This window comes from bacterium (assembly GCA_024224155.1).
Taxonomy (GTDB): domain Bacteria; phylum Acidobacteriota; class Thermoanaerobaculia; order Multivoradales; family JAHEKO01; genus CALZIK01.
This window is the reverse complement of sequence record JAAENP010000312.1, coordinates 1-44,282: the sequence shown is the minus strand read 5'-3', so window position 1 is coordinate 44,282 and position 44,282 is coordinate 1. Positions and strand designations below refer to the sequence as shown.

Annotated in this window: 36 protein-coding genes; 13 read left to right on the top strand and 23 right to left on the bottom strand. The window is 63.7% G+C overall.

Annotated elements, in window-relative coordinates; all coding sequences use genetic code 11:
- Positions 1-19 precede the first annotated feature (19 nt).
- The 7 genes from GY769_16665 to GY769_16635 all read left to right on the top strand — a co-directional run bounded on the left by GY769_16665 (position 20) and on the right by GY769_16635 (position 8,219).
- Positions 20-1,261: a transcription termination factor Rho gene (locus GY769_16665; GenBank protein ID MCP4203553.1), complete on the top strand. Its 1,242-nt coding sequence runs from the start codon at positions 20-22 to the stop codon at positions 1,259-1,261.
- A 227-nt stretch (positions 1,262-1,488) separates the two neighbouring features.
- Complete coding sequence (locus tag GY769_16660; GenBank protein MCP4203552.1) at positions 1,489-2,316, top strand: menaquinone biosynthesis protein; 828 nt, start codon at positions 1,489-1,491, stop codon at positions 2,314-2,316.
- A complete protein-coding gene (locus tag GY769_16655) occupies positions 2,313-2,759 on the top strand; it encodes a nuclear transport factor 2 family protein (GenBank protein MCP4203551.1) in 447 nt (148 codons plus the stop codon). Before GY769_16660 ends, GY769_16655 begins: the two co-directional genes overlap by 4 nt.
- 210 nt (positions 2,760-2,969) lie before the next feature.
- Complete coding sequence (locus GY769_16650) at positions 2,970-3,425, top strand: hypothetical protein (protein MCP4203550.1); 456 nt, start codon at positions 2,970-2,972, stop codon at positions 3,423-3,425.
- Positions 3,426-3,437: 12 nt separating this feature from the next.
- Positions 3,438-4,622 carry a dehypoxanthine futalosine cyclase gene (gene mqnC, locus GY769_16645; GenBank protein ID MCP4203549.1) on the top strand — a complete coding sequence of 395 codons (1,185 nt, stop codon included), beginning with the start codon at positions 3,438-3,440 and terminating at the stop codon, positions 4,620-4,622.
- 491 nt (positions 4,623-5,113) lie between these two features.
- Complete coding sequence (locus tag GY769_16640) at positions 5,114-6,010, top strand: diacylglycerol kinase family lipid kinase (protein MCP4203548.1); 897 nt, start codon at positions 5,114-5,116, stop codon at positions 6,008-6,010.
- Entirely contained in the window at positions 5,997-8,219 is a 2,223-nt protein-coding gene (locus GY769_16635; GenBank protein MCP4203547.1) for a hypothetical protein, read from the top strand. The genes GY769_16640 and GY769_16635 overlap by 14 nt, the downstream gene beginning before the upstream one ends.
- Here GY769_16635 and GY769_16630 read toward each other — a convergent pair.
- From GY769_16630 to GY769_16585, 10 genes are all read right to left on the bottom strand, one after another.
- On the bottom strand, positions 8,209-9,732 hold the full coding sequence (locus tag GY769_16630) for an aldehyde dehydrogenase family protein (GenBank protein ID MCP4203546.1): 1,524 nt from the start codon (positions 9,730-9,732) through the stop codon (positions 8,209-8,211). The two genes, GY769_16635 and GY769_16630, sit on opposite strands and share 11 nt — an antisense overlap.
- A gap of 34 nt (positions 9,733-9,766) precedes the next feature.
- Positions 9,767-11,119 carry an L-lysine 6-transaminase gene (locus tag GY769_16625; GenBank protein MCP4203545.1) on the bottom strand — a complete coding sequence of 451 codons (1,353 nt, stop codon included), beginning with the start codon at positions 11,117-11,119 and terminating at the stop codon, positions 9,767-9,769.
- Between the two features lie 132 nt (positions 11,120-11,251).
- On the bottom strand, positions 11,252-12,385 hold the full coding sequence (locus tag GY769_16620) for a sensor domain-containing diguanylate cyclase (protein ID MCP4203544.1): 1,134 nt from the start codon (positions 12,383-12,385) through the stop codon (positions 11,252-11,254).
- A gap of 112 nt (positions 12,386-12,497) precedes the next feature.
- A complete protein-coding gene (locus GY769_16615) occupies positions 12,498-14,294 on the bottom strand; it encodes a protein BatD (GenBank protein MCP4203543.1) in 1,797 nt (598 codons plus the stop codon).
- Positions 14,291-15,046 (bottom strand): tetratricopeptide repeat protein, encoded by a 756-nt coding sequence (locus GY769_16610; GenBank protein ID MCP4203542.1) that lies wholly within the window; start codon positions 15,044-15,046, stop codon positions 14,291-14,293. The genes GY769_16615 and GY769_16610 overlap by 4 nt, the downstream gene beginning before the upstream one ends.
- Complete coding sequence (locus GY769_16605) at positions 15,043-16,059, bottom strand: VWA domain-containing protein (GenBank protein ID MCP4203541.1); 1,017 nt, start codon at positions 16,057-16,059, stop codon at positions 15,043-15,045. Before GY769_16605 ends, GY769_16610 begins: the two co-directional genes overlap by 4 nt.
- A complete protein-coding gene (locus GY769_16600; GenBank protein MCP4203540.1) occupies positions 16,056-17,051 on the bottom strand; it encodes a VWA domain-containing protein in 996 nt (331 codons plus the stop codon). The genes GY769_16605 and GY769_16600 overlap by 4 nt, the downstream gene beginning before the upstream one ends.
- Positions 17,048-18,034 (bottom strand): hypothetical protein, encoded by a 987-nt coding sequence (locus GY769_16595; GenBank protein ID MCP4203539.1) that lies wholly within the window; start codon positions 18,032-18,034, stop codon positions 17,048-17,050. The genes GY769_16600 and GY769_16595 overlap by 4 nt, the downstream gene beginning before the upstream one ends.
- Positions 18,031-18,960 carry a DUF58 domain-containing protein gene (locus GY769_16590; protein ID MCP4203538.1) on the bottom strand — a complete coding sequence of 310 codons (930 nt, stop codon included), beginning with the start codon at positions 18,958-18,960 and terminating at the stop codon, positions 18,031-18,033. The genes GY769_16595 and GY769_16590 overlap by 4 nt, the downstream gene beginning before the upstream one ends.
- A gap of 25 nt (positions 18,961-18,985) precedes the next feature.
- The gene (locus tag GY769_16585; protein ID MCP4203537.1) at positions 18,986-19,975 is read right to left on the bottom strand and encodes an AAA domain-containing protein; all 990 of its coding nucleotides are present in this window, start codon (positions 19,973-19,975) and stop codon (positions 18,986-18,988) included.
- A 203-nt stretch (positions 19,976-20,178) separates the two neighbouring features.
- On the opposite strand from GY769_16585, the gene rsmA reads away from it, so the two are divergent.
- From rsmA to GY769_16560, 5 genes are all read left to right on the top strand, one after another.
- Positions 20,179-20,967, top strand: a complete 789-nt coding sequence (rsmA, locus tag GY769_16580) for a ribosomal RNA small subunit methyltransferase A (protein MCP4203536.1) — start codon at positions 20,179-20,181, stop codon at positions 20,965-20,967.
- Complete coding sequence (locus GY769_16575; protein MCP4203535.1) at positions 20,964-22,814, top strand: sulfatase-like hydrolase/transferase; 1,851 nt, start codon at positions 20,964-20,966, stop codon at positions 22,812-22,814. The genes rsmA and GY769_16575 overlap by 4 nt, the downstream gene beginning before the upstream one ends.
- 203 nt (positions 22,815-23,017) lie before the next feature.
- Positions 23,018-25,321: a DNA translocase FtsK gene (locus GY769_16570; protein ID MCP4203534.1), complete on the top strand. Its 2,304-nt coding sequence runs from the start codon at positions 23,018-23,020 to the stop codon at positions 25,319-25,321.
- 21 nt (positions 25,322-25,342) lie between these two features.
- Entirely contained in the window at positions 25,343-26,293 is a 951-nt protein-coding gene (locus GY769_16565; GenBank protein MCP4203533.1) for a methionyl-tRNA formyltransferase, read from the top strand.
- On the top strand, positions 26,290-27,627 hold the full coding sequence (locus tag GY769_16560) for a hypothetical protein (GenBank protein MCP4203532.1): 1,338 nt from the start codon (positions 26,290-26,292) through the stop codon (positions 27,625-27,627). Before GY769_16565 ends, GY769_16560 begins: the two co-directional genes overlap by 4 nt.
- Here the strand turns inward: GY769_16560 and GY769_16555 are convergent, their stop codons facing one another.
- From GY769_16555 to GY769_16500, 12 genes are all read right to left on the bottom strand, one after another.
- A complete protein-coding gene (locus tag GY769_16555; GenBank protein ID MCP4203531.1) occupies positions 27,628-28,473 on the bottom strand; it encodes an ABC transporter permease subunit in 846 nt (281 codons plus the stop codon).
- Complete coding sequence (locus tag GY769_16550; protein MCP4203530.1) at positions 28,470-29,231, bottom strand: hypothetical protein; 762 nt, start codon at positions 29,229-29,231, stop codon at positions 28,470-28,472. Before GY769_16550 ends, GY769_16555 begins: the two co-directional genes overlap by 4 nt.
- The gene (locus GY769_16545; GenBank protein ID MCP4203529.1) at positions 29,228-30,133 is read right to left on the bottom strand and encodes an ABC transporter ATP-binding protein; all 906 of its coding nucleotides are present in this window, start codon (positions 30,131-30,133) and stop codon (positions 29,228-29,230) included. Before GY769_16545 ends, GY769_16550 begins: the two co-directional genes overlap by 4 nt.
- 34 nt (positions 30,134-30,167) lie before the next feature.
- Positions 30,168-31,571 (bottom strand): nitrous oxide reductase family maturation protein NosD, encoded by a 1,404-nt coding sequence (nosD, locus tag GY769_16540; protein ID MCP4203528.1) that lies wholly within the window; start codon positions 31,569-31,571, stop codon positions 30,168-30,170.
- Between the two features lie 22 nt (positions 31,572-31,593).
- Positions 31,594-32,100 carry a hypothetical protein gene (locus GY769_16535; GenBank protein MCP4203527.1) on the bottom strand — a complete coding sequence of 169 codons (507 nt, stop codon included), beginning with the start codon at positions 32,098-32,100 and terminating at the stop codon, positions 31,594-31,596.
- 28 nt (positions 32,101-32,128) lie between these two features.
- The gene (locus GY769_16530) at positions 32,129-32,761 is read right to left on the bottom strand and encodes a hypothetical protein (protein ID MCP4203526.1); all 633 of its coding nucleotides are present in this window, start codon (positions 32,759-32,761) and stop codon (positions 32,129-32,131) included.
- 63 nt (positions 32,762-32,824) lie between these two features.
- The gene (gene nosZ, locus GY769_16525) at positions 32,825-34,717 is read right to left on the bottom strand and encodes a Sec-dependent nitrous-oxide reductase (protein MCP4203525.1); all 1,893 of its coding nucleotides are present in this window, start codon (positions 34,715-34,717) and stop codon (positions 32,825-32,827) included.
- Between the two features lie 50 nt (positions 34,718-34,767).
- Positions 34,768-35,970, bottom strand: coding sequence for a c-type cytochrome (locus tag GY769_16520; protein MCP4203524.1), 1,203 nt, complete (start codon positions 35,968-35,970; stop codon positions 34,768-34,770).
- 2 nt (positions 35,971-35,972) lie between these two features.
- Positions 35,973-37,469 (bottom strand): DUF4405 domain-containing protein, encoded by a 1,497-nt coding sequence (locus tag GY769_16515; GenBank protein MCP4203523.1) that lies wholly within the window; start codon positions 37,467-37,469, stop codon positions 35,973-35,975.
- The gene (locus GY769_16510; protein ID MCP4203522.1) at positions 37,470-37,988 is read right to left on the bottom strand and encodes a Rieske (2Fe-2S) protein; all 519 of its coding nucleotides are present in this window, start codon (positions 37,986-37,988) and stop codon (positions 37,470-37,472) included. It lies immediately after the preceding gene.
- Entirely contained in the window at positions 37,985-39,916 is a 1,932-nt protein-coding gene (locus GY769_16505; protein MCP4203521.1) for an FAD-dependent oxidoreductase, read from the bottom strand. The genes GY769_16510 and GY769_16505 overlap by 4 nt, the downstream gene beginning before the upstream one ends.
- 253 nt (positions 39,917-40,169) lie before the next feature.
- Positions 40,170-41,429 carry a DNA photolyase gene (locus GY769_16500; protein ID MCP4203520.1) on the bottom strand — a complete coding sequence of 420 codons (1,260 nt, stop codon included), beginning with the start codon at positions 41,427-41,429 and terminating at the stop codon, positions 40,170-40,172.
- Between the two features lie 248 nt (positions 41,430-41,677).
- Between GY769_16500 and GY769_16495 the strand changes: the two genes are divergently transcribed.
- The gene (locus tag GY769_16495) at positions 41,678-42,808 is read left to right on the top strand and encodes a hypothetical protein (protein ID MCP4203519.1); all 1,131 of its coding nucleotides are present in this window, start codon (positions 41,678-41,680) and stop codon (positions 42,806-42,808) included.
- Between the two features lie 872 nt (positions 42,809-43,680).
- Here the strand turns inward: GY769_16495 and GY769_16490 are convergent.
- The coding region (locus GY769_16490; protein MCP4203518.1) for a nitrite reductase at positions 43,681-44,282 on the bottom strand (602 nt) is incomplete at its 5' end.

The window sequence follows — 44,282 nt, the reverse complement described above, 5'->3', positions numbered from 1 at the left end:
GGCCAAGGACGCGCTCGCCATCCGTACGCTGAAAGAGATGAAGAGCGCCGAGCTCACCCAGATCGCTGTCGCGCTCAACGTCGACGGCGCGACCTCGCTTCGCAAACAGGCGCTGATCTCCAAGATTCTGCAGGCTCACACCGAGAAGAGCGGCCTGATCTTCGCCGAGGGCGTGCTCGAGTGCCTGCCCGACGGATTCGGATTCTTGCGCGCGCCCGAGTACAACTATCTTCCCGGGCCCGACGATATCTATGTGAGCCCGAGCCAGATTCGCAGGTTCGATCTACGCACGGGCGACACGGTTTCCGGTCAGGTACGCCAGCCCAAGGAAGGCGAGCGCTACTTTGCCCTGATCAAGGTCGAGGCGGTCAACTTCGAGCACCCGGATATCTCGCGCAACAAGATCTTCTTCGACAATCTGACGCCGCTCTACCCGCTGGAGAGGATCGGTCTCGAGCTGGCCGGCGACATGTCGTCCCGAGTTCTGGACCTGGTAACGCCGATGGGCAAGGGGCAGCGAGCCCTGATCGTCGCGGCCCCCAGGACCGGCAAAACGATGCTGCTGCAGTCGATCGCTCACGGTATTGCCAAGAACCACCCGGAGTCGATCCTGATCGTCCTGTTGATCGACGAGCGACCGGAAGAGGTCACCGACATGGAGCGCTCCGTTCAGGGCGAGGTGGTCTCGTCCACCTTCGATGAGCCGGCGACGCGGCACGTGCAGGTATCCGAGATGGTGATCGAAAAAGCCAAGCGGCTGGTCGAGCACCAGAAGGACGTGGTGATTCTGCTTGACTCGATTACCCGCCTGGCACGCGCCTACAACTCGGTGCAGCCGCCTTCGGGCAAGGTGCTCTCGGGCGGTATCGACGCTAACGCTCTGCACCGGCCCAAGCGGTTCTTCGGCGCGGCGCGGAACATCGAAGAGGGCGGATCGCTGACCATCATTGCGACCGCCCTGGTCGACACGGGCAGCCGGATGGACGACGTCATCTTCGAGGAGTTCAAAGGCACCGGCAACTCGGAGATTCACCTCGACAGGAAACTCATCGACAAGCGCGTCTTCCCGGCGGTCGATATCAACAAGTCGGGTACCCGCAAAGAAGAGCTACTCATGGACGAGGACGAGCTCCGACGCGTCTGGGTTCTGCGCAAGGTTCTCAATCCACTCTCGACCGTCGAGGCCATGGAGCTGCTCCGCGACAAGCTCGCCAAGACCAAAGTCAACAAGGACTTCCTCGACGCGATGTCGGGGAAGTAAACCGGGGATAGCGGGGACATTGGCGACACCTTTCCAAGGTGTCCCCTCCCGACTGGTTTTCGAAGCTTGCCTCCCTGTAGCGGTCGAACTCCGCTTGCCCTCGAGCGAAGCGAAGGGTGTCGACCGGCTCTGAGGTTGGCGCGCCGATTGAGTCGCGACGGTGGGTGCCTCCGCGAGCGCAGAGAGGCGAGGGTTAGGGCGGGCAACTGGATACAATCGACTTTGAGATGACCAGACTCCGAGTCGGTATCGTCGACTACCTGAACTCTCGCCCACTGGCCTGGGACTTTCTGTCGGGAGCGCTTTCGGATCGCTACCGGGCCGTCTACCAGCCACCGGCCCGAGTGGCCGACCTGCTGGCGGCGGGCGAGATCGACATCGGGCTGATTCCGTCGATCGAGTATCAGCGGATTCCGGACCTGGCGGTGATCCCCGGCACCTGCGTAGCCTCGGACAGCGCGGTTCGGAGCGTGTTGCTTGTGTCGAACGTGCCCTTCGGCGATGTCCGGCGGCTGGCGCTCGACGAGAATAGCCGCACTTCGGCGACCCTGGTGCGGATTGTGCTCAGGGAGCTGTACGGGGCCGAGCCCGAATCGGCCTCGACCCGACCCGACCTCGAAACCATGCTCGGCGCCAACGACGCGGCGTTGATCATCGGCGATCCAGCCTTGCGCATCTCGATGGAGAAGGGCAGGGTGCTGGATCTCGCGACCGCATGGGAGGAGCTCACGGGATTGCCGTTTGTATTCGCCTTTTGGGCGATCCGCTCCGGTGTCGGGCACCCCGGCCTGGAGACCGATTTTTCGGCCAGCGCCAGCCACGGCCGACAGAACTTGGGCATTCTCGCTCACGAGGCCGGGCGGGAGCTTGGGCTCTCGGAGGACTATCTGCTCGACTATCTGGAGCGGAACCTGAGCTTCGAGCTGGGCGAGTCCGAGGTTCGCGGCCTCGAGGAGTTCTATCGGCGAGCCACTCCGTACCTCGGAGAAGGTCCTCCGAAGCCGCTCAGGTTTCTCGAGGGCCGAACCTCCGACGTCGAAAGGGTGGTGGGATGAGCCGACCCAGTGATGAGATTCGGGAGATCGTCGATCGCGAGACTCGAGCCTGGGATACGCGGGACGTTCAACTTCTGCTCACCTGCTTCCATCACGACATGGTCTGGCCGTGGCCGCCGTCGGCTCAGGCGCACGACCCGATCGAATGGGTCATGGAATGGGGCCGATACGACGTCGATCGTTGGGGTTCCGGCTGGCAGGAGCTCTTCGACTCGCACGATCTGGTCCGAAACGAGCGGCGGACCGAGAAGATCGAGGTCTCCAAGGAGGGCGACGGAGCCTTCGCGGTCGTCGACATCGACACCCTCTGGCGCAACCGCCGAACCGGCGAGGACTTCCACTGGTGCGGCCGGACGTGCAAGATCTACGTCAAGACGGATACGGGCTGGAAGATGACCTCACAGGTCGGTGTTCTGGACTATGGCGGACTTGCCGAGTCTTGATGCCAGCCGTCAAGTAACGAATGAGCCTGCTAAAATTCGATGTGATGAGTCGTACCCGCCAGAGGCGCTATTCCCTTTCGAGCTCGGATGAGCAGATCATCGCCGACGAGGTGGCTGATGCAAGGGCCGCCTCTCCGGCGGAGCGGATGGCGGCGGCGACCGCACTACTGGACGTAACGTACAGCCTGTGGCTGACGCGAGGACTGGCCGATGACAAAGGACTTTGCCGATTTCCTGGCTGCGCTCAACAAAGAAGGCGCGGACTATGTAGTCATCGGCGGGATGGCGGTCCTGTCCCACGTGCCCTATCGAACCACCCGTGACATCGACGTTCTGATCGCCCCAACGCTGGAGAATGCTGCGCGAGCGCGAGCGGCCGTTGCGAGCTGGGGAGGGTTCGAACCGAAGTTCTCCGTGGAGGACTTCATCTCGGGAGATATCTTGTCGTTCGGCGGTCTTCTGCGGGTCGAGATTCACTCGCGCGTGCCGGGCGTCGAGTGGCGCGAGGTGTGGGAAGGGAAGATCGCGGGAGAGCTCGCGGGCACTCCAACTCATTTCGCCGGAGTCGATCAGTTGCTCGCAATGAAACGCGCGACCGGCCGGCCCGAGAAGGACCGGCCGGACATCCGGCGTCTCGAGCGCTTGGCAAGAACAGAGAAAGAGTAGGGTAGGACGACCATGGACTTCGATCCCTCCGGCCGACGGGCCGACGCGATTCTCGACGACGCCGTCGCCGGCCGCCGAATCTCGGCCGCCGACGCCCACCGGCTGCTTTTGGACGGCGATTTGATCGAGCTCGGTCTGGCAGCCGAAGAGGTTCGCAATCGCTTTAACGATCCCGGCGTGGCGACTTACAACATCGACCGCAACATCAACTACACCAACGTTTGCATCTACAAGTGCCGCTTCTGCGCCTTTTACCGGGAGCCCGGAGACGAGGAAGGCTACCTGTTGAATTTCGAGGAGATCGGCAAGAAGGTCGAAGAGACGTTGGCTCTCAACGGCACCGGCATCCTGATGCAGGGCGGGGTCCATCCGGACCTGCCGCTCAGCTACTACGAGGACCTCCTCAAGTACCTGAAGAGCCGCTATCCTGAGGTTCACCTGCACGCCTTCTCGCCTCCCGAGGTGAAGTTCATCGCCAAGCTCGAGCGGATGAGCTTCTACGACGTGATCGCGCGCTTGAAGGCCGCCGGCCTGCAGTCGATCCCGGGTGGTGGGGCGGAGATCCTCGTCGATAGCGTGCGCAAAGAGGTTCTGGCCTACGGCAAGACCTCGGCCGACGAGTGGCTGGACATCATGCGCCAGGCGCACAGGAACGATCTCAGGACTTCGGCGACGATGATGTACGGCATGGGTGAGGAACTCGAAGCGCGAGTCGAGCACATGCAGCGCGTTCGCGACCTGCAGGACGAAACCGGTGGCTTCACGGCGTTCATTTCCTGGACCTTCCAGCACGATCACACCGAGATGGAGGATGTGCCGGAGACGTTCGCTCACGAGTACCTGACGACACTCGCCGTGTCGCGGCTCTTCTTCGACAACGTTCGACACCTGCAGACCAGTTGGGTGACTCAGGGCAAGAAGATCGGCCAGCTGGCGCTCAAGTTCGGAGCCGACGACATGGGCTCGATCATGATCGAGGAGAACGTGGTCTCGGCGGCGGGCACCGCCTACAAGATGACCCAGGACGAGATGGAGCACCTGATCCGCTCCGCGGGCCATGAGCCCAAGCAGCGGACCAATCTCTACGAGCGCCTGGTGACGCGCGAGGACACCGCGCCCCTGGCCGCCAAGTACCGCTCGTCGCTGACGGCGGCCAAGCGCGATCTGGTGTCGTCGCCGCTGCCGGTCATCGGGTAGGGATGACCGGGCGCCGGTTCCGACCTCGCCGTCGCTCGAGCCTTTCGGCTCATGCGATCCGGCGGGCTCTCGGAGAAGTCGTCTCGGGCGATTTGCGCGTCTCCTCGCTACCTTCCGCGAGCAGGAGCCGTGCTGCCGAGTCTGCCGCTGCGGTGCGGGCAAATCGCTGCTCCTCGCCTCCCCCTCCACTTGCCACGCCGGATCCTCGCACCGCCTCAAACGGCTCCGCGCCGGCCAGGCCGGAACCGGCTCTTTGTATCGGTACGCGCTGAGGGCAAGCCGATTCGGCAGGCAGCCGGCCAGGGGGCTCGCCGCAAGCGCACGCGCGATCGACTCGGAGGGCACCATTGGTTTGCGCGTAGCGGCGCGCAGCCGAGGGCCTGACGCCAGCAGGCCGAGAAGCCCGAGGCGTCCCCTGGCTGGCTGACCTGCCAATCGGCGCCGAGGCGCAGGCTCGGTCGGCACGGAGGTCGACCGCTACAATTGGCCCCGTGCTCCGGTTCTTGGTGAATCCGACCTCCGGCGGAGGCCGGGCGAAGAGACATCTGGGCGCGCTGCGGCGCAAGGCCGCCGAGCTGGGGGCTGATCTACACGTGACTTGCAGCGGCCCGGACTTGACCGCCCAAGCGCGTCGCGCCGCGACCGACGGCGTCGAGAGGCTGATCGTGGCCGGTGGCGACGGCTCGATGCACCTGGCGGTGCAAGGACTTGCCGGAACCAACTGCGCTCTCGCCGTCATCCCCTGCGGCCGGGGCGACGATCTCGCCTGCTCCCTCGGAGTGCCGTACCGGTTCGTCGAGGCCCTCGATCTCGCGCTTCACGGCGAGCCGCGGCCGATCGACCTGGGGCGGGTCGGTGAGCTCAGGTTCGTTCTCTACGGCGGCGCCGGTTTCGACAGCGCCTGCTCGGTGACCGCCGACGGCCAGCCGCGGTGGTGGCCGCACAAGCTCACCTATGTCGTCGCGGTCTTGCGAACCGTGGTCGGTTACCGGCCGCCGAGAGCCCGCGTCGAGTGGCAGGGTGGCGAGTACCACGACGAGATCATGTTCGCGACTGCCTGCAACGCGCCCCGTTTCGGCGGCGGGATGTATATCGCGCCGGATGCGGAGATGGACGACGGCCAGTTCGACCTGGTGATTGTCCGCTCGATGTCCAAGCTCAGGCTTCTGCTCCAGGTGTTCCCTCGAGTCTTCAAGGGAGCTCACGTCGGTCACCCGGCGGTCGAGATTCGCCGCACGCCGTGGGCGCGAATCTCGTTTGACCGGGAAATGTGGCTCGCTTGTGACGGCGAGCTTGTCGATCGAGTTCATCGAGAGCCGCTCGAGCTTTCCATCGAGCGCGGAGCTTTGAAGGTGATCGGCATAAGATCCCCCGATGCGGTTACCTGAGCGCGCGGTGCGCGATCGAGCCATCGCTCTGGTATTGGCGCTAATCACGCTCGCGGGCCTGCTGGGCCTAGCGTCGGTCCGAGACTCGTTCAGCAGGCTGTCCGGCGATGAGCCGACCTATCTGCACATGGCCGAGAGTCTGGCTCTCGACGGTGATCTCGAGTTTGGCGATGCCGATGAAGCTCGTCTCGAGGAAGAGGGACGCGGCTCAGCCGGATCCGCGGTGATTCTGCAGACTACCCAAGGGCGGCTGACGTACTCGAAGCCGGTCGTGCAGCCCGTGCTGGCTGCGCCCTTCTATCGAGTGGCCGGCAAGTCCGGGGTCGTATTCCTGAACCTGCTGGCGTTCGCTGCGGCTGCGTTCGCGGCCGGCGGGCTGTTGCGGGCTATTGATCCCGAGCGCTGGTTGCTGACCCTGACTACGTTTCTCTGTGCCGGTGCCGTCATCCCATACACGGTTTGGCTGACTAGCGACTTGCTTCAGTTCGCGGTCGTGTTGGCGGGGCTTTCGCTGTGTGTGGCTCGACTCCGCACGCATGGGCGATCGAAGGGCTCGGATACCGGCTGGCTCATCCTGGGTGGCGGTCTCCTTGGACTGGCGGTGGCGATGAGGATCACGAACGCTCCGCTCGCTGTCGCCGCGGTTGCGGCCGCGGCTTCATTCAAGCTGTACAAGCAGGCGGGCCAGATTCTCGTCGCCGCGGCCCTGGTGTTGGCCCTGGGTCTCGGCTTGAACTGGGCCCTCGGCGGCGCGGTGTCGCCGTATCTTTCGGAGCGGACGAGCTTCAGTGTGGAGGCCGACGAGGACAGCGAGGCCCTGGCCGGCGGCGGCTTCGGGGCGGCACTCGCGACGGTGAGGCTGCGAGCCGTCCGGCCCCAGGTCAGCGCCTATTCGGCCCTCTATTTTTTTTCGGGGCGGCACACAGGACTGCTGCTGTACTTCCCGACGGCCCTTGTTCTACTCGTTCTGTGCGGGCGTCGCTTTGACCGTGTCACGGTCTGTTTGGGCCTGGGCATCGTCGCGGTCGTGGGTGCCTACCTGGTCTTTCTGCCCCACAACTACTTCGGTGGCGGTTCCTGTATCGGGAACCGGTACTTTCTTCCTGTCTACGGGGCTCTGTTACCGGCGCTGGCCGCTCTCCCGCGCCGGCGGTGGCTGCTGGCGCCATGGCTGGTTTCGCTTCTGGTCGCAGGTTCCGCCCTGCTCTCGGCCTTGCAGGTTCCCGAGGCGGTGCAGTCGAGTCAGGGGCATGCCTATGCCGGCGTCTTTCGCTGGTTTCCTTACGAGTCGACCTCGGACAATCTCGAGGGTCATCTCGAGCGGTACTGGCGGCGCCCGGGCGTGGCTCCGGGAGACGAGGACTACCGGCTGTCGTGGGACTTCGTGCGTTTCGTCGATCCCTTCGCTCGGGTGCGCTCGAATAGCTTCGTGCTCGAAACCGGCGCGAAGCCCGCGGAGCTCGAAGTCGCGCGGCGCCGCTCCGGGGGCGTGATGAGGTTCCTGGTTCGCTCGCGGGCTCGCGACCTGGAACTGCGTTTCGAGGACTGGGGGAAAGAGCTGGCCTTCCCCATTCGACAGCCGAAGACCGGAGCCACGGTGATCGAGATCGAGCCGTCGCGATCGTGGCGCAAGCATCAGTTCTGGTTTTTCTGGGAGCTCGAATCGGATTTCGTCGTGCAGAGCTTTCGGCTGTCGATCGCTACGCCGGATGGGTCGCCGGCGAGCGCGGAGCTCCACTACCTGGCCGATGGCGAGATTCCGGAGGACATGTTCGCTTCTGAGGTCGTCTCGGTTGCACTGCCGAGCGAAGCCGCTGCGGGATCGGTTTCGAAGGTCAGCCTGGAGGCCAGGAACGCGAGCGCGACGACCTGGACCAGCGACGGCGTGGTACCGGTGGTTCTGGGCTACCGGCTCAGCCGTTTGACCGATGGCAGGCCGATAGCGTTTGACGGTCCCCGCGCCCCCCTGACCGGCTCGATTCGGCCGGGAGATTCGCTCTCGGCCGAGCTCGAGATCGAGTGGCCGGCCGAGCCGGGGCGCTATCTCCTGACCGTCGACCTCGTAGCCGAGGGCGTGGCCTGGTTCTCCGCGCGAACCGGAGCTCCGCTGGCGACTGCGGAGGTCGAGGTAAGACGGTCGAGACGGAGGTCACCCGCCGCCTGCCCTGAGCGAAGCCGGGGGCCGTCGCCCGTTATCCCTAGACCTTGAACTGGACGCCCTGCGCCAGCGGCAGCTCTTCGCCATAGTTCAGCGTACAGGTCTGGCGGCGCATGTAGGCCTTCCAGGAGTCGGAGCCGGCTTCCCGGCCGCCGCCGGTGTCTTTCTCGCCGCCGAAGGCGCCGCCGATCTCGGCGCCCGAGGTGCCGATATTGACGTTGGCTATGCCGCAATCGGAGCCGGCCGCTGAGAGGAAACGCTCGGCGGAGCGCATGTTGAGCGTGAAGATGGCGGAGGAGAGTCCCTGCGGCACCGCGTTGTGCCTGTCTATGGCCTCGTCGAGCTCGTCGAACTCGAACAGATAGAGAATCGGCGCGAAGGTCTCGTCGCAGGTGATCGGCATGTCGGTGCTCGCCTCTACCAGCGTCGGTTCGACGAAGAAACCTTCGCGGCCCTCGACCGCGTTGCCCCCGCAGACGATCCGGCCGCCCTGGTCGCGGACCGTCTGCAAGGCGGCCATCATGTCGTCGACCGCGCGCTGGTCCACCAGCGGACCCATGAGGATCGCGGGATCCATCGGGTCACCGATCGAGACCGATGAATACGCCGCCGTCAGCTGCTGCTTCATCTCGGCGGCGATGTTCTTCTGCAGGAACAAGCGGCGGGTCGAGGTACAGCGCTGCCCGGCGGTTCCGACGGCGCCGAAGAGAACGGCGCGCAGGGCCAGGTCGAGGTCGGCGTCGTCCATCACGACGATGGCGTTGTTGCCGCCGAGCTCGAGCAGGCTGCGGCCGAGACGCTGGGCCACCGTTTGGCCGATTGCCCGGCCCATGCCGGTCGAGCCGGTTGCCGAGATCAAAGGGATGCGTGGGTCCTTGGTCATCGGCTCGCCGACTTGATGGCGATCTCCGATCAAGAGGTTGAATACCGGCGGCGCGCCGTTCTCCGCCAGCACCCGGCCGGCGATGTGAGTCACCGCAACCGCGGTCAGAGGGGTTTTTGCGGATGGCTTCCAGATGCTGGAATCGCCGCACACGGCCGCGATGAATGCGTTCCAGGACCACACCGCGACCGGGAAGTTGAAGGCGGTGATGATGCCGACCGGGCCGAGCGGATGCCACTGTTCGTACATTCGATGCTCGGCGCGTTCCGAGTGCATGGAGAGACCGTAGAGCTGTCGCGACAGCCCGACCGAGAAATCGGCCATGTCGATCATCTCCTGAACTTCGCCCAGGCCCTCGGAGAGGATCTTGCCCATCTCCAGCGTCACCAATCGTCCTAGCTCATCCTTGTGCTTGCGCAGCTCGTCGGCGACGAGCCGGACAATTTCGCCGCGCCTGGGCGCTGGCCAGGCACGCCACTCGTGAAAAGCCTCGACGGAGGTCGAGACGACTCGCTCGTAGTCCTCGGCGGTGGCCGTTCTGACCCGCGCGATCTCGTCACCCGTGGTCGGGTCGACGGAGATCACCTCGGGCCCTGAGGTGCCGAGCCACTCGCCACAGAATGCGCCGTTGTTGAAGGGCTCGATGCCCAGCGCCGACAGCAGTGCCGCGTGAGAAGTCATGGTTTCGACAGTCATCGAGTTCTCCTTCTGCCGGTCAGACGATCCGGCCGAGTGACCGCTCGAGCCGGTTCAGGCCGTCGTCGGCCTCGGCGATCGCGAGATTGAGGGGCGGCCGGAAGCGAATGGCCTTGGAACCGCAGCGCAAACCGAGAAAGTCGTTGGTGAGCATCTCGTTGAGGAGCTCTTCGCGTTTCTCATGAGTCGGTAGATCGAATGCCGCGAAGCCGCCACGACCGCGCACGTTGGATACCACGTCGGGCCGATCGGCGGCCAGCCTGGACAGACCTTCGAGAAGATGATCACCGACGGTCACGATGCTCGCCAGCAGGTTTTCGTTCTCGATGACCTCGATGTAGCGCTGGCACCTGACCATGTCGACCAGATTGCCGCCCCAGGTCGAGTTGATCCGACTCGACACCTGGAAGACCGAATGAACCTCGTCGACACGGGCGCTGGCGCAGATACCGCAGACCTGAGTCTTCTTGCCGAACGCGAACACGTCGGGCTCGACGCCGAAGTGCTCGAAGCACCACCAACGGCCGGTGGTTCCGAGGCCGGTCTGGACCTCGTCGAAGATCAAGAGGAACTCGGCCTCGTCGGCGAGGTCGCGGAGCGCCTGGAAATACTCGCGCCGAAAGTGGTTGTCTCCGCCTTCGCCCTGAATCGGCTCGAGGATCAGACCCGCAATGTCGTCTGGATAGTCGATTAGCGCTTTCTTGATCTGCTCGATGGATTCACGCTCGGCGGCGGCGACTTCTTCGGTGACGATCTCGGTCACCGGGAAGCGCAACTTCGGATTGGTGATGCGGGGCCAATCGAACTGGGGGAAGTACTCGGTCTTGCGCGGGTCGGTGTTGGTCATCGACATGGTGTAACCGCTGCGGCCGTGGAAGGCCTCGCGCAGATGGATGATTTTGTGTCCCTTCGCGCCCCGGCCCGCGGCCATGTTCTTGCGGACCTTCCAGTCGAACGCGGTCTTTAACGCATTCTCGACCGCAAGGGCTCCACCCGAAATGAAGAACATGCGCTCCGCCAGGGACTCGGGCACCGTTCGGGCAAGGGCATCGACGAAGTCGGCCATGTGCTCGGTGTAGAGATCCGAGCTGGACGGCTTGTTGATTGCGGAAGGCAAGATCCGAGCGCGGAACTCGGGCGTCATCATCGCCGGGTGGTTGTAGCCCAGCGGGCTGGTCGCATAGGACATGAACAGGTCGAGAATCTCCCGGCCGGTGCTCTGGTCTACGAGGTAGGGCCCATGGCTGCGCTCGAGATCCACCAGGAAGGGCAAGCCATCGGCCAGGATGTGCTTGGCCAGGCGCTCGTGGACTTCGGTGGCCGGTTTGGGAAGTTCGGTTTCGGGGCGAGTCTGGGTGTCGACGAGCGTCATGCATTCTCCATCGCCAAAAGGCTTCCAGTGACCTCTATCCTCTTTGCTGTCAGGGGGTTGCCAAGCACGCCAAACTTGGCATGTCGGAGCTGATCGACCCCGCCGGATGCTAGCATCGGCCTCGGAGGCCGGTCAATCCGCGACGTTGAAGCGGCGCACCGGCTCGCCCGCGGTCGCGGTGCGATTGCGGCCGGTTTCCTTGGCCACGTACATGGCGGAGTCCGCCAGGCGAAGGAGAGTCGATTTGCTGCGCTCGACCGACTCGGTGTCCTGCAGGTGGCGATGAAGGGTGGCCACTCCGACCGAGCAGGTGAGCCCGGTCAAATGGATCGGATCGGGCTGAATCTCTCCGGGTTTGTCGCAGAAGGTTGTGGTCACGATCTCATGGCGAAGTTGCTCGGCCACCTTGATCGCCTCCAGAAGATCGAGCCCCGGAAGCGCGACCACGAATTCGTCGCCGCCGTAGCGAGCTGCGATCGAGTCGTCGAGCGCCGTTGTCCTCTTGATCAGGATGCCCACTTCCCTCAGGACCTGGCTGCCGGCCAAGTGGCCGTGGGAGTCGTTGACTCGCTTGAAGAAGTCCAGGTCCATGAACAAGAGGGCCAGATCCGAGTCCTCGCGTCGGCACTTGGCGATCGACTTTGACAGCGCGATATGGAGGTAGCGGTCGTTAAAGAGACCGGTCAGGTTGTCTCGCTTGGCGATCTCCTGGGCCTGGCGCCCGTCGAGAACATTCTGGATAGAGATCGAGATGTACTCGGCGAAAATCTCGAGGAGATGAACGTCGCGCTGACTGTACTGACCGGTTCTCGATCGATTGACCAGCTCGAGCACGCCGCAGACTTCTTTCTCGATCCGAACCGGAATCGCTACCAGCGACTCCGCGGAGTAGTCGTCGGTCTGGTCGAACATCGAGTGGTGGAGCTTGTCTCGGCCCACATCCTGGGCGACGTACGACTCCCCGGTCATGTAGACGTGACCGGCGATTCCGGTCTGCGCCGGTATCCGTCGCTTGAGCAGCTCGGGAGCCCTGTCGCCGAATGCGGCGATGAAGGTCAGTGAGTTGTTCTCCCGGTTCCTTTTCTTCTCCATGGGGTTGTCGAGGAGAAGTGAGCCGGCGTGTGAGGGCACGAACTCGTTGGCCTTGCGGAGCACCTCGGCAAGGTTCTCGGCCAGGCTCATGTCGAGCGCAAACGAGGGCATCGCGCGCCTGCGTTCGAGAAAGACCTCGAGATCCTGGGGTTCTAGGCAGTGGTACTCAGTCATGATCCAAGCCGATCTTGGGGAGTGCCCTTGCGAATGTAGCAGAAGGTCCGGCTTCGTAACAGTTGATTAGGCCACAGGTCAAAGACCGGCGCCCACCCCGGTCCGTTGCCGCTTAACGCAGGCCGCGGGCCAGCTTAAGTGAGCGTGCGACCAGCTCGGCAATAAGGGACTCAGAGGCCGATAGCTCGGGCGCGTAGCGCAGGTATTCGAGGTCTTCAACGAGCCGGCCCAGCTCGGTGAGGCCCGCGGCTTTCAGGCCACCGTCCCGCAGCCGTTGGGTCCACTGCATCGCGGCGGTACCTGGTGGCAGATCGAATCGCTCTTCGAGGTAGTCGCGCCAGGCGTTCTCGAGCGCGTCCGCCGCTCTGCGACCATGCTGAATGGTGCTGGCATCCCGCAGGCGCCCGCACAGGCGTTTGGAGCTTTGACCCCGGTTGCGAAGGCGCCGAGCAATGGGGACGAGCAACATGGCCGTAACCAGTGCCGCCGATCCGAGCAGGAAGCGCGGTTTTCGGTACCACCGGTGCAGCGCACCGCCGGATTCACTATCGCGCTCGCCCGCGGTGGTGGTGCTCGGGCCCAGGGTGGGCGCCTCCGAGTGGCCAACGCTCGGGACCGCGTCGAGAGGCGCGAGCGCGGTGAAAACCGCCGGTGCAGCTTGGGCGGCTCGGAACGCCTCGTCGTAGGGATCGAAATAGTCCACCGAGAGGGGAGGTATTTCCCAGCGGCCGGCTCGGTCTGGAACCAGCACGTAGCGCCAGCTCTTCTCGCCGCGAACCTGCGTCCCCGCGACTCGGTTGCGACTCGATTGCTCAGGGGGGAATACGCGCATGCCCTCCAGTACCGGCAGCTCGGGCTCGAGAACGCCCTGAATGTTGCCCCGGCCTTCCAGCTTGACGGTCAGCGTCGCGGCCTCGCCCACCCTGACCTCACGCGGCTCGACCTCGGTCGAGAGCTGAAGCTGGCCGACCGCGCCTCGAAAACCAGCCGGAGCCTCAGGTAGGGCTTTGACGTCGAGAGTGACCGCGTTGCTGGTGCGGTAGATCTCACGCCGTCGATCGATGACCGACCCGAGCCAGCTGTATTTCGGCATGCTGGCTACCAATCTCGCCCGCACTGCCTCGAGCTCGACGCGGCCGGGATGCATCGGGAACACCGCCTTGCGCAGAAGCACGACCCGGCCGTAGCGTTCTCCCTGGATGTCGACCATCTCGGGCTGAAGCTTGTCGGGCTGCGGCACGTCCTCTACCCAGAAGCCCGCGAAGTCGGGCACGCTTTCGGGGTTGATCGCACCGACATCGGCCTGGGTGAAGAGATAGAGCGTGTAGAGAACCTGCTGACCGACGAAAGGCTCTTGAGGAGTCGCCTCGGCTCGCAGAAAGAGCTTGGGCTCGGCTTCGCGCCTCGGGGCTCGACGTCGAGGAGGAAAAGGGAAATCTTCGAAGGGGTCCGCGAAGCGACGTCGCCCGAATGCGTCCGGAATCTCGATCGGCTCTTCCTGGACCTGAATGGTTTGGTCGGGCAGTTCGAACACCGAGTCGTTGATCTTCAGCACGATCTGGCTGACCCTGGCGCCGCCGACCTTCTTGGCGCGCAGGCGCCAGATCAGGCTCTCGGACCTCGAAGCCCGCCCGTTGACGAACTGCCAGCTTTGCGCCTGCGTCGGGCCCGACACGATCTCCAGGTTCTCGAGTGAGAACTGAGGATCGAGGTCGAGATCCGCCAGGCCCGAGCTGAGCGCCTCGAGCGTTAACGTGACGACCTGGCCGACGCCTATGAGCTCCGGCTCGAGCCGGGCGGTGGCCGAAGCCGCCTCCTGCGCCTGCGCTCCTCTGGGCGTTTGCAGCCCGACCGTGAAGGCCGCAAACGCCACAAGGGCGGCGGCGCGAGCGCGAGCGAGAGGGGTCACCAGTCCTTCCCCTTATGCGGGCGCTTCTTCATCTCTTGCTCGGCCTGCTTGCGGCGTTGCTCACGCTCGAGATTCTCGACGGCTTCGAGGATCGCGGCGGCTTGCTCGGCACTCATGTCGGGCTGCTCTTCGAACTGCGGCAATTGCTTTTCTTGCTCGCCCTCGCCGTTCTGCTCCTGCTTTTCCTGCTCGTCTTGGTTCGAGCCCTGCGGCTGCTCCTGCTGTTCGTCAGACGATGGCTGGTTCTCCTGGCCCTGGTCGTCCTGGTCGGCGTCCTTGTCGTCCTGATTCTCTTGCTGCTGTTCCTGTTGCTGCTGTTGCTGCTGAAGCGCGAGCTCGAGGTTGAACTTTGCCTCCAGGTGATTCGGCGTCAGCCGTAGTGTCTGCTCGTAGGCCTCGATTGCTCCGGCGGGGTCGCCGGAGTTGAGACGAGCGTTGCCGAGGTTGTAGCTCGCCGCCGGGCGAAGCTCCTCGGGAGCGGTTTCCGCGGCGAGCTCGAGGTGCTGGGTCGCGGCCTCGGTTCCCGCGACCAGGTGCGCGGAGCCTGCGTTGTAGCGCAGGAGCGGATTGGCGGGATCGAGGCGCGCTGCCGTCTCAAAAGCTTCGAGGGCAGCCTGCTTGTTCTCGGTCTCGAGGACCTCGATGCCCGCCTGGGTCCGCTCCCGGGCGTTCCAGCGCAGGCGGTCGAGGCTGAGGTCGGTGAACGACCAGCCGGCGGCCAGAGTCAGCACCGCTGCGAGCGAGCGGATCACCCGAGCTCCTCCCTGCCGGAACGTCTCGGCTGCAAGGGGGAGACGAAGAGATGGAGCACGAGCGCGAGGGCGGCCAGAGTCAAGGGCCACTGGAAGCGCTCGGCCAGGACCTCGAGGGACTCGCTCTCGAAGGAGCGTTGTTCCATTGCCGAGATCGCCTGGGTAATCCGTGCCGGGTCGGTTCCCGGTTTCGATACGGCGATGTAGATGCCGCCGGTCTCGGCGGCCAGCCGTTCGAGGACGGCTTCATTGACCTTCGTAACTACGACCCGCCCCTCCGCGTCTTGTTTGAAACGGTTGTCCTCGTCCAACAGGGGAATCGGGCTGCCGCGCGTGGTTCCAACGCCGAGTGCGTGCACGACGACGCCGGCGTCCTTGAGCGCCTGGAGCGACTGCTCCCAGCCGCTGCCGTGGTCCTCACCATCGGAGATCAAGACCAGAGTGCGGTGTTTCTCGCCGTCGGGCGGGTAGAGTTTCAGCGATTCCTGGAGCGCGGGACCCAGCTGGGTGCCCGGCCGGGGCAGGCTGCCGGGACCGATCGTGTCGAGTAGAAGGTCGAGCACCGCGCTGTCTACCGTCAGCGGCGCCAGCACGAGTCCTTCGCCCTCCGCCTGAACCAGGGCGACGCGGTGACCCGGGAGCGCGCCGGCGAGACGCCGCACCAGGGTCTTGGAGATGTCGAGCCGCGACGGCGCTACGTCCTGAGCGGCCATGGACATGGACGAATCCAGGACGAAGACCACGTCGACACCCTGGCGCTCCACGGTCTGTTCGCTTGTTCCCCAGCGTGGGCGCGCGAGGGTCAGAGCAACGCCGAGAATTGCGAGCGTCAGGCAGATGACGGAAGTGCGCAGGTGTCGTTTACGAAAATCGATCCCCAAGCGCTCCCAGACACCGATCTTGGCCCAGGCGTTCAGATTCCGCAGGTACCCCTGCCAGAAGAGAGCCGCCAGCAGAAGCGCGATCGGCGCCAGTAGCGTCAGCCAAAGAGCGTTGGGCTGGGCGAACGTCATGGTTCGAGCGACACCTTGGTAAGGCGAATCACGAGTGGCAGGCAGAGCAGCGCCAGGGCGGACTGCGCCCAGGGTACGAAGGCTTCCTCGAAGCGGGTGTACTGCTTGATCTGAAGCGGAGTTGTTTCGAGGCGGTCGATCTCCTCGAAGATCTCTCGAAGGCCCTCTGGGTCGGTGGCTTTGAAGAACTGCCCTGACGTTGTTTCGGCGATTTTCTGCAGCAGCTCCTCGTCGACTTCGACGTCCATGAGCGCCCGGCGGATCTCTTGGCGGCCGGTGAGGGGGTTTTGATACTGCATGGGTACCGGTACCCGGCCGTCGGTTCCGACACCGATCGTGTAAACGCGGATCCCGAGTCCCTTGCAGATGCTGGCCGCCGACATCGGGTCGATCGCCCCGGCGTTGTTGACGCCGTCGGTGACCAGAACCACGACCCGCGACTCGGCCTGACTGTCCTTGAGGCGCGAGGCCGCGTTAGCGAGCGCCACGCCGATGGCGGTGCCGTCCGGCAGGGTGTTGAGCTCGACCGACTCAATGAGGAAGCGGAGCATTTCGCGGTCTCCGGTCAGTGGCGCACGGGTCAGGGCGGTACCGGAGAAGACCACGAGACCCAGGCGGTCGGCCGGTCGACCTTGAATGAAATCGTTGACCACGGATTTGGCGACCGTCAGTCGATTCTTGGGCTGGAAGTCCTCGGCTCCCATGCTGCCGGAGATGTCGAGCACGATCTCGATGTCGATGCCCTCGGTCAGGCTCTCTTCCCAGGCGTAGCCGAGCTGCGGTCGGGCCAGCGCGATGAAAACGAGTCCCAGGGCCAGCAGCCGAAGGTAGAAGGGGATGTGCAGCCTCCAGGCACCCGAGGGCTCGCCGGGCAACCGGCTGAAGGAGAGCGCGCCGACGCCGGCGCCCCGATGTCGCCAAACCGCCAGCGCCGGCAGCAGCAGGAGACCCAGAAGCCAGGCGGGTTGGGCGAGGTGGCCGAAAGTGGTCAAGCCGCCACCTCGCCTTCCTCGGCCTCGGCCATTGCCTGGCGTTGAAGGAAGCCGCGGACCTCGGTCGCGGCGATACGGGCCTGCTCGAGGCACTCCGAGTCCCTGCCCGGAGCGGGAGTTCTCTTGGCGAACTTGACGGTGTCGGCCTCGACCAGCAGCCGAACGACATCGCCGCTGACGCTCGCCGGCAACCCAAACCGGAGCAGCCGGCGTCTCAGCTCGGTCGTCGTGCTCTCCGCTGCCGGAAAGGCGAGGCAGCTGCCGAGGTATCGCCTCAGCTCCAGGCTCAGGCCGGTGAACACCGTCTCAGGATCCGCCGCGGTGGCGAGTCTGGCCAGCGCCAGCTCGAACGCTTGCCATGGGTCGATGGTCTGTCCGGCGTAGGTGGGCTCGGCGCTACGGCGAGTCAGAATCAGCGCCAGCAGACCGGCCGCGAAGAGGGCCAGGAGGCCTGCGGTCCACCAGAAGCGGTCGCCAATCGGCAGTGGTCGGGGCGGCGCTGGCGGCTTGGGCTCGAGCTGTTCCTCGCCCGGTGGCAGTACGGAACCCACTTCGAAGGTCGTGGGCTCGCTTGCGACTTCGAGCACCGTTTCGTCGCTATTCAGAGTGACGACTGCCGGCGGCAGCGTGACGCTCCCGGGTCGGAAGGCGGTCAGGAGCAGAGTCTGTGAGTAACGCGTGCGGCTGTCGGGGCTACCGGAGCCATCGGAGCCAGGGGAGCTTGCGCCGACTTCGCTGCGGGTGACCTCGCCGATGTTGCGGATCTCGGCGCTGCCCCAGTGGCGCGGCCAATTCGGGAAGGAGGGTTCGGGGGCGGCGACGTCGAGCTCGATCGCGAGGGTAGCCGTGACGAGGTCGCCGACAAGGACTTCACTGGGAGATAGCTCGACGCCGAGGGCCGTCGTCTGCGCGCTCGTGGGCGAGCCGAGGCAGCTCAGCGCGGCGGCCGCGAACAGGATCAGAACGGTGCCTTTGTGATTCATCTCGAAAGCCGCCGCCGTCGTTCTTCGAAGAAGGAGACCAGCTCAGGCAGATAGGGCCGGTCGGTGGAAATGTGTATCAGGTCCGCGCCGACCTGGCGGGTCAGCCGATGCAGTCTTTCGCGCTCACCTCCGCGGTGTCGCAGAAACTCGCCCTCGAGCTTGCTGCCGTTGATCAACCCGATCCGGCCTGTCTCGGCGTCGCGCAGGGGAACCGCCGCCACCGGTGGCAGCGTCAGATCCCGAGGATCGGTGATCTCGATCACGATCAGATCGTGACGGCCACTGGCCCGCTTGATGGCGTTGGCGAACGGAGTCTCCTGAAAGTCGGAGATCAGGAACAGAACCGACCGCTGTTTGAGATTGCGCATGACCTGTGCCACGGCTCGGTCGAGATCGGTCAGGCCGCCGCCGGTACGGACCAGGACCTCGCGGACCATGCGCAGCACGTGGCTCCGGCGGCGCCGCGGCTCGAGGAACAGCTCGAGCCGCTCAGAGACCAGCGCGGCGCCGACGCGATCCTGGTTGCGTAGCGCGGCGAAACTCAGCAGGGCGCTGATCTCTGCGGCCAGCTCGCGCTTGAGCGTCGAGCGCGAACCGAAATTAAGGCTACCCGAGACGTCGACGATGATGAAGACCGTGAGGTCCCGTTCCTCGACGAACTGTTTGACGAACGGGGCGCCCATCCGCGCGGTGACGTTCCAGTCGATGGCGCGGATATCGTCGCCGGGTTGGTACGGTCTGACTTCGGAGAACTCGACCCCGCGGCCCTTGAACACCGAGTGGTAGCCGCCGGCTATGCCCTCGTCTACCAGCTTCTTGGTCGAGATCTCGATCCGGCGCACCTTGCGCATCAGGTCGGCGGGCAACGCCGGCCGCGACTCCGCGAAAGGAGCGGTCGACTTCTTCTTGCGCGCGAATCCGAGCACGGTCCTTGAGTGCGGCCTCGGTCTTCTACGGGACTTCGATGCGTTCCAGCAAACGAGTCACGAGGGTGTCGGTAGTGATCTCCTCGGCTTCGGCCTCGTACGTCGCCACGATGCGATGGCGCAGCACGTCGGCGGCGATCTCCTTGACGTCTTCCGGAATGACGAAGCCGCGACCTCTGACCAGGGCCAAGGCCTTGGCGGCGCGCGCCAGGAAGAGCGTCGCCCGCGGCGAGGCGCCGAAAGAAATGAGGCTTTTCAGGTCGGGCAGGCCGGCGCCTTCGGGATCACGGGTCGCGAGCACCAGATCCAGGATGTAGTTCTTGATCTTGTGATCGAGATAGACCGAGTCGCAGGTCGTTCTGAGAGCAATCAGCCGTTCGCCGTCCAAGATGGCACGGACGTCTTTGGGCACTTCCACCATCATCCGCTCCAGGATTTCGAGCTCGTCATTGCGGAGGGGATAATCGAGACGCAGCTTCAACATGAATCGATCGATCTGCGCTTCGGCCAGGGGATAGGTGCCCTCCTGCTCGATTGGGTTCTGGGTCGCGAGAACCATGAACGGTTCTTCGAGGGGATAGGTGGTCTCGCCCAAGGTTACCTGTCGCTCCTCCATGCTCTCGAGAAGCGCGGACTGAACCTTGGCGGGCGCGCGATTTATCTCGTCTGCGAGCAGCAGGTTGGTGAACAGCGGTCCCTTGCGCGGCAGGAACTCGCCGTGGCGCTGATCGTAGATGAGAGTGCCGAGAAGGTCGGCGGGCAACAGGTCGGGCGTGAACTGGATCCGCCTGAAATCGATGTCCAGCGTCTGGGCCAGGGTCTTGACCGCGAGGGTCTTGGCGAGACCCGGGACGCCTTCGATCAGGAGATGCCCCCTGGCGAGCAGACCCACCAGAAGGCGGTCGAGCAGGTAGTCCTGACCGACAATGACCTTCCGGATCTCGTTTTCGACTTCCTTGAGAGTGAGCGTCTCCCTCTCGACCTGTTCACTCAGAGTTGACATATCCGGTTGCATTGGCTTGTTTCTCCTCGAAGAGGCTCGCTGAAAGTGCAAGCGAAGTGCCAGAAAACAGCGTCGTTTTTCGTTTTGGAGCGGCCGAAGGTCGGGGTGCTGGAGCGGTTGTCGGGAGGCGGGGCGCCGAAGTGGCGCCATTCTGACATCTTTCTCCTTGGTTTCGGGCTGTCCGGCCAATCACGGGTTGCTATGGTTCGGGCGTGATGAGCGATCCTCGGCTCAAGAAACACCTCGGTCAGCACCACCTGACCCGCGCCGAGCTCTGCCGGCCGCTGATGGAGTTCCTGCGACCCGAAGGACAGCCGGTGGTCGAGGTCGGGCCCGGCGGCGGTGTCCTGACGAACCAGTTGGTCGAAGCAGGCGCCAGGGTCCTGGCACTGGAGCTCGACCCGGAGTGGGCCTTCTCACTGCGCAGCCGCTCGGGCGAGAGCGGTCCCGCGCTGGCGGTTGCGGACGCGATGGGCGTGCGCTGGGGGCGAGTCAGTCCAGGGACTCTGGTCACCGGCAACCTGCCCTACGAGATAGCCAGCGCTCTCATTCGCCGGCTACTGCCGATGCACCCGCGAGTCGCGCGACTCGGCTTTCTGGTGCAACGCGAGGTCGCCGAGCGGTTTGTCGCGAAGCCGGGCACCAAGGCGTATGGTCTGCTTGCGGTACTCGCCGGAGCGTGGAGCGAGGTCCAACTCCTCGGCACGGTAGCCCGCGGTAGCTTCCGGCCGCCGCCCAAGGTCGAGGGCGCGTTCGTCGGCTTCAAGCTGAAGCCGGCACCGTTTCCAGATGCCGAGATGGCGGGTTTTGTCGAGACGGTCGAGCTGGCGTTCTCGCAACGTCGCAAGACCCTGCGCAACGCTTTGGCCTCGGGGTGGGGAAGGGAACGGGCGGAGGCCGCGCTCGAGTCCGCGGGCGTCGACCGACGCACCCGTGCCGAACAGATCACACTCCAGACGTTTCTTCGGATCGAACGCGCCAGGGAGGTGGTGTTGCGCGGATGAAGGGTCGTTTCGCGATATTGGTTCTGTCGTCGCTCGCTCTGAGCTGCGGATCCCGGCCGGAGGAGGCTTGCGCGATCCGATTGCTCGACCTGGCGCCGGCAGCGGAGTCGAGATGGCCGCGCGAGCGGCAGCGGCGCCTGCCTAAAGAGATCGAGGGTCTTCGGAACTTCGGCCAGCTTCGGGAGGGAAAGGTAGGGCGGGTCGCGATGTTTCCCGAAGGTGGAGGCGACAGCCGGCGCTCCCTGGTGGCACCCTCGGGAACGCGGCATCGGTTCGTCATACATCTTCCTTCGGACGCGATGATGCGCGTCGGCCTCGGCTACATGCCCTCGCCCCAGGTGGAAGGCGCAAGCGTGCGTTTTGTCGTTCGGGTTGCTCCGTCGGGACGGGAGGTGAAGCAGAAGGTGGTGGATCGCTTGGTTACCGTGCGCAAAGAAGGCGATTGGCTGGATCTGGACGTCGACCTGTCACCCTGGTCCGGGCAAGAGGTTGAACTCAGCCTGATGACGGTCCGCAACGGGTCGGACCCGCAGATCTGGGCCGCGTGGTCGGCGCCCGAGATCATGAGCGCAACGGCCTCCGAGAGCAGTCCCGACGTGATCCTGATCAGCCTCGACACGCTCCGGGCCGACCGCCTGGGTTGCTACGGCTATGACTTGAACACGAGTCCCAATCTGGATCGGCTGGCGTCGCGCGGCATACGGTTCGAGCGCGCGGTGAGCCAGGCCCCCTGGACCTATCCCTCCCATCGCTCTCTATTCACCGGTCTCTATGTGACCGCTCGTGAGCTCAAGGAATCACCCAGGCTGGCGGAGGTCCTGCTCGACGCGGGGTACCGGACCGAAGCTCTCACCGGCGGCGGTCAGATGGATTTCCGGATGGGGTTTGCCAGGGGCTTTGAAACCTACCGCGTGTTCGACTGGATTCGGAACATGGCCGGCCTGGATGAATGGCTCGAGCGGTCAAGTCAGCGCAGGCGTTTCCTCTTCTTGCATACCTATGAAATCCACGATCCCTACATTCATACCGAGCTTGCCGATGACGAGCGGGGTGGAAGAGCGCTGGGCTACTTCGACAAGAGGAAGTGGTGGGGCCTGCGCGGCAAGCTGACCTCGCAGGAGAAGGACTACATCGGCAGTCTGTACGACAGCGGTATTGCCTATACCGATCGACAGCTCGGAGCCCTCTTCGATCTTCTCGAGGAATCCGGGGCGCTCGAGCGCTCGATCGTGATCGTGACCAGCGACCATGGGGAGCAGTTCTGGGAGCACGGCACCTGGCGCCATGGCATGAACCTTTACGATCACCAGATCATGGTGCCGTTGATCGTCCACCTGCCGAAGAGCCTCGAGGAATCGTTGGAGAGCTCCGGTGGTCTGAGCGGAACGGTCTTCGAGCAGCAGGTTAGGTTGATCGACCTTTTCCCGACCATTCTCGACCTGCTCGGGATCCCGTTCGATCATCGCGTCAACGGCAGGTCGCTGAAGCCGCTCTTCCAGGGAGAGGAGCTCGCGCCGGTGGACGCATTCGCCGAGAGGCTCAATCTCGAGCACCGCGAGAGCAAGGCCTTACGCACCGAGCGTTTCAAGTTCATCTACTCGTTCCCCAAGCCGATCGGGATCAAACAGGGGCTGACCGAGACCTGGGAGCTCTACGATCTCGCCAGGGATCCCGGCGAGATAGACAACCTGGCCGATCGCTATCCCGACAAGACCGCGGAGCTGGACGCCCGGGTTCGCACTCTCCTCGAGCTGCTTACCGACCCGAGTGAGATCGAAGAGCCGGCTCGAGAGCTCGATCCGGACCTCGAGGAACGGCTGCGGGCGCTGGGCTACCTGGGCAACTAGAGATCGACGGCGTCTAGCGTAAACAGGCTCCAGATTTGAGGAATTCGGTGCCGAGCCTGCTAAAGTGAGCCCGAAACGAGACGTTTCCGGAGGAAGCCCTGGCCCAGACGAAACCGAGGAAGACGGCCGACGCGCCCGTACGAAAGCTACCGCCCGGCAAGGGCTCGGAGCTTCTTGGGATCGCGGCTCTGCTGGTCGCCCTGTTGCTGCTGATCAGCTTTCTCAGCTACCGGCCGGATGACCCGAGCCTTCTGCACCAGGCCTCGGTCGAACGTCCCGTCCGGAACTGGATCGGGCCGGTCGGCGCAGAGCTGTCAGCGTTGGGCTTCGGGTTTCTGGGTCTGGCCGCATTCCTGATACCGCTTCTCCTCGCGGTTGCGGCCTGGCGGCGCCTCAAACGCCAGAGCAGCCCGCTGGTGTTCGGTCGCGGCCTGGGCGGATTGCTGCTGGTGGGCGCGGTACCCGGACTGTTGCAGCTTGCCCTCGAGACGGTGTCGTGGCGCGGTATCGAGATCGCCGCTGGCGGCGCGCTGGGCGACGTCATCGTCGGCAATCTCGAGCGCGCTCTGGGTTTCGTCGGAACGACGCTGGTGCTGTTGGCGCTGGTCATGGCCGGATCGGCGTTGGTGATTCAGTCGACGCTGGGCGAGATGCTCTCGACCTGGGGGCGCAAGTTCAGGGCGGCGCTCGACAATCTGCGTTTCGGATGGTCTCGGCGCCGCCAGCGGCGCGAGAAGGACAGATCGCGCGAGCGAGTCGTGTCCAAGCACCTGAAGCGCGCCGAAGCCAAGCGCCTGGCCGAGATGAGGGCGATGGCCGAGAAAGCCCCGACCGTCGAACCCGCCGCGCGGGTGGATCTACCCTTGCGCGTCACCGAGAAGAAGGGTAGCCAGGGATTCTCGATCCGGAAGGTCAGTCCCGCCGCGGTCTCGCCGATGCCCGAGCCGAGAGCCGAGCCCCGAAAAGCGGCGACGGGTCCACAGTCGAAGATCCCGTTCCCGGAGCCGGTCAAGAGGCCGGACCCTTTGCCACCGCTCGACCTGCTGAAGGTGGAGGAGGTCAAGCCGACGGTCGAGCCCGACGAGCTGGTGCGGCTCGGCGAGCTCATCCGCTCGCGCTGCGCCGAGTTCGGTGTCGAGGGCAGCGTCGAGGCGATCACCCCGGGACCGGTCATCACGACCTACGAGTTCCAGCCGGCGCCCGGCGTCAAGGTGAGCCAGATTGTCAACCTCCAGGACGACCTCGCGCTGGCGCTGAAGGCCGAGGCGGTGCGAATCGATCGGCTTGCCGGCCGTTCGACGCTGGGTATCGAGGTGCCGAACAAGGAGCGGGCCATCATCCGGCTCGGCCACCTGCTGGACCAGGACGCCTTTCGCCATGCGCCTTCGGTCCTGACCATGGCTCTCGGCACGACGATTCACGGCGAGCCCTTCTACGCCGATCTGGCGACCATGCCGCATCTCCTGGTCGCCGGCGCGACCGGCGCGGGCAAGAGCGTGGGACTGCAGAGCATGATCACCTCGATCGTCTACAAGGCCCATCGCGATCAGGTGCAGTTCATCTTCATCGATCCCAAGCGCATCGAGCTCGGTGTCTACAAGGACATCCCGCACCTGAAGACCGAGGTTGTCGTCGAGCCCAAGAAGGCCGCGAACGCCCTGCGGTGGGCGGTGGCCGAGATGGAGCGACGCTATCGCATGCTGGCGGAGGTCCATGTCCGCTCGATCGCGTTCTACAACCAGGCGATCGCCGATCCCAAGGTGCGCGAGCGCCTCGCGCTCTCGGAGGGCGAGTCCGAGCACGACACCGACGAGCTTCAGCCATTGCCGTACTACGTGGTAGTGATCGACGAGTTGGCGGATCTGATGATGGTGGCGTCGTCAGAGGTCGAAGCCTCTATCGCTCGACTCGCGCAGATGGCTCGGGCGGTGGGCATCCACCTGATCGTCTCGACGCAACGACCGTCGGTGGATGTTCTCACCGGAACGATCAAAGCCAACTTCCCCTGCCGGATCGCGTTTGCCACCGCGACTCGCCACGACTCGCGCACCATTCTCGATCAGATCGGAGCCGAGAAGCTGCTGGGCAAGGGCGACATGTTGCTGATGCCGCCCGGGACCTCGCGAGTCATGCGGCTCCACGGTACGTACGTATCCGAGCAAGAGACGGCGGGGCTGGTGCGATGGCTCAAGAAGCAGGGGCCGCCGCAGCTCGATCTCAAGGTGCTCGAAGCGCCCGAGGAAGAGGCGAAGCGGAGCGGCGGCGCCTCGGGCGAGGATGAGCTCTTCGACGAGGCCGCCCGGCTGGTGGTTGCCGAGCGTCAGGCGTCGGCGAGCTTCCTCCAGCGTCGGATGCGGGTCGGCTTCTCGCGGGCCGCCCGGCTGATCGACATCATGGAGCAGGAGGGCCTGCTCGGGCCTCCGCAGGGCTCCAAGCCGCGGGACGTTCTGGTGCCGGTCGACTACTTCGAAGAGATCGATGGCGCCAAGCGCGAGTGGGAGGCCTGACCCTTCGGATACGATTCCGGTGTGACTGCCCCGGGCCCGGTCGTCTTCTTCGGTACGCCTCGATTTGCGGTGCCCTGTCTCGAGGTACTGGCCGACTCGGAGTTCCGCCCCGACCTGGTGGTGTCCCAGCCGTCGCGGCCGGCGGGGCGAGGTCGAGCTCTGCGGATGCCTCCGGTCGCAACGCAAGCCGCGGAGTTGGATCTCTATTGTGAGCAGGTCGCCAAGGTCCGCTCGGAAGCGTTTCTAGAACGGCTCGAGGCTCTGCGGCCCTGGATCGCAGTGGTGGTGGCCTTCGGACAGATCTTCCCTCGGCGTCTGCTCGAAATCCCAGAAGAGGGTTGCGTCAACGTGCACGCCTCGCTGCTGCCTCGATATCGAGGCGCGGCGCCGATCCAGGCAGCCATCGCGGCGGGAGAAACCGTGACCGGAGTGACGACCATGCGTATGGAAAAGGGGCTCGACTCAGGCCCGATTCTGCTCGAGCGGGAAGTCGAGATCGGCGACCGCGACATGTCGCCGGACTTGGCCGCCGTCCTTTCGACGGCCGGCGCCGAGCTGCTGCTGGAGACTTTGCGCGGCCTGGCTTCGGCGACCCTGGTGGCGTCTCCCCAGGACGAGGGAGAAGTGACCTGGGCTCCGCGGCTCGAGAAGAGCGATGGTTACGTGGACTGGACGCTTCCCGCCAGCGTTCTCTACAACCGGTATCGTGCGTTCACCCCGTGGCCTGGAATGACGGCGTCGTTTCGGGAAGAGCCGGTCAAGATCGTCGAGTGCGCCCTGGGCGAGATGGTTGCTTCCGGCGCGGAGCCCGGGACGGTCGCCGAAAGAGCATCGAGTCTGCAGGTCGTTTGCGGAGACGGCCGGGCTCTCGAGTTGGTGTCGCTGCAGCGACCGGGTCGGCGGGCGTTGTCGGCTCTAGAGTTCGCCAACGGCGAGCGCGTCGAGGTCGGCGATCGTTTCGAGGCGCCGTGAGCGCCGGAAGCATAGTGCGCAAAGAAGACAAGCGCGATGTCCGCGCGGTCGCGGCCCAGGTCCTGACGACCGCATTCGACGCCAAGTCGCCTGTTGGTGCGCTTCTCGACAAAGCGCGCGTCGGTCTCTCATTGCGCGACCAGGGACTGCTGCACGAGCTGGTTTTGGGAACGCTACGATGGCTCCGATTCCTCGATTTCGTCCTGGAGACCGCCGCGGCTAGACCCCTGTCGAAGATCGACGGTGACCTTCTGCCGACGCTCCGGCTGGCCGTCTATCAGCTTCTATTCTTGGATCGGGTTCCGTCCCACGCTGCGGTCCACGCGGCGGTGGAGGAGGTCAAGCGCAGGAGCCATCGCGGCGCGACCGGTTTCGCGAACGCGATTCTGCGCAAAGTCGCCGGACGTCGCGATCGGGCCTCCTGGCCGGTCGATTCGGTAGATGCGATCGAGAGCCTGGCCATCGAGACGAGCTACCCGACGTTTCTCGCGCGCCGATGGGTCGCTCGGTTCGGGTGTGAGCAGGCAACTATGATGCTCGCGGCCGGCAACCGACGCGCGAGGTTTCAGTTGACCTGCCTGTCCGATCGCTACGAGCTTGCCTCAGAGCTTGCGACAGACGGCGTCGAGACCCGGCCGACCGAGCTTTCGCCGGTCGGCCTTGATGTTGACGCGGGCGACCCACGAGAAACCGAGGCCTTCCGGGCGGGCAAGATCTACATTCAGGACCAGGCCAGTCAGGCCGCGGCACTCGTCCCGGCGCCTACGCCAGGAGAACGGATCCTGGACGTTGCCGCGGCGCCAGGCGGCAAGAGCTTCGCGCTTCTGGCCGCCGAGCCGGACGTCCGCCTGGTTGCGGCTGACGCCTCGCTGCCGCGGTTGCTGCGCGTGCGATCCAATCAAGAGCGGGTACAGCGCCGATTTCACCTAGTGACTGCTGCCGGTCAGTCTCCAAGTTTTCGGTCCAACTTCGACCGCGTTGTCGTCGATCTACCCTGCACCGGGACCGGCACTTTCGCTCGTCATCCCGAGCTCAAGTGGCGCATCTCGGAAGGAGAGTTGGAGCGGCTTGCTGGCCAGAGTCTCGAGATGCTTGTCGCCTCGGCGAATCTCGTAGGCGCCGGGGGGCGCCTGTGCGCGATCACCTGCTCGCTCGAGCGCGAGGAGAACGAGGACATCGTCATGGAGTTCCTAGACCGGAAGTCCGAGTTCGAGCTCGAAAACCTCGAGTCGTGGCCCGAGTTGGCGCCGTTTGTGTCCGGCCGGGGTCTGTGGCGGGTGTGGCCGTCCGAGAGCCACGATGGCTTCACGGTGCATGTGCTGAGGCGGCGCTGACTACAGATCCTGCTTGGCGAAACGATGGATCGAAACCGCGACCGGAACTACGGCCCAGATGAAAAGTGTGGCCAGCCCGATCAGCCCGGCGCCGAGCGCCGAGCCGGTGAACTTCACCAGGGTCACGCCCGCGGGGCCGAAGAGATGAGGCCCTCCGACGACCAGCAGTGACAGAACCCGGGTCAGATCGATCGGGTTGCCGGCTAGACCGGCTAGAAGCAGCGCCTGCAGCGTGCCCCGCGAGAAATAGAAAGTGGCTCCCAACATGAGCATCCCGTAGAGAAGCTCGAAGAAGAGCCACAATCCCATCGACACTCCCAGCGCGATCTGCCGGCGGTTCGTCGCCACCGAGATTAGGACCGCGAGACCGGTGAATACGGCGACGAGAACCATCTCGAGAAGCACCACGGCCGCATACTGAAGGGCGCCCTGGGTGCCAATGACCACCGAGATCACGACTCCGGGCAGGCCAAAACCCAGCAGCGCAGTCCCTGCGACGGTGAGCAGCAGGCCCAGGTACTTTCCCAGCACCACCCAGGAGCGCGGCACCGGTTGCGCGACCATCAACTCGAGGTGGTCGCGCTGCGAGAGAAAGCTGAACACACCGAGCAGCAGAGCAAATAGCGGCACTACAAAGCCACCCAGATTGATGATGCTGGCCGACGTACGGACAAAGTCCTGAAAGCCGGAGTAGCCGGAGGTCACCATCCCCAAGCTCGAGATCAGGAGGGTGAGGACGGCAAACAGCAGTGCAAAGGAGACAACCCAGCGATTGCGTCGGTTGAGGGTGAACTCCTGCCTGGCGATCAACCAGATCGGATGAGCTGAGTGGGTCGACCGAGTCAACTCTCCTCCTCGTCCGCCGTGTGCGGCCCTGCAACGCGAATGCGGCCGAGAACCACGCCGTCGCTCACCCGCTGAACGGGAAACCCGTCGCCCGGCCTGGTCGCCAGGAAACGCACCGACCGTGCCTCGCCGGCCGCGGGCACAGCCACGTCGCCCAGCTCCTCGTAGCCGCGCACCATGATCTGGAGGGAGCTTTCGAGCTCGGATCCGCTGACCTTCCATTCGACCAACTCACCCTTGAACAACTCGATCACCTCGGGGATCATCGCTTGGTCGTTGAACTCGACTGCGACAGTACGATCCGGCTCGCCGCGGAGCCTGCGTACGCCGAGCCAGTCCGTCAGCACCTCGTCCACATGCTGCCTATGGGCTCGAGCTGTCTCGATTCCCGCAAAGGCCAGGATGCCGCTCTCCATAACCGTCGGAAGATGGTCGGTGAGCAGAAATGTCATCCCAGCCACCGGCCGCAGGCCGCCTTCGGCATAGTCGGCAAAGTAGATCCTCCGCGGCAGAGGTTGGCCGGCCTGTCTTCTCTTCTCGAAGCTGCCCAGCAGACAACCGGCCGAGCAGAAGGGATGAAACTCCCGCTCCAAGTAGTAGCCGCTCGCCTGCTTGTCGTTGTCGATCACCATGGCGCAGGCGGTGCAACCTTCCACTCCGAACACGATCTTCGGTTTCGCCTCCCGGCGGCATCCGAGACTGGTCGACACCAGGAGAGCCAGCACGGCTGGGACCGCAGAACCCGACCGACGCATCATCCCAATCCCTCGTCCAGATGATTCTCGACCAGCGATTCCCAGTCCGGCGGCTCGGTGTGCAGCTCCTCGATACGGCCGCCCTCCTTCTCTATGGCTCGAATCACCTTCTGGCGCGCCCTGGGCGGCGCCTCGAAGGAGTAGCTGACTTCGGACCAACTGTCCTTGACGGCGCCCGCTCTTCGCGCGGCATCGATGAAGGCCTGCGTGACCCGGTCCAGGACGACTCGCATGGTCGTCGCCTGGACCACCCTCTCCCGAAAGCCCGCAACCTCCTGCACCCGTACCAATCGACCCTCCGACATCACCCCCACCCGATCGGCTAGACGCAGTGCCTCCTGCAGAATGTGCGAGGTGAAGAAGATCGTCTTTCCCTTTCCCCGCAACTCTCCCACCCACTCCCGGAAGCGTCCGAGACCGGTGGGGTCCAGGTTCAAGGTCGGCTCGTCCAGCAGCAGAAGAGGAACATCTCTCAGGTAGGTCACGGCAAGACCCAACCGTTGCACCATGCCACCTGAATACTCCCGTGTGAACCGATCGGCATCGTCGACAAGGCCGACAAAGTCGAGCGCTTCGCCCACACGGTCGAGAGGAACCCGATCGAGTCCGGCGTAAAACTGCAACACCTCGCGGCCGGTCAGAAGCTCCGGCGGGGTGACTCGCTGCGGCAGGTAGGCGATCCTCCTCTTGGCGCGTAGAGGATCAGTTGCGATGTCGAAACCGTCGACCAATACCCGGCCCGATGACGGAGAGTGGAGCCCGGCGATCGCCCTCAAGACCGTCGTCTTTCCGCAACCATTGGCTCCCAGGAGAACAAACGCCTCGCCCGCTCGGACCTCGAGGTCCATCTCCTTGACAGCGTGCAGTTTCTGGTACCACTTGTCGAATCGCTCGAGGCGAATCATCGCGATTCCGGCCCTCCGGTCCGGAGCAGTCACTCTATCCGGAGCGCCTGCGGCTGGCAGTGAGAAGAGCCAGGAAGGGAGCCACGGAGACTAGGAGAAAGGCCGCGGCCGCCGGCAGGCTGCGCTTCCGGTAACGCTGCTGAACCTGCGACCAGGGAACCTCTTCATTGGCCCAGGGCCGGAGCCGTGGCGCGCTGTCCCCGGCCCGCTCCAGATCCAGGATCGGAAGAGTCCTCTCAGCGATCTCCAAGACCTCGGCCGCCAGGCTCAGGAGATAAAAGCGGACCTCGGGATAGTCGCTCTCCAGCACCTGGAAGACGTTCTGGATCGTGTGCGGCCGATCGCCGATGCCGTCTCCGTCGAGGTCGTATCCTCTGTAACCGCTCCAGTAGTTGCCCCCCCGCTCGTCGGTCCATTCGATCGCCACTTCCCCGATATCGAGTAGCAGGTCGCTCAGGTTGTTGACGAAGTTGTTGCCGGCGATGACGTTGCCGCCGCCGTCACCGTTGAGCTGAATCGCCAGATCGTTGTCCACCACATCGTTGTTCAGCAAGAAGTTCTGGCCACTGTTGTTGAGGAAGAATCCCCGGCTGTTGTCCAGGATGAGATTCTGCTCGGCACGGGTGTCGTCCATCGACTGGTAGAGGATGCCGTAGGCGCGAAATCCCCGACAGCGAGCGAAGACATTGCGCACGAAGCGGATGTCGTTCGAGTACATCAACGCCGCTCCGGCGACATTGCGCTCGAACAGGTTGTCTTCGAAAACGTTGCGGTTGGAATACATGTAGTGCAGGCCGTAGCGCACTTCGTGGATGTGGTTTTTCGACACCCGCGTATCGTCGGCGAAGGAGAAATAGATGCCGTCGCGTACGTTGAGAATTTCGTTGCGCTCGATCAGATTGTCGCGGCTGTTCCAGAGGTGAATGCCGTTGCCGCGGTCCTCCTCGATCAGATCGAGCCTGCCTTCGATTCGATTACCGTCAATGTGGATTCGGCTGGCGCCTTTGACGTAGATCCCGTGCAAGGGCTCGTCGATTCGATTGTCGCGCACGGTCACCGAATCGGCCTCCACCAGGATGCTGGCCATATCCTCGGTAAGTTGGGTTCCGGCCTGGCTTACGCGCAGACCCTCGATCACCGTACCGGCGGCCTTGACGTGAATGACCGTCCCTTTGTAGCCGCCTCGAATATGCGGATAGCCGTCACCGGTCAGCGTCACCGGAACCTCGATAACGAGGTTCTCCACGTACTCTCCGGGCTCCAACCAGACGGTGTCACCGGCCTCGGCTTGACGGAGAACCGGCGCGATCCTCTCCCCGGCGCGAACCCGGTGGACGGCCGCTTCCAGCCGAACCAGGGAAAACAGGTTCAGCAGCGTCAATAAGAACGCGACGAGCCCGAGACACTCGCCCCGGCTGGTGCACCGTAGGCGCAACACTCTAGTTAGGTCCCCTGCTTTTCTAGCCGGCGATGTCCTCGAGTGCCTCGTCGATCATGCTCTTCGTGCGCACGCCGGCGACGCCGGTCTTGACCAACAGCTGCCACACCTCTTCCATGTCGAGAAAGAGCTGCTTGTCGAAGTTGCCGGCCTCCATTCGAGTCTTGCAATCGTCGTAGAGCGTGGTGGCGCTGCCGAGCTGCACCTGGGTGTCAGTCCACTCCTCGTGCAGCGTCGCATCGAATCTGTCGCCGTACTGCTCGAACCCGGTGCCGATATAGGCCGCAACCGGGTTGATGATGTTCAAGACCTGGACGATCTCGATGTTCTTGTTGTTGACCTTGGCCTCCCAATCGGTATCGGAGGCCGGACTCTTGTACTCCGGCTCCGCTAGCGGCTCGGGTGCCTCCACCTGCAACTCGATCGCCGGACCGGCTTCAGCGCCGGCCGGCGCCTGGGCAACATCCTCGCCAGCGCCGCAGCCGGTGGCGAGCACTATTAGCGCAAAAAGCACTGCGTATCTCTTCATCGTCTCTCCTTATCTCTCCAACAAGGGGTCAAGCCGCTTCTCCCCGGGAAGTCCTTCTCCAGGACACCACCAGCGCCGCTACCAGCAGCAGGCCAAAAAGCATCATCAACGCGGTCCCGAGAGCCGGGTACGACGTGACACCGAACTGGCCGACCATCTTTTGACCGAAGACCGGCGGCGTGAACGGGTCCACCTGGACGGCCGCCTTGGGATCGAGCTGATGACCGTAGGAGCTGAGCTTGTACCAGAAACTCCACAACGAGAAGAGGCCGAAGTAGGCCGACATCACGATGATGTCCAACAGCGACCTCGTGGTGCCGACGACGACGGACCGTAGCGTCAGCACCATCATCACGCCGATCACCAGAGGAATCCACTTCAACTCGGTGAAATCCTCCGGCAGCAGCTCCTTCATCCCGATGTAGTGATTGAGCACGTTGATCTCGGTCAGATCGTTGCCGTCGTCTCCTCCCACCAGGGCATGCCCGTAGATGAACAGGTCCAGGCCCTCGGGATACTGCTGGGCCACGAAGCTCATGTGCCACAACGGCACCAGGAAGGAGAGCGGCAGCACCAACGCCGCGATCAGCACGAAAACGCGACTGGGCAGAGCCAACGGCTGCGAGAGCTTGGTAGTCAATCCGCGGAAGACATCCTGCATTTTCTTACTCTTTTCGGGCAAGCATGACGGCCGGTCGAGGCAATCGACCGGCCGCCACTTCTATCATCCCTCAACCAAGAAGTAGCCCTGCATCTCCTGATGCAGAGCGCTACAGAAGTTGGTGCAGTAGAAGGCGAATACACCTGTCTTGTCCGCGGTGAACGTCACGGTCTTGGTCTCTCCCGGATCGGCGACCAGATTGATGTCGTAGTCATTGATGGCGAAACCATGCAGCTCGTCGCGGGTCTGCTCGATGTTGGTCACGTGAATGATGACCTTGTCGCCCTTCTTCACCCGGATCACATCGGGTGCGAAGAACGAGCGCACCGCCATCATCCATACTTCGACGGTGTTGCCTCGACGCTCGATCTTCGCTTCCTCGGCCGTCCAGATGGCGTTCGGGTTCTTGGGCCAGGCCGGATCATCCTTCTTGTAGACCTCGATCGGGTCGAGCTTGTCAGCTTTGATCATCACCGCATAATGCGGCTCCGGCTCGGTGAAGGCGTCGTAGAGGAGCCTCATCTTGTCGCCGGAGATGTCGATTAGCTGCGCCGATTCCGGAATCGATGGACCGACGCTGATGTGGCGACCCTTCGACAGCTTGTTGAGAGCCACCAGATAGTTGCCGTCAGGCTCGATCGAGTCCCCTTCGGCAGTCACGAGATGACCGATGTTGTAGGAGACCGGAATCTTGTCGACCACGTACTGGCTCATATCCGACGTGTCGTCATAGGGCGGCAGCTTCCATTTGGCGACCGCGCTTTCCACGAAGAGCGACGTGTAGGCATAGCCCCTGCCGTCGAATTGCGTGTGTAGCGGACCGAGCCCGACCGGAATCTCTGCCTCACGGACCGAGTCGTAGGTCAGAACCGGAATGCCATCGATGGTGTCCTCGAAGTTCTTGTCCTCGATGGCCTTCTTGATCTTGTCGATGTTGAAGACCGTTGTCGTCGGAGAGAGCTTGCCCGCGCCGACAATCCACTGCCCCGACGGTGCGACGTCTACCCCGTGCGGAGACTTCGCCAGCGGCAGGAACCAGGCGATGTCGGAAGTCTTATCCGGGAAGAGCACCGGAGCGCCCTTGATCGTCTCTGCTTGCCCGTCGGCCACGGCCTGGGCGGCGGCACGCCAGTCGACCATCAGGATGTAGTCTTTGTCGCGCTGCGATGCGGTCACCTCGAGCTTGCCGCCCTCGATGAACTCTCGCTCCGAGTTGTAGCAGGTCCAGAAAAAGTACCCCTCGCTGGGGCCTTTCCCGGCGTCACCCAGGTCGTAGTCGAACGGCGGCACCACGATCTCCCAGCCGAGCGTAAGGTGCCCCGAATCGGGGTCGACCTCAATGCCGGCCACGACGCCCTTGTACTTTTCAGCGTAGTCCGTCACGTCTGCATACGTTCCCTCCGGAAACGGAACCGACATGCGGGTCGCCATGGTGATGTACTCGGTGTTCGGCGAGACAAACGAGCTGCCATGGTTGGCGGAAACATTCGGGATCTTGAGAATCTGCTTGGTTTTGAAATCCTTCAGATTGATACGGGCCATCCTGCCGTTGGCGTTGTCGTTGATGAACAGCCAGCGACCGTCGTATTCGCCACCGGTCTCCGAAAAGCCCGGATGGTGCGAATCACCCCAGGTATAGCCGGCCAGCATCTCCTTGGTCTCGTCGTCGAAGCCGAACCCGGTGCCTGGATAGGGCGTGAACACGGGAATAGTGGCGATATGCCGCATCGAGGGGACTCCCGCCACGAAAACCTGCCCACCGTGGCCACCCGAGTAGAAGAGATAGTACTCGTCCAGATCGCCGGGCGGCACATAGGTGGCCAGCGCCGCTGCGGTCACATCCGAGCCTCCGTTGCCGCGCGCCGCACCCCGCCCTGGCGGCTGCTTGCCACATCCGCCCACGAGCAGGGCCACAACCGCAAGCACGACTAGTGTTGCTCTTGTCGAATTCCTCATCTTCCCTCCTTGATGGATTGATGATCTGTTGCTTTCCTCGAATGGAGCAGCTACTCCTGCTCCCGGTTTTTGACGATGTCGTAGGCCTTCGAGATTTTGTTGACCGCCTCCCATTTCTGCTCGTCGGTCAGAACGATCTGGCTTCCCAGGATGATCTCCATAGTCCCGGTGGGCTCGAAGATGAACTCCTCGACCGTTTTGCTGAAGCGGGTCCGCACGTCGTCCGGCGCCCAAGAGAGGTCCGGCCCCTTGTTGGTCGGTGACTCGATCTCGAAGGCTTCGATCGAGTGACAGACGAAACAGCTGTGCTCGACGAAGAAGGCGCCATCGCCTTCCAACATCCGGCGCTCGCGCTCCATCTCTGCGGCGGTTTGCTCGTCCTTGAGCTCGACGCCGGGGAAGTATTTGCGCGGAAGGTGCTCGTTATCGCGCCAGCTCATCACCAGCATGCTGAGGGCCAGGGCGTCTCTGCTCTGGAGATTGAGGTCCGGCATGATGCTCTCGGGCACCACGGTGATCGGTGACTTGAAGTGCTTGAAGTGCCAGTTGAAGACGGTCAACTGGTCGGTAGCCAGGTTCGAGAAATCGAACTCCTCGGCGTGCTTGTCGCCGACGTGAGTCAGATCGGGACCCATGCGGCCGCCACTCCCATTGATCACGTGGCAGATCTTGCAGCCCTTGGTCCGGACGACCTCTTTGCCCCGATTGACGTAGTCCATCCCCGGCGTCGAGCGCTCGTAGCGATGACAGTAGTTGCAGTTGGTCTCCACCAGAGGCGGTGGGTTGACGGGGTCGTACTCCGAGGCGATCGGCTGTGCCAGGAGCGGCTCCTCCCAGTGGCGAGAGTAGCCGTGCCCCTCGTACGCGCTCAGCGCATAGCCCTCGCCACCGTGACAGACGGTACAGCCGTACTCCTCCACCGGGTGAGAGCGGAAGAGCTCCAGTCGCGGGTGGGTTCCCCACGGTTGCTCGACGTCCTCGAGCCCGGTCCAGAACATGCCCTGATGACAGGTCGTGCAGCGGTCGACGCGGTCGAGATCTTCCACCCAAATCTGCTGGATCCCGCGGGGGACCTGGGAGGGATCGACCGAGCCCAGGTTCTCCTCGACGATGCTCGCAAACTCACCTTGGTAGTACTTCCACTCGGGAGTGACCTCGCGCACGAACACCGCCGCGACGGCGGCAACGCCGGCCAAGCCGATGATGAGTAGAACGATCAGCTCGCGTTTGGGGATGCGTTGGATTCTGCTCATGACTAAAACTGAATGGGTTGTTGGGGCCACTCCTGCCACGGCCAGAAAAACTCCCAGTTCGGCCCCCGCATTGCGGTTCCGGCCCAGGTCAGTAGAAGGAAGGCCACGATGAAGGCGCAGAAGGTGGCGACCGCCGCGGTTCGGGTCGATGCGGTCGCCTTCAGCGCGATGTAATAGAGCGCCACGAAGCTCAGCAACAGCAATGTCGCCGGATTGACGAGATCGAAGAAGATCTGGCTCTCGATCGTCGGAAAGAGCTCCCGCACCGGCACCTTGACGCCGAGAGCGACGCAGCCGATCGTCCAGACCAGCCCCCAGGCCAGACCGATCAGGGCCCACTTCTTGCCGGCCGCATCGGTGAACCAGTATCCGATCAGTCTTTGTTCCCGATCCAGGAAGGGGATCAAGGCCAACCCCAGAAGCACAATGCCCGGAATGAGCACCCCCCCCATCAGGGCCGAGTAGCTCACCAGCTCCTGCAGCCCCAGGAAATACCATGGCGCCTTGGCCGGGTTGGGAGTTACTTCCGGATTGGCCGCCTGCTCGAGCGGTGCCGCCACCACGAGGCCCAGGAGCAGCGTCACGATTAAGGTCGCGACTGTCACGCCCAGCAGACGCGCGGTCAGAAACGGCGAGGACGGCACCGAGTCGGATTCATGGACGGTTGCCGGATCCATCACGGTCACCGATGTCCCACTGGCGATCCCCAGAACACTCCAGGTCTTTGTCTTGAGCGGTTCTTCCGGCTCCGCTTCCCGGTTCTTCTCGCGCAGCTGCTCGGTCACTGCCAAGCCGCCGTCCTTGCGGATGCGCCACATGTGCCAGACCGCCACCCCACCCAAGGCCAGCGGCAGAAAGAAAACGTGCAGGACGTAGAAGCGGATCAGGGTGTTCTGCCCGATCAGGGTGCCGCCGAGCAGGAACTGACGAATCTGCTCTCCGACAACCGGCACGCTGGCGGCGATGTTGGTGCCTACCGTGATCGCCCAAAAGGCCAGTTGATCCCACGGCAGCAGGTAACCGGTGAAACTGAGAAAGAGCGTGAGAGCCAGCAGCAGCACGCCCAGAACCCAGTTGAACGGCCGCTGCGATCCGACGGCGCTGCCCTTCTTGTAGGAACCGGTCAGGAAAACGCGGAACATGTGGAGAAACACCGCCACCACCATCAGATGAGCACTGATCCGGTGCACCCGGCGCAGCAGCCAACCGAAGCTGACCGCATAGTCGAGGTCTTTGATTCCCCAATACGCGCGCTCCACCGAGGGCACGTAGAGAAACATCAGGAACACCCCGGTCACCGTCAGAATGGCGAACAACACCATGGAGATGGTGCCGAGGTAGAGCGAGTACTTGAGCGACAGGCTCTTCAGGGTCACACGCGTCGGAAACCAGTGCAGCAGGAAGTTGGAGACCACCGCATCGCCTGCCTCGCGGTCGGTCAGCGGCCGCCACGGCCAGAGCAGCTTGTCGAGCAGGGTTGTCTTCGGCAACAGACTCATTCAGACCACCAGTCGAAAGTCGCGGTCGACTTCTCTTGCCAGATCGACCACCAGCTGCCCGTCCTCGGGTGACCGCGTCAGCTCGTGCCACTTCAGGGGGCGGGGGGCGGGACCGGCGTAGTTGGTGCCTTCGTCCCGGAAGTGGGACCCATGGCAGGCACAACGGAACTCGCCTCGGGATCGGTAGCTCAACTTGCGCACCGTCATCTCGCGCAGCTGCTTGAAGGGAGAGAACTTGACGGTGCAGCCGAGATGACTGCAGACGGCCGAGATCGCGTGAAAGGAATTCTCTTCCCTGAACAGGAACAGACGATGCTTGTCGAGGAAATGGACGCCCGCCGTGTACGCCTCAGGGTCACCGATCTTGAACCTTTGCGGCGGCTCGTAGAGGACGTTGGGAACCAGAGAGCGGATAAAAGTCCAGGACCCTCCGAGGAGCCCGGCTCCGAAGAGCCCTCCGGTCAACTTGGTCAGGAATCCTCTCCGGCTTTCTGGGCTTTCCAGCTTGTCCTCACTCATGCGCTTCTCTCCGCGAACTCGAATCTCTCCATGTTCATCGCCTCGGTGGGACAGCGCTCCGCGCACAGGCCGCAGCGGATGCAGTCGGTGTCGTCCTTCAATAGGACGGTGAGTGGTTGCTCCGGATCGTGGCCGCAGTTCTCCACGGCCGCCGTCTTCTGCTCTTCCAGCATCTCCACCCGCTCGATCGGAGCGAACACCAGACACTGGCTGGGACAGACATCGGCACAGCGTCCACAAAGCACACACTTGAGTGGGTCGTAGATCGTGTCTACGTGGCAGATGAGGCAGCGCTCGGCCTGCGCTCGGGCCTGCGCCTCGTCGAAAACCTCTTCGACTTCGGTGATTCCCGTGCGCCGGCCCAGCTCGACCGTTCGTGGCAGAGAGCGATCCCGGTGCTCGTAGCCGGCGAAGGTCCAGTACCGGTCGGGCGGAATCCTCTCCACCTTGACGTCGAGGAGAGTCTTTGTCGGCTTTCCGCCGAGGTACTCATGGATCGACCGCGCGGCGCGCTTGCCGTTGGCCACGGCCTCAATGGCGATGCGTGGACCGAAGGCGACGTCGCCGCCCGAGAAGACTCCCGGCGCCGTGGTCCCCAGGGTTTCCGCGTCGATCTTGATCGTCCCGCCACGGGTGAGCTCGACCCCGTCGCTCTCTTCGAGAAAGGAGAGATCCGCCTGCTGCCCGATGGCGAGCACCACCGAGTCGGCCTCCAGGCGCATCGTCTGCGCCTCGTCGAACTCGGGCCTGAAGCGGCCTTCCTCATCGAAGACACGAGTGCAGGCGACGAACTCGGCGCCGGTGAGGTGCCCCTCGCCGAGAAAACGCTTCGGTCCCCAGGCGGGATGGAGCTCGATCCCCTCTTCGATCGCCTCTTTGAGCTCGTCTCGACCCTGAACCGTCTTGGCCGCCGGCAACTCCTCCATCGACTCGAGCGAGATGACGTGGACCTCCTTCGCTCCTGCCCGCAGCGCCCCTCGGGCCACGTCCAGAGCGGGCTGGCCCGCGGCCGCGTCGGCGGTGAGCTCGATCTCCTCCATCGGCTCGTAGACTTCGCGCACCGCCGTGCGCGCCGCGTCCAGAGCCACTGAGCCGCCGCCGATGACGATGACCCGTTCGCCCAGGTCGGTGCGGTAGCCCCGGTTCATGTTGAGGAGGTAGTCGACCGCCTTGACCACACCGTCGAGATCGTGACCTGGGATGTCCAAGTCGCGACCGCGCGAGGCTCCAACGGACAGGAAAACCGCCTCGTAGCCGTCGCGCCGCAGGGCCTCGAGACCGAACTCCTCGGTCAGAGGCGTTCCGTAGCGAAACGAAGCCCCGAGCTTCTCGATGGCGGCGACCTCGCGCTCGATCACCCCTCGTGGCAGCCGGTATTCGGGAATGCCGTAGCGAAGCATGCCCCCCGGCTGGTCCAGTGCCTCGAACACCGTCACCCGGTATCCGAGAAGCGCCAGATCGTGGGCACAACCCAGGCCGGCCGGACCCGAGCCGACCACCGCAACTTTCCTGCCCTGCCCGACGTCTCGATGCAGCGCCAGCCGGGAAAGATGCCCCAGACGGCTGCAGCCGGGATCCTCGGCGCCGTCGAGCAAGGCCTGGTAAGAGTTGGGTGACGAGGATTCGACGCCGAACTGCTCGGTGACGAACCGCTTGAGCGGTCGGATCATCACCGCGCCGTCGATCCAATTGCGGCGGCAGGCGTCCTCGCACGGGGCGGCGCAGATGCGGCCGCAGATCGAAGCCAGCGGATTCGAGGAACGGGCGACAAGAAACGCCGAAAGATCGTCGCCGTTGGCAATATGCTGCACGTAGCGACCCGAGTCGGTATGAACCGGGCAGGCCTGCATACAGGGCACGTTTTCCCGGTACCAGGTCAGATCCCGAAACTCGGCCTGAAAGTGGCTCTCTGTCCGATCCTCGGTCATTCTGGACTTCTTCGCCGCCAGCTAGTGTTCGGGCGGAAATAAGCGACCCTTGGCCGTCCATCGCCTGCCGCGAAGCTAAGCTAATATCGAAAAGCCTCGCAGGCTTCACCGCTCGATGCGCCACCCAAATAGGTGGTCTGGACGAAGGGCCAAGGCCCCTGCACCCACGAAGCGGTTAGAGGCAAAATGGCGGAAGCGCATCTGGGAAGGGAATCGCCAACCGCCAGCTCGGTCCATTCAACCGACTCGACCGTCAGACAGCGAGACAGCGACGGGCGAAGAGCTGCTCGAAGCTCTCGCTGGTCGGAGGCGGCGCTCCGAAGACGGTTTCCCACATGGTGGCGTTCTCCATGCACAGGTAGAACAGGACCCGCCCGTGCCAGTCCTCGAGTGCGCCGAAGAGATGTCCGAAGAGCCGAGTCTTTACCTCGTCCGGGTAGGTGAGCTTGCCATGGGCGTCCTGAACCATCTCCATCTGCAGGACCTTGGTCGAGCCGCCCCGCCTTCGGATCTTCGTGACCACGGGCCGGATGAAAGTCATCGATCCCATCGACACGAAGGCGACCTCCCGCGGCGAAAACAGCGACAGCAGCCGATCGGCGATGTCGCGATACTCACCTCGCCAACCTTCGTAGTACACCATCGGATGGAAGTGGAAGCCGATCGTGCAGCCGTGCTCGGCTACGCGGCGTGCCGCTCGCAGACGCTTCTCGTGAGACGCTGTTCCGTGCTCCTCGTTGCGGATGATCGTCTCGGTGGCAAGCGACCAACTGCATACAACGTTCGGTGAGATCTCACGCGCGAGCAGATCCTCGACATTGTCGGACTTGGTCTTGAGCTCCAGGACAACGTTCGGGTTTCGGGCAGCAAAGGCCAGCAGGGTGTCGAGGATGCCGCCCCGGTTCCCCCAGACGAGGGAATCGGAGGCCTGGCCGGTGCCGATGTGGTAAAAGCGCTCGGGATCCAGCTCGATGTCGCCCAGCTTGTGCGCGAGATCGGTTTCCAGCTCGGCGGTGTCGCCGTAGAAGGTCTGGATGGTGCAGTAGCTGCATCCGAAAGGACAGCCGCGCACGGCATCGATGTTGCGCAGGCCGCAGCAGACCGTGTGCTCGGAGTAGGCGGGGCAGCGACCGAAAACGGCGCCCGATGAGTCCTTCTCTCCCAGATGAACATGGCGGCGCGGGTGGCCGGAGAGAACCTCCCGAGGATAGCTCTTTTCGCATCTGGCCAACTCCCCCAGATGCGCCTCCAGGTCCCGCAGAAGAGCCTTCTTGCGCTCGCGCCCCTCTCCCCGAGCTCTGTTCTCCGCGCGGGGCCACCAGCGCTCCAAGGGCTCTTCGTTCCACATCTCGAGATCGCGAGCGGCCTGGGCTGCGGCTCGCAACTCCTGGAAGGTGAAACGGTAGGTGCCGGCCAGATCCCGCAAGTATTCACCAGTCGCCGTGGCAAGCTTGGGAAGCAGAGTCTGACCCGCGATTCGCCTGAGCTTGGCGTCATAGTCGGGAACACTCATCGGGGTCTCGGTGCCCCACTGTCGCGGCGGGCTATCTTCGTGGCAAGGGCCGGACACCACGGCGATCCTACTCCGTGAGAGTCAATGGCGGAAGCGTACGGGAATCGACCCCACCGATCCCGTGGCATCCCACGCGACCTACGGTTTTGAGGTCTGGTCAGACTCTGCCCCGACTCGTCTCACTCGTGCTCGGCCCGACGACTGGAACGGGGCCGGCATTGCTCGTACAGTGAGGATGGAACCGTGCCATGAACCCCGTGGACGCAATCGAGATCTCGCCGATAGACGCCCTGTTCGTGCACAACGCTTATGCCATCGAATTTCTCTTCTTCTATGAATCCAGGTTGGATGGGGCCCAGCTCAGAGCTGCGCTCAAGCGGGCGGCTCGCCATTTCTGGCCCGCCTTCGGTCGCTACGCCGACGGCAAGCTCCATTTCGAGCGCTACGACGAAAGCAAGTTCTACTCAGAGCGGACAGTAGATGAAACTTTCGTAGTGCCCCAAACCAGTGAAGGGTTCACAGCGCTCTCCCGGGCCTACCGATCGCCAGAGACGCGACGGCTGTTTCATCTGCGCGTGATCCATCTCCGCAATGGAAGTGTTCTGCTCCCGAAGATGAACCACCTGGTGGGAGACGGATACTCCTACTTCCATCTTCTGACGAGCCTTTCGTTGTTCTGCGGGCCTCGCCTGGCTTACCCGCTGCTCGGGCCTCTGTTTCGCTGGTTCTTCTCGCCGCATCATTCCCGCCCATGCTTTGAGCGGCCATTCACGGACAATCCGGCTTTCGAAGAAGAGCCCGAACAGCAGCTCGATTTCGTCTTCAGGAAGTATTCGGCAAAAGAGGTAAGCGATTTCGTCGCGGCGCTGCGGGCAAAACATCATCTGCCGGTCTCGACCAACGACCTGCTCAGCGCCATTGCGGTGAGGGAGATACTCGCCCATCAGCCAGACACCGGAAACCAGTCGTCAGCGCTGATCATGCCGATTGATATGAGAAGGCACCTCAAGTCACTCGGGAAGCGTTTCTTCGGCAATGGGATGATCTTCCACCGCGTGGAAGCAGATGTGGCTATGTCTGCTATGTCGAGGGAGGCGTTGGCGCTGCTGATTCGCCAATCACTTCCCGATTCCCCAGCTGCTTATTTCAACGATTTTCTGCGTCAGTTGAACCGCCAGCATGCAGAGGATCTGTTGCATCAGGCGAGGATCTACGATCCACAGACCAGCGTGTTGGTGACCAATGTCTCCAGGCTGCCGCTGGATAAGCTCCGCTTCGCAGGGACAGCGCCGAACTTCGCCTATCCCTTGATCGCGGACAAAAACGGCGCAGGCATCTTCAGGCACGCCGGACAGTACGTCATCCGCATGTCCTACTAGCGGGCGCCCGATTCTCCTGGGCTGACTATCAGGCCCATGCCGATGTGAAGATCAGCATCCTCGGCCGAACAACGGTTTTGAAGGTTGGCGGGATCCAACGGACCACAACTGTCGTCAACTGGTAACCACTGCAAAGGAAGTGACCTGCGCGGCGCTAGACAGTTGAGCGGTGTTGCCGAGAGCGGTCAGAAGTTGCCTTCTACTGCACCACCAGTGCACCACGGAAAGGGGTGGTGGTACTTTTTGAGAAAGATGACCAGGTGCTAGGATCTCATCCATGCCTAGTAAGGCCGACGTCGCCTGGTGGGTGATTCTTGGCGTGATGGCCTTGCTGCTCATCACCTTGCTAGTCTGACTAGCAGTCCCCGACCAGATCGGCCACGTTCCAGAGCCGCTCCCTACTTTGGTTTCGTGGTCGATCGCGAAAAACAGATATTGGTCGCCCAGCTTGGGATTCAGCTTTTCTTCGAGGGTGCGCGGGCGGCGGTGAACTCGCCCGCCATAAACGCATGGCTCGCTCAGACAGCACCGCCGCCAGGGATCCAGCGCGAAGACCTCGGATCGCCTTCGCTCGGTTCATGGATCCTCGCCTCGACGCCGACGCTTCGCTCGGCGCAAACTCGCAGTCTGTGGTTCTCGCAGTTGGACCGATCATCAAGGTCGTCGATGGCCGCGGGTCGGAGGGCGCATCGCGAGGCGCGCTGAGAAGCTGATTCTCGAGTGTTAGTGGTTCGCAGCGCCGAGCAAAGAGGCGCCAAAGCCCGGTGCGGTTCGCTGTCGAAAGGCGCCGTCGACCGAAGACCCACGGCCGAGACGACCTCATCCGCGGTCGAAGAAGAGGAGCCCGGTCCTTTCGGACCGGGCCCCATCACTCAGTAGATGTCGTGCGCCGTATTGTGGACATTGAACTTGCCTGTAGGCGTCACCATCCAGTCCTCATCCAGGCGCGCAATCTCTTCGAGAGTGTCGTCGTCGTAAATGATGATCTGACCGCGGCGATCCCAGCCGGAGACCCAGACCTCGGTGCCCTGGCGGTTGTACTCGAAGTGGACCGTGCGACCCCGGTCGGTCGGCTGCCAGCACTTCTCGATTTCGCCCTTGGACTTGGAGTAGGCGCAGATTTGCCGGGTCATCTCCTCGTCGGCCGCGAGCGGTGAGTCGAACCAGACCCAATCCGACTCGGGATGGGTCTTGAGGAAGAGGCCGCCACTGGCCGGTAGCTCGATCTCCCGGACGACCTTCCAGGCGTGCTCGGGGCTTCCCTCGGGATCGGCTCCATAGACCGCCATCTTGCCTTCCCCGAGATGGGTGGTGGCGTTCACCCAGCCATACTCGGGATCCTGCCAGTTGGCACCGCGGCCGGGGTGGGGCTTGATGCCGGTCTTGAACTTGGTGACCATCTCCTTCGTCTTGAGATCGACCACCACGATCTGGTCACGCATGTTCGCCGCCACCATGAAATACCTTCCGTCGT

Coding starts and splice junctions, on each gene's coding strand:
- GY769_16660 (MCP4203552.1), top strand. CDS start 1,489: ATGACCAGACTCCGAGTCGGTATCGTCGACTACCTGAACTCTCGCCCA.
- GY769_16655 (MCP4203551.1), top strand. CDS start 2,313: ATGAGCCGACCCAGTGATGAGATTCGGGAGATCGTCGATCGCGAGACT.
- GY769_16650 (MCP4203550.1), top strand. CDS start 2,970: ATGACAAAGGACTTTGCCGATTTCCTGGCTGCGCTCAACAAAGAAGGC.
- mqnC (MCP4203549.1), top strand. CDS start 3,438: ATGGACTTCGATCCCTCCGGCCGACGGGCCGACGCGATTCTCGACGAC.
- GY769_16635 (MCP4203547.1), top strand. CDS start 5,997: ATGCGGTTACCTGAGCGCGCGGTGCGCGATCGAGCCATCGCTCTGGTA.
- GY769_16630 (MCP4203546.1), bottom strand. CDS start 9,732: ATGACTTCTCACGCGGCACTGCTGTCGGCGCTGGGCATCGAGCCCTTC.
- GY769_16625 (MCP4203545.1), bottom strand. CDS start 11,119: ATGACGCTCGTCGACACCCAGACTCGCCCCGAAACCGAACTTCCCAAA.
- GY769_16620 (MCP4203544.1), bottom strand. CDS start 12,385: ATGACTGAGTACCACTGCCTAGAACCCCAGGATCTCGAGGTCTTTCTC.
- GY769_16605 (MCP4203541.1), bottom strand. CDS start 16,059: ATGACGTTCGCCCAGCCCAACGCTCTTTGGCTGACGCTACTGGCGCCG.
- GY769_16595 (MCP4203539.1), bottom strand. CDS start 18,034: ATGAATCACAAAGGCACCGTTCTGATCCTGTTCGCGGCCGCCGCGCTG.
- GY769_16585 (MCP4203537.1), bottom strand. CDS start 19,975: ATGCAACCGGATATGTCAACTCTGAGTGAACAGGTCGAGAGGGAGACG.
- rsmA (MCP4203536.1), top strand. CDS start 20,179: ATGAGCGATCCTCGGCTCAAGAAACACCTCGGTCAGCACCACCTGACC.
- GY769_16575 (MCP4203535.1), top strand. CDS start 20,964: ATGAAGGGTCGTTTCGCGATATTGGTTCTGTCGTCGCTCGCTCTGAGC.
- GY769_16550 (MCP4203530.1), bottom strand. CDS start 29,231: ATGATGCGTCGGTCGGGTTCTGCGGTCCCAGCCGTGCTGGCTCTCCTG.
- GY769_16545 (MCP4203529.1), bottom strand. CDS start 30,133: ATGATTCGCCTCGAGCGATTCGACAAGTGGTACCAGAAACTGCACGCT.
- GY769_16535 (MCP4203527.1), bottom strand. CDS start 32,100: ATGAAGAGATACGCAGTGCTTTTTGCGCTAATAGTGCTCGCCACCGGC.
- GY769_16530 (MCP4203526.1), bottom strand. CDS start 32,761: ATGCAGGATGTCTTCCGCGGATTGACTACCAAGCTCTCGCAGCCGTTG.
- nosZ (MCP4203525.1), bottom strand. CDS start 34,717: ATGAGGAATTCGACAAGAGCAACACTAGTCGTGCTTGCGGTTGTGGCC.
- GY769_16520 (MCP4203524.1), bottom strand. CDS start 35,970: ATGAGCAGAATCCAACGCATCCCCAAACGCGAGCTGATCGTTCTACTC.
- GY769_16515 (MCP4203523.1), bottom strand. CDS start 37,469: ATGAGTCTGTTGCCGAAGACAACCCTGCTCGACAAGCTGCTCTGGCCG.
- GY769_16510 (MCP4203522.1), bottom strand. CDS start 37,988: ATGAGTGAGGACAAGCTGGAAAGCCCAGAAAGCCGGAGAGGATTCCTG.
- GY769_16505 (MCP4203521.1), bottom strand. CDS start 39,916: ATGACCGAGGATCGGACAGAGAGCCACTTTCAGGCCGAGTTTCGGGAT.
- GY769_16500 (MCP4203520.1), bottom strand. CDS start 41,429: ATGAGTGTTCCCGACTATGACGCCAAGCTCAGGCGAATCGCGGGTCAG.
- GY769_16495 (MCP4203519.1), top strand. CDS start 41,678: ATGAACCCCGTGGACGCAATCGAGATCTCGCCGATAGACGCCCTGTTC.